At 69.2% G+C, this 46234-nt stretch carries 47 protein-coding genes and 2 pseudogenes (1 of these 49 only partly in view); 13 read left to right on the plus strand and 36 right to left on the minus strand.

Annotated features, from left to right (window positions below):
- Positions 1-906 carry the 3' portion of an alpha/beta hydrolase gene (locus AC6CID_RS16865; protein WP_064061050.1) on the plus strand. Its footprint begins 165 nt before the window's first position, so 906 of the gene's 1071 nt are visible here — the last part of the coding sequence; its start codon lies off the left edge, out of view; the stop codon is at positions 904-906.
- Positions 903-2276, plus strand: a complete 1374-nt coding sequence (mtr, locus tag AC6CID_RS16870) for a mycothione reductase (protein WP_064061051.1) — start codon at positions 903-905, stop codon at positions 2274-2276. The genes AC6CID_RS16865 and mtr overlap by 4 nt, the downstream gene beginning before the upstream one ends.
- 75 nt (positions 2277-2351) lie before the next feature.
- Here the strand turns inward: mtr and AC6CID_RS16875 are convergent, their stop codons facing one another.
- From AC6CID_RS16875 to AC6CID_RS16885, 3 genes are all read right to left on the minus strand, one after another.
- Positions 2352-2918, minus strand: coding sequence for an alpha/beta fold hydrolase (locus AC6CID_RS16875; protein WP_024100650.1), 567 nt, complete (start codon positions 2916-2918; stop codon positions 2352-2354).
- A gap of 487 nt (positions 2919-3405) precedes the next feature.
- The gene (gene map / locus AC6CID_RS16880; protein WP_006554247.1) at positions 3406-4263 is read right to left on the minus strand and encodes a type I methionyl aminopeptidase; all 858 of its coding nucleotides are present in this window, start codon (positions 4261-4263) and stop codon (positions 3406-3408) included.
- 65 nt (positions 4264-4328) lie between these two features.
- Entirely contained in the window at positions 4329-5972 is a 1644-nt protein-coding gene (locus AC6CID_RS16885; protein ID WP_019289131.1) for an AMP-binding protein, read from the minus strand.
- A 108-nt stretch (positions 5973-6080) separates the two neighbouring features.
- Between AC6CID_RS16885 and AC6CID_RS16890 the strand changes: the two genes are divergently transcribed.
- Both AC6CID_RS16890 and AC6CID_RS16895 read left to right on the plus strand, forming a co-directional pair.
- Entirely contained in the window at positions 6081-6944 is an 864-nt protein-coding gene (locus tag AC6CID_RS16890) for a LuxR C-terminal-related transcriptional regulator (protein WP_498354219.1), read from the plus strand.
- 49 nt (positions 6945-6993) lie between these two features.
- The gene (locus AC6CID_RS16895; RefSeq protein WP_019289129.1) at positions 6994-8349 is read left to right on the plus strand and encodes an APC family permease; all 1356 of its coding nucleotides are present in this window, start codon (positions 6994-6996) and stop codon (positions 8347-8349) included.
- A 2-nt stretch (positions 8350-8351) separates the two neighbouring features.
- On the opposite strand, the gene AC6CID_RS16900 is transcribed toward AC6CID_RS16895, so the two are convergent.
- The 5 genes from AC6CID_RS16900 to dxr all read right to left on the minus strand — a co-directional run bounded on the left by AC6CID_RS16900 (position 8352) and on the right by dxr (position 14761).
- Positions 8352-10193 (minus strand): penicillin-binding transpeptidase domain-containing protein, encoded by a 1842-nt coding sequence (locus AC6CID_RS16900; RefSeq protein WP_197483248.1) that lies wholly within the window; start codon positions 10191-10193, stop codon positions 8352-8354.
- A gap of 32 nt (positions 10194-10225) precedes the next feature.
- Complete coding sequence (locus AC6CID_RS16905) at positions 10226-11062, minus strand: GNAT family N-acetyltransferase (protein ID WP_019289127.1); 837 nt, start codon at positions 11060-11062, stop codon at positions 10226-10228.
- 114 nt (positions 11063-11176) lie between these two features.
- Entirely contained in the window at positions 11177-12331 is a 1155-nt protein-coding gene (gene ispG / locus AC6CID_RS16910; RefSeq protein ID WP_024100645.1) for a flavodoxin-dependent (E)-4-hydroxy-3-methylbut-2-enyl-diphosphate synthase, read from the minus strand.
- A 45-nt stretch (positions 12332-12376) separates the two neighbouring features.
- Positions 12377-13594 carry a M50 family metallopeptidase gene (locus AC6CID_RS16915; RefSeq protein ID WP_024100644.1) on the minus strand — a complete coding sequence of 406 codons (1218 nt, stop codon included), beginning with the start codon at positions 13592-13594 and terminating at the stop codon, positions 12377-12379.
- Positions 13595-13609: 15 nt separating this feature from the next.
- On the minus strand, positions 13610-14761 hold the full coding sequence (gene dxr / locus AC6CID_RS16920; protein ID WP_039586973.1) for a 1-deoxy-D-xylulose-5-phosphate reductoisomerase: 1152 nt from the start codon (positions 14759-14761) through the stop codon (positions 13610-13612).
- Between the two features lie 151 nt (positions 14762-14912).
- Here dxr and AC6CID_RS16925 point away from each other — a divergent pair, with 151 nt between their 5' ends.
- On the plus strand, positions 14913-15161 hold the full coding sequence (locus AC6CID_RS16925; RefSeq protein ID WP_064061625.1) for a DUF2631 domain-containing protein: 249 nt from the start codon (positions 14913-14915) through the stop codon (positions 15159-15161).
- A 65-nt stretch (positions 15162-15226) separates the two neighbouring features.
- On the opposite strand, the gene rlmN is transcribed toward AC6CID_RS16925, so the two are convergent.
- Complete coding sequence (gene rlmN, locus AC6CID_RS16930) at positions 15227-16336, minus strand: dual-specificity RNA methyltransferase RlmN (protein ID WP_064061626.1); 1110 nt, start codon at positions 16334-16336, stop codon at positions 15227-15229.
- A gap of 136 nt (positions 16337-16472) precedes the next feature.
- On the opposite strand from rlmN, the gene AC6CID_RS16935 reads away from it, so the two are divergent.
- Entirely contained in the window at positions 16473-17306 is an 834-nt protein-coding gene (locus tag AC6CID_RS16935; protein ID WP_039586971.1) for an HpcH/HpaI aldolase/citrate lyase family protein, read from the plus strand.
- Positions 17307-17318: 12 nt separating this feature from the next.
- Here AC6CID_RS16935 and AC6CID_RS16940 read toward each other — a convergent pair whose 3' ends face one another.
- The 6 genes from AC6CID_RS16940 to rpsB all read right to left on the minus strand — a co-directional run bounded on the left by AC6CID_RS16940 (position 17319) and on the right by rpsB (position 22323).
- Positions 17319-18065 carry a class I SAM-dependent methyltransferase gene (locus AC6CID_RS16940; protein WP_064061627.1) on the minus strand — a complete coding sequence of 249 codons (747 nt, stop codon included), beginning with the start codon at positions 18063-18065 and terminating at the stop codon, positions 17319-17321.
- A 7-nt stretch (positions 18066-18072) separates the two neighbouring features.
- Entirely contained in the window at positions 18073-19011 is a 939-nt protein-coding gene (locus tag AC6CID_RS16945) for a phosphatidate cytidylyltransferase (protein ID WP_006550978.1), read from the minus strand.
- A gap of 2 nt (positions 19012-19013) precedes the next feature.
- Positions 19014-19571, minus strand: a complete 558-nt coding sequence (frr, locus tag AC6CID_RS16950; RefSeq protein ID WP_024100638.1) for a ribosome recycling factor — start codon at positions 19569-19571, stop codon at positions 19014-19016.
- A gap of 28 nt (positions 19572-19599) precedes the next feature.
- Positions 19600-20328, minus strand: a complete 729-nt coding sequence (pyrH, locus tag AC6CID_RS16955) for a UMP kinase (RefSeq protein WP_006550976.1) — start codon at positions 20326-20328, stop codon at positions 19600-19602.
- Positions 20329-20525: 197 nt separating this feature from the next.
- Positions 20526-21350, minus strand: coding sequence for a translation elongation factor Ts (gene tsf / locus AC6CID_RS16960; RefSeq protein WP_220665885.1), 825 nt, complete (start codon positions 21348-21350; stop codon positions 20526-20528).
- Positions 21351-21480: 130 nt separating this feature from the next.
- Positions 21481-22323, minus strand: a complete 843-nt coding sequence (gene rpsB / locus AC6CID_RS16965; protein ID WP_024100637.1) for a 30S ribosomal protein S2 — start codon at positions 22321-22323, stop codon at positions 21481-21483.
- Between the two features lie 307 nt (positions 22324-22630).
- Here rpsB and AC6CID_RS16970 point away from each other — a divergent pair, with 307 nt between their 5' ends.
- Positions 22631-23134: a M23 family metallopeptidase gene (locus AC6CID_RS16970; protein ID WP_220665884.1), complete on the plus strand. Its 504-nt coding sequence runs from the start codon at positions 22631-22633 to the stop codon at positions 23132-23134.
- Positions 23135-23244: 110 nt separating this feature from the next.
- Here AC6CID_RS16970 and AC6CID_RS16975 read toward each other — a convergent pair whose 3' ends face one another.
- Together AC6CID_RS16975 and AC6CID_RS16980 are read right to left on the minus strand one after the other, a co-directional pair.
- The gene (locus AC6CID_RS16975) at positions 23245-24759 is read right to left on the minus strand and encodes a MinD/ParA family ATP-binding protein (protein WP_220665883.1); all 1515 of its coding nucleotides are present in this window, start codon (positions 24757-24759) and stop codon (positions 23245-23247) included.
- 66 nt (positions 24760-24825) lie between these two features.
- Positions 24826-25764 carry a tyrosine recombinase XerC gene (locus AC6CID_RS16980; RefSeq protein WP_006550971.1) on the minus strand — a complete coding sequence of 313 codons (939 nt, stop codon included), beginning with the start codon at positions 25762-25764 and terminating at the stop codon, positions 24826-24828.
- 85 nt (positions 25765-25849) lie between these two features.
- On the opposite strand from AC6CID_RS16980, the gene AC6CID_RS16985 reads away from it, so the two are divergent.
- Complete coding sequence (locus AC6CID_RS16985) at positions 25850-27037, plus strand: multidrug effflux MFS transporter (RefSeq protein ID WP_498354228.1); 1188 nt, start codon at positions 25850-25852, stop codon at positions 27035-27037.
- A 15-nt stretch (positions 27038-27052) separates the two neighbouring features.
- Here the strand turns inward: AC6CID_RS16985 and AC6CID_RS16990 are convergent, their stop codons facing one another.
- Positions 27053-27817, minus strand: coding sequence for a siderophore-interacting protein (locus AC6CID_RS16990; RefSeq protein WP_006550969.1), 765 nt, complete (start codon positions 27815-27817; stop codon positions 27053-27055).
- Between the two features lie 114 nt (positions 27818-27931).
- On the opposite strand from AC6CID_RS16990, the gene AC6CID_RS16995 reads away from it, so the two are divergent.
- Positions 27932-28198: a DUF6953 family protein gene (locus tag AC6CID_RS16995; RefSeq protein WP_006550968.1), complete on the plus strand. Its 267-nt coding sequence runs from the start codon at positions 27932-27934 to the stop codon at positions 28196-28198.
- Positions 28199-28340: 142 nt separating this feature from the next.
- Complete coding sequence (locus AC6CID_RS17000; RefSeq protein ID WP_217579882.1) at positions 28341-29657, plus strand: ClC family H(+)/Cl(-) exchange transporter; 1317 nt, start codon at positions 28341-28343, stop codon at positions 29655-29657.
- A gap of 24 nt (positions 29658-29681) precedes the next feature.
- On the opposite strand, the gene dprA is transcribed toward AC6CID_RS17000, so the two are convergent.
- The 9 genes from dprA to AC6CID_RS17045 all read right to left on the minus strand — a co-directional run bounded on the left by dprA (position 29682) and on the right by AC6CID_RS17045 (position 38770).
- Complete coding sequence (gene dprA, locus AC6CID_RS17005; RefSeq protein ID WP_094980591.1) at positions 29682-30815, minus strand: DNA-processing protein DprA; 1134 nt, start codon at positions 30813-30815, stop codon at positions 29682-29684.
- Complete coding sequence (locus tag AC6CID_RS17010; RefSeq protein ID WP_006550965.1) at positions 30812-32320, minus strand: YifB family Mg chelatase-like AAA ATPase; 1509 nt, start codon at positions 32318-32320, stop codon at positions 30812-30814. Before AC6CID_RS17010 ends, dprA begins: the two co-directional genes overlap by 4 nt.
- On the minus strand, positions 32320-32694 hold the full coding sequence (locus tag AC6CID_RS17015) for a YraN family protein (RefSeq protein WP_019289117.1): 375 nt from the start codon (positions 32692-32694) through the stop codon (positions 32320-32322). Before AC6CID_RS17015 ends, AC6CID_RS17010 begins: the two co-directional genes overlap by 1 nt.
- A gap of 177 nt (positions 32695-32871) precedes the next feature.
- Positions 32872-33186, minus strand: a complete 315-nt coding sequence (locus tag AC6CID_RS17020; protein ID WP_006550963.1) for a DUF2469 domain-containing protein — start codon at positions 33184-33186, stop codon at positions 32872-32874.
- A gap of 37 nt (positions 33187-33223) precedes the next feature.
- Positions 33224-33976 (minus strand): ribonuclease HII, encoded by a 753-nt coding sequence (locus AC6CID_RS17025; RefSeq protein WP_072740502.1) that lies wholly within the window; start codon positions 33974-33976, stop codon positions 33224-33226.
- On the minus strand, positions 33973-34782 hold the full coding sequence (lepB, locus tag AC6CID_RS17030) for a signal peptidase I (RefSeq protein WP_064061631.1): 810 nt from the start codon (positions 34780-34782) through the stop codon (positions 33973-33975). Before lepB ends, AC6CID_RS17025 begins: the two co-directional genes overlap by 4 nt.
- 228 nt (positions 34783-35010) lie before the next feature.
- Positions 35011-35352, minus strand: a complete 342-nt coding sequence (gene rplS / locus AC6CID_RS17035) for a 50S ribosomal protein L19 (RefSeq protein ID WP_006550960.1) — start codon at positions 35350-35352, stop codon at positions 35011-35013.
- A gap of 83 nt (positions 35353-35435) precedes the next feature.
- A complete protein-coding gene (locus tag AC6CID_RS17040; protein WP_024100629.1) occupies positions 35436-36341 on the minus strand; it encodes a hypothetical protein in 906 nt (301 codons plus the stop codon).
- A gap of 68 nt (positions 36342-36409) precedes the next feature.
- Positions 36410-38770: a Tex family protein gene (locus AC6CID_RS17045; protein ID WP_498354220.1), complete on the minus strand. Its 2361-nt coding sequence runs from the start codon at positions 38768-38770 to the stop codon at positions 36410-36412.
- 155 nt (positions 38771-38925) lie between these two features.
- Between AC6CID_RS17045 and AC6CID_RS17050 the strand changes: the two genes are divergently transcribed.
- Positions 38926-39912 (plus strand): serine hydrolase, encoded by a 987-nt coding sequence (locus tag AC6CID_RS17050; protein ID WP_498354221.1) that lies wholly within the window; start codon positions 38926-38928, stop codon positions 39910-39912.
- Between the two features lie 18 nt (positions 39913-39930).
- Here the strand turns inward: AC6CID_RS17050 and trmD are convergent, their stop codons facing one another.
- The 5 genes and pseudogenes from trmD to AC6CID_RS17075 form a co-directional block, all read right to left on the minus strand.
- Entirely contained in the window at positions 39931-40638 is a 708-nt protein-coding gene (trmD, locus tag AC6CID_RS17055) for a tRNA (guanosine(37)-N1)-methyltransferase TrmD (protein WP_006550956.1), read from the minus strand.
- 3 nt (positions 40639-40641) lie between these two features.
- Complete coding sequence (rimM, locus tag AC6CID_RS17060; protein WP_498354222.1) at positions 40642-41232, minus strand: ribosome maturation factor RimM; 591 nt, start codon at positions 41230-41232, stop codon at positions 40642-40644.
- 10 nt (positions 41233-41242) lie between these two features.
- Positions 41243-41485 carry an RNA-binding protein gene (locus AC6CID_RS17065; protein ID WP_006550954.1) on the minus strand — a complete coding sequence of 81 codons (243 nt, stop codon included), beginning with the start codon at positions 41483-41485 and terminating at the stop codon, positions 41243-41245.
- Positions 41485-41931 (minus strand): 30S ribosomal protein S16, encoded by a 447-nt coding sequence (gene rpsP, locus AC6CID_RS17070; protein ID WP_498354223.1) that lies wholly within the window; start codon positions 41929-41931, stop codon positions 41485-41487. The genes AC6CID_RS17065 and rpsP overlap by 1 nt, the downstream gene beginning before the upstream one ends.
- Before the next feature lie 195 nt (positions 41932-42126).
- Positions 42127-42493, minus strand: a pseudogene (locus AC6CID_RS17075) (amidohydrolase family protein); the annotation flags it as partial.
- Between the two features lie 227 nt (positions 42494-42720).
- Here AC6CID_RS17075 and AC6CID_RS17080 point away from each other — a divergent pair.
- Entirely contained in the window at positions 42721-44313 is a 1593-nt protein-coding gene (locus AC6CID_RS17080) for a hypothetical protein (RefSeq protein ID WP_498354224.1), read from the plus strand.
- A 211-nt stretch (positions 44314-44524) separates the two neighbouring features.
- Here AC6CID_RS17080 and AC6CID_RS17085 read toward each other — a convergent pair whose 3' ends face one another.
- The 4 genes and pseudogenes from AC6CID_RS17085 to AC6CID_RS17100 all read right to left on the minus strand — a co-directional run bounded on the left by AC6CID_RS17085 (position 44525) and on the right by AC6CID_RS17100 (position 45863).
- Positions 44525-44710 (minus strand): hypothetical protein, encoded by a 186-nt coding sequence (locus AC6CID_RS17085; RefSeq protein ID WP_006551243.1) that lies wholly within the window; start codon positions 44708-44710, stop codon positions 44525-44527.
- Between the two features lie 53 nt (positions 44711-44763).
- Positions 44764-44940, minus strand: coding sequence for a hypothetical protein (locus tag AC6CID_RS17090; RefSeq protein WP_019289107.1), 177 nt, complete (start codon positions 44938-44940; stop codon positions 44764-44766).
- A pseudogene (locus AC6CID_RS17095) lies at positions 44937-45328 on the minus strand (hypothetical protein). The gene AC6CID_RS17090 and the pseudogene AC6CID_RS17095 overlap by 4 nt, the downstream one beginning before the upstream one ends.
- Positions 45329-45581: 253 nt before the next feature.
- Positions 45582-45863 (minus strand): hypothetical protein, encoded by a 282-nt coding sequence (locus tag AC6CID_RS17100; RefSeq protein WP_006551241.1) that lies wholly within the window; start codon positions 45861-45863, stop codon positions 45582-45584.
- On the opposite strand from AC6CID_RS17100, the gene AC6CID_RS17105 reads away from it, so the two are divergent.
- A complete protein-coding gene (locus AC6CID_RS17105; protein ID WP_064061635.1) occupies positions 45853-46092 on the plus strand; it encodes a winged helix DNA-binding protein in 240 nt (79 codons plus the stop codon). The genes AC6CID_RS17100 and AC6CID_RS17105 overlap by 11 nt on opposite strands.
- Positions 46093-46234 lie beyond the last annotated feature (142 nt).

The following is a 46234-nucleotide window of genomic DNA, read 5'->3' on the forward strand; positions in this document are numbered from 1 at the left end:
ACCGATTACTTCTTCCAGCAGCACCTCGCCGAGCACTTCGCGGCGCGCGGTTACCGCTTCTTCGCGCTGGACCTTCGCAAGTGCGGTCGTTCGCGGGCACCCGGGCACACCCCTCACTTCGTCACCGATCTCTCCCACTACGACGCCGAACTCGACGAGGCGCTGCGCGTGGTGCGCGAGGAGGTCGGTGGCGGTGTGCTGCTGGCGGCCCACTCGACGGGCGGGCTCGTCCTGCCGTTGTGGCTCGACCGTCTCCGTCGCCGGCCCGGCGGGGTTGCCGCGGCGGGCATCGTGGGTCTCGTCCTGAACAGTCCGTGGTTCGACCTGCAGGGACCGTCCTACCTGCGCAATGTCGGCACGGCGGCCGTCGACATCGTCGGCCGCCTCCGCCCGCGCGCGCTCATACCGCTGCCGAAGACCGAGGCCTACGGCCGCAGCCTGCAGTGCGACGGCTGGCGCTACGACCTCGACTGGAAGCCGTTGACCGGGTTCCCCGTCCGCTTCGGCTGGTTACGTGCCGTGCGGCGGGGCCAGGCCGTCCTGCACCGCGGGCTCGACATCGGGGTGCCGTCGCTGATCCTGCGGTCCGGTGCCTCGCGCTTCGCTCCGCGGTACGACGCGAGCGTCGACACCGTCGACGCGGTCCTCGACGTCCGCCAGATAGCCCGATGGGCGGGATGCCTCGGCAACCGCACGACGATCGTGCCGATCGACGGTGCCCGTCACGACGTGTTCCTGTCCACACCCGGTCCCCTGGCGGAGGCCTTCCGGGAATTGGACTTGTGGCTGGAATGGTTGGACGGAGCGGACGAGGCGGACACCTCCGGTTCCCGAACCGAGGCCGACGACTCCGACGACTCCGCCACCGTTTCCGTACTGCACCGACTCACGGGAGAGCACGCGTGACCCACTACGACCTCGCGATCATCGGCACAGGATCGGGGAATTCGATCCTCGACGAGCGGTACGACGGGAAGCGCGTCGCTCTCCTCGAAGAAGGCACCTTCGGGGGCACCTGCCTCAACGTGGGCTGCATCCCCACGAAGATGTACGTCTACGCCGCGGAGGTCGCCCACACGGTCCGCACCGCGGCGAAGTACGGCGTCGACGCGTCGATCGACGGAGTGCGGTGGAACGACATCGTCGACCGGGTCTTCGGTCGCATCGATCCCATCGCTGCGGGCGGCGAGCGCTACCGCCGCGAGGACTGCGCGAACGTCACCGTCTACGACGGTCACGCGCGGTTCGTCGGCGAGCGCCGCATCGACACCGGAACCGGTGAGGTGATCACCGCGGACCAGGTGGTCGTCGCGGCCGGTTCGCGGCCCGCGATCCCGCAGGAGGTACTCGATTCCGGTGTGAGATATCACACGAGCGACGGCATCATGCGGTTGCCTAAACTGCCCGAGTCCCTCGTAATCCTCGGGACGGGTTTCATCGCGATGGAGTTCGCCCACGTCTTCTCGGCGCTCGGCACGCGGGTGTCGGTGATCGCGCGGACCGACCGTCTACTGCGGCACCTCGACGCCGACGTCTCCGAGCGGTTCACGGCGCTCGCCGCGGCCAAGTGGGACGTCCACCTCGCCAATCCGGCCCGGGCGTTCCGTCCGGTCGGCGACGGCGTGGAGGTCGAACTCGCCGACGGCACCGTCGTGAGCGGCGACGCCCTGCTCGTCGCGACAGGTCGGCAGCCCAACGGTGACCTGCTCGACGCCGCGGCGGCCGGCATCGAACTCGATGCGAAGGGCCGGATCGTGGTCGACGAGTTCCAGCGCACGTCCGCGGCGGGTGTGTTCGCCCTCGGCGACGTGTCGTCGCCCTACCAGCTCAAGCACGTGGCCAACCACGAGGCGCGGGTCGTCCAGCACAACCTGTTGCACGACGCGTGGAGCGGCGACACCACGGGTCTGCAGCAGACGGACCACCGCTACGTCCCCTCCGCGGTGTTCACCGATCCGCAGATCGCGTCGGTCGGTCTCACCGAGGCCGAGGCCCGGGAGGTGGGATTCGACATCTCCGTCAAGATCCAGGATTACGGCAACGTCGCCTACGGCTGGGCCATGGAGGACACCGAAGGTTTCTGCAAGCTGATCGCCGATCGGTCGACGGGTCTGCTGCTCGGCGCCCACATCATCGGGGCCCAGGCGTCGACGGTCATCCAGCCGCTCATCCAGGCCATGTCGTTCGGTCTGCCCGCGCGGGAGATGGCGACCGGGCAGTACTGGATCCACCCCGCGCTGCCCGAACTCGTCGAGAACGCCCTGCTGGGTCTCTGAACTTCGGGGTCTCCGAGCACCTTCACCAGCGCCGTGTGGCCTGCTGCCCTCTCCGGGCCGCAGGCCACACGCGTCTCACCAGCTTCCGGTGCGCAGCGCGATCGCGGACGCGAAGTCGGTGGGCGCCTCGGCGGGCACGTTGGCGACCCCGGCGAGTTCGACCACCCGGAACTCTCCCGTCACGTAGCGCATCGATGCGTCCGCTTCGGGTCGACGCGAGGCATCGCCCACGACGATCGTGGTGGGCACCTCCGCGGGCGGCGCCGACGCGTCGCGCACCGTGCCGTCACGATCCGCGACCGCGGGATGGCCGCGGTCGGCGACCACCAGGCTCGCGAAGCGTCCGAAGCGTCCTGCGGCGACGGCCCAGGCCAGTTCGGCTCCCGCGCCGCTGCCCGCCAGATGAACCCAGGGCAGGGCGAGGGCGTCCAGTAGGGCGAACACGTCGGCGGGCGCGAGTCCGTCGATCTTCTCGACCACGATCGTCCGCAGGTCGGACGTGTGCAGCCGCTCGCACACGACGTCGTACACACCTGCGTCCTCCCCCGCGTCGGGGAAGAGCAGCACCGTGTAACGACTTTCGGGGCCGCCGATCCGAACCTGCACGTCCCCACCGGGCGTGGTCACCGTCCTCGATTCCATGGGCAAACGCTACATGGCCGCAGTCCGTGCTCCGCCTCTTGCCGTATCGACGACGGGCTGGGGAGTGGACATGCGGATGTTCGGGATCCTGCGTTTCGTCACCGACAGTTCCGTGGTGCAGTTCCTGGGATTCTTCGCCACCATGCTCCTGATCGTTGCGCTGTCGATGCTCGTCGGGGCAATCCAGCACCGTTGGCGCGCAACGGGTCTGCTGACGGCCGCCGCGTCCGTCGTCGTGATCGGCGGTCTCGCCGCGACCCTCGTCACGTGGACCCGGTCGTGGTCGTCGCTGTGGTCGTGGATCGTCGACGCGTCGCCGACGACGACCCTGGTGGCGCTCCCCCTGCTGGTGGCCGCGGTGTGCGTGGGCGCGACCTGGCAGGTCGCCCGCAACGCGGCACCCCAGGCCGGCCGCCTTCCGAAACAGGTTCGCCCCCGACCCTTTCCGGGTCGGGGCCGAACTCCGTGCTCGCTCAGCGAGCGGAGGTCACGGCAGGGTGAGGATCTCGGCGCCGGTGTCGGTGACGACGATGGTGTGCTCGAACTGCGCGGTCCACTTGCGGTCCTTGGTGACGACCGTCCAGCCGTCGTCCCAGATCTCGTAGTCGGGCGTACCGAGGTTGATCATCGGTTCGATGGTGAACACCATGCCGGGCTCGATGATCGTGTCGATGTCGGGCCGGTCGTAGTGCAGGATCACCAGGCCGTTGTGGAAGGTCTCGCCGATACCATGGCCGGTGAAGTCGCGGACGACGCCGTAGCCGAAGCGGTTGGCGTAGGACTCGATAACCCGGCCGATGACGTTGAGGGCCCGGCCCGGCTTGACCGCCTTGATGCCGCGCATCGTGGCCTCGCGGGTGCGATCGACGAGCAGGCGGACGTCCTCGGAGACGTCGCCGGCCAGGAAGGTGGCGTTGGTGTCGCCGTGAACGCCGTCGATGTAGGCGGTGACGTCGATGTTGACGATGTCGCCGTCCTCGACGACGGTCGAGTCGGGGATGCCATGGCAGATGACCTCGTTGAGCGAGGTGCAGCACGACTTGGTGAAGCCGCGGTAGCCGAGGGTCGACGGGTAGGCGCCGTGGTCGCACATGTACTCGTGCGCGACGCGGTCGATCTCGTCGGTGGTCACGCCCGGCGCGACAACCTTACCGGCCTCGACGAGGGCCTGTGCGGCGATCTTCGACGCGAGTCGCATCTTCTCGATCGTCTCGGGTGTCTGCACCCACGGCTCGTTGCCTTCCTTCGCCGTGGGCTTCCACACGTACTCCGGCCGTTCGATCGATGCGGGCACCTCCCGGACGGGAGTCGGAGTGCCGGGGACGAGCGGAGCGCGGGTAGCCATGACTTCCAGATTAGCCGCCGCGCCCCGCTCCCCCGTCATCCACCGATCGGGCCGTCGTGCGCCGCTCAGCCCACAGCGCCCGCCTGGCGCAGCTTGAAGCGCTGGACCTTGCCGCTCGGCGTCTTGGGCAGGTGCGGCACGAAGTGCACCGCGCGCGGGTAGGCGTGGGCGGCGTACTTCTGCTTCACGAGCTTCTGCAGCTCCGCCTCGACCGCGTCGTCGCCCTCGACACCCTCCCGCAGCACCACGAACGCCTCGAGGACCTCCCCCCGCAGTTCGTCCGGCAGACCCACCACGGCGGCCTCGATCACGTCGGGGTGCATCACGAGCACCGACTCGACGTCGAACGGGCCGATGCGGTAACCGGCCATGATGATCACGTCGTCGTCACGGGACGAGAAGAAGAAGAAGCCGTTCTCGTCGACCTTGCCGGCGTCGCCGGTCAGGTACCAGCGGCCGTCCTCGCTGAACCGGTCGGCGGTCTTCTCGGGTGCGTCGACGTAGCCGGTGAACCACACGAGCGGGCTCGCGTGCACGTCGATCGCGACGCGTCCGACCTCACCGGGCTCGGCGATCTCGTCGCTGTCCTCGCGCAGCACCGCGCAGCTCCAGCCCGGCAGCGGCTTGCCCATCGAACGCGCCGGGGTGTCCTCGCGCAGCTCGTCCGCCCACGCGTCGACGACGAACATGCCGTGTTCGGTCTGTCCGTACTGGTCGCGCACCACGACACCGAGGGTCTCCTTCGACCACTCGAGGACGTCCGGGGTCAGCGGCTCACCGGCCGAGGAGGCACGACGCAGCCGCACCGGCGGGTGCTCGGCGGTGTCGGCCTTGAGGCTGCGGTAGACCGTCGGGGCCGCCGCGAAGTTGGTCACCCCGAAGGTGTCGAGGATCTGCCAGGTGAGCGCGGGCGAGAAACCGGCGTGCAGCAGGAGGCTGCGCCGACCGGCCGCGAGCGGCCCTAGTAGCGCGTAGTAGAGCCCGTACGCCCATCCCGGATCGGCCGCGTTCCAGAAGACGTCGTCCTTGCGCACGTCGAGGCCGAACTCCAGGTAGGCGTGGAAGGACGCCAGCGCCTTCACCGGGACGGGAACACCCTTGGGAGTGCCGGTCGTGCCGGAGGTGAACAGCTGGACCAGGCGCCCCTCGGCGCCGACGGCGACAGCCTCGCCACGCGGGTCGTCGGCCGACTGCGCGGCGACCAGCTCGCCGAAGTCGCGGGCCCCACGCCCGGACGCGTCGGCGTCTCCCTCACCGGCCACGACGACCTGCCACGGCACCTCGGCGGGAAGATCCGATCCGGCGGCGAGCTTGCCGGCCTGATCACGATCGGCCACGACCACCTTGGTGCCGCTCGCGTCGAGCCGGAAGGCGATCGCCGGCGGGGCGAAGGCGGTGAAGAGCGGCACGTGCACGGCGCCGCGACGCCAGATACCGAGAACCGCGACCACCAGGTCTGCCGACTTGCCCATGAGCGTCGCGACGTGGTCGCCGGGTTCGACACCGAGATCCGCCAGCGCCGCGGCGAAGCGGATCGACCGTTCGCGGAGCTCGCCGTAGGTGAGATCGGTGGAGCTCAGGTCCGCGTCGACGACGGTGAACGCCACCGCGTCGGCGGGATGGTCGTCGCACAGCAGTCGGGCTGCGCAGGCGTCTGCCGTGTCGTACCGCTCGAGCAGTGTCCGCACGCGGCTCGCTGTGTCGCCCATTGTGGTCCTTTCGTCCGTACCGGCCAGGGTGTTCCTGATCTGTGGAGCACACCCGTTCGACGTCTATGATTCGAGTCACACCATGTTCCCCGATACCCCCGGAAAGGGGTGGCGTTCGTGTCGTCCTCCTCGTCGACGCTGCTGCGTCCCCGTGACGGTGACGCCCTGCGCGGTGAACTCCGCCGCACCGCGGCGCAGGCACAGTTGCCGGTGGTCTTCGCCGGCGAGGTCCAGCAGGGATCGCTGCAGCTCAGCGAATTCTTCGGCACCCGCACCAACAGCCTGGCGGGGGTCGTGGTGCCTCCGCGGGCCGGTCTCGGCGGTCGCGTCCTCGCGGAGTCGCGGGTGGTGACGGTGTCGGACTACGGTCGCTCTGCGTCGATCACGCACCACTTCGACCGTCCCGTTCTGTACGAGGGATTGCGGTCCATCCTCGCCGTGCCGGTACTCGTCGAGGGCAAGGCCCGCGCGGTGTTGTACGGCGCCGCGCGCGAGTGCGCGCCGGTCGGTGATCGGGCGGTGACGGCGTTCGCGCAGGCGGCCGCACGTCTCGCGCACGAGATCGAGGTGCGCGACGAGGTCGATCGGCGACTCGCGATGCTCGAGCGGTCGTCCGGCGACCGCGATCCCGTCGCGACCGCGCAGGTCCGCGAGGTCCACGCCGAGCTGCGGGTGCTCGCGCAGGGCACGACCGATCCGGCGCTGCAGGAGAAGCTCCGCTCGTTGTCCGACCGTCTCGCCGGGGTGCTCGACGGAACGGAACCGGAACCGACGGACGTCGTGCTGTCCCCGCGCGAGACCGACGTGCTGTCCCATGTGGCGCTGGGGTGCAGCAACGCCGAGATCGCCCAGCGCCTGTCGGTCGGTGCCGAGACGGTCAAGAGCTACCTGCGCAGCGCCATGAGCAAGCTCGACGTCCATTCCCGCCACGAGGCCGTCGTCGCCGCGCGAAAATCGGGTCTGCTGCCCTGATATCCGGCCGGTCCCCCATCGGCGGACAGGGTGCGGAAGGGGGCCTGCGGTGGCCGAGACGACCGACTCACCCCAGCTCGTCCGCGTCCTCGGACCGGGTCTGCTCCTGCTGTTCGTCATCGGCGACATCCTGGGCACCGGCATCTACGCCCTCACCGGGGAGGTCGCGAACGAGGTCGGCGGCGTGGTGTGGCTGCCGTTCCTCGTCGCGTTCGCCGTCGCGACGGTGACCGCGTTCAGCTATCTGGAGCTGGTCACGAAGTATCCGCGGGCGGCCGGAGCGGCGCTCTACACGCACAAGGCGTTCGGCGTGCATTTCCTGACCTTCCTGGTGGCCTTCGCCGTGATGTCCTCGGGCATCACCTCTGCCGCCACTGCTGCGCGGGCGTTCGCCGCGAACTTCGCCGAGGCCTTCGGCCTCGACCTGGCCGGCACGGCCGGGATCACCGTGATCGCGCTGGTCTTCGTCCTCGTCCTGGCGGTGATCAACTTCCGCGGGGTCGGCGAGAGCGTGAAGACCAACGTGGTGCTCACGATGGTCGAGTTGGGCGGCCTGCTCATCATCGTCGCGATCGGCATGTGGGCGTTGGGTTTCGGCGGCGGGGACTTCTCGCGTGTGGTCGAGATCGATCCCGGCGACCGGTCCGTCTTCTCCGCGGTGGTCGCAGGGACGGCCCTGGCCTTCTTCGCGATGGTGGGGTTCGAGGATTCGGTGAACATGGCCGAGGAGTGCAAGGAGCCCACCCGGATCTTCCCCCGGATGCTGCTGCTCGGCCTGGGTCTCGCCGCGTTGGTGTACGTGCTCGTTTCGATCACCGCGATCGCGCTCGTCGCGCCCGAGGAGCTCGGGGCGGGCGAGACGCCCTTGCTGCGGGTGGTCGAGGTCGGCGCGCCGGCGTTCCCGGTCGGGATCTTCGCCTTCGTCACGATGTTCGCGGTGGCCAACACCGCGCTGATCAACATGCTGATGGCGAGCCGGCTGGTCTACGGCATCGCCCGCGAGGACGTCCTGCCCGCCGTCCTGGGGCGGGTGCACCCCACGCGCCGCACGCCCTATGTCGCGATCGCGTTCACGACGCTGCTCGCGGTCGGTCTCGTCGTCTTCGTCGGCGGGGTGCCCGAACTCGGGGGGACGACGGCGCTGCTCCTGCTGGGGGTGTTCGCGATCGTCAACGTCGCCGCCCTGGTCCTGCGCCGGGACCACGTGGAGCACCGGCACTTCCGCGCGCCGACGATCCTCCCGGTGCTCGGGGCGGCCAGTTGCCTGTTCCTCGTCCTGCCGTGGGTCGACCGGCCCGTGACCCAGTACCGGACGGCCGGGGTGCTGCTCGGGATCGGTGTGGTGCTGTGGCTGGTGACGCGACTCGCGGGCCGGCGCGACGGTCGGCCCGCGAGTACGACCTGAGCTCAGGCTCCCTCGTCGTATTCCGGCGGCAGGGCGGCGAACATGTCGCGGGTGACCGCGACCGCGTTGTCGGAGCTGCCGCCGCGCACGACGAGCGTCGCGAACGCCAGATCACCGCGGTAACCGACGAACCACGAGTGCGACCCGCCCTCGACCTCGGCCTCGCCGGTCTTGCCGTAGACGTCGCCCTGGTCCCGGATGCGGTCGGCGGTACCGCTCGTGATCACCAGGCGCATCATCTCGCGCAGACCCTCCACCATCTCCGGCGTCACCGGCGGCGGCGAACCGCTCACAACGGTCTCGCGACCCGCGATGAGATAGGGCACCGGGGTACGGCCGGCGGCGACCGTCGCCGCGGTGAGCGCCATCCCGAACGGGCTCACGACCACCTTGCCCTGACCGAAGCCGTCCTCGGTCCGTTCGACGAGATCCTCCGCGGGCGGAACCGATCCGGTGAAGGTCGGCATCCCGACCACCTCGTAGTCCACACCGATACCGAACTGCGAAGCGGCGACGGTCAGCGCGTCCGGGGCCATCTCGGAGGCGAGCTTGGCGAAGGAGGTGTTGCAGGATCGGGCGAAAGCGGTAGCGAGAGAGACCGTCCCGAGCTCGAACTCGTTGTAGTTCGGCACGCTGCGCTCACCGATCGTGATGCGGCCCGGGCACGGCACCATCGTGTTCGGGGTCGCGCTCCCCTCGGCGATCGCCGCACCCGAGGTGACGATCTTGAACGTCGAGCCCGGCGGGTACTGGCCGGCCAGCGCGACCGGGCCGTCCCGGTCGGCGGCCTTGTTCTGGGCCACCGCCAGCACCGCACCCGTGGACGCCTCGATCACGACCGTCATCGCCTGCTCGGTGCGGGCATCGACGGCCGCCTGGGCCGCGAGCTGGAGGGGACGGTCGAGACTGACCGAGAACGACGGCACCGGTTGCGGCGGCGTCTCGGTGAGCACCCCGGTGTCCACGCCGTACTGGTTCACCACGACGACGCTCCACCCGGCCGTGCCGTCGACCTCGTCGATGACGGTCTTCTTGATCTGACCCACGAGATCCGGCGCGAAGTTGCGATCGGTCGCGACGAGGTCGGCCTGCTCGGTCACCACGACACCGTCGATCCCGGCGAGACGTGGGGCGACGCGCTCGTAGTCGTCCTCGCGCAGTCGCATCACCGAGCGCGGCCCGGAGGAGGCCGTCACCGATTCCGCGATCGCCTGCGCCGTGAGCGAGGAATCGAACTCCGACAACGTCGACGCGAGCTGTCGTGCGGCGCCGGCGACGTCGGTGGTCTGCGCGGCGTCGAAGGCGATGCCGTAGACCGTGCCGGGGACGAGGATGTCGCTGCCTGCGTGCTCGTTGACCCGGGCACGCGGCGCCGGGCTGCTGCGGAGCTGCATGGTCTGCCGTTCGCCGAGCTGCGGGTGCAGCGCGGACTTCGCCCACCGCACGATCCAGTCGTTCCCGCTGCGCCCCATGTTGAGCTCACCGGTGTACTGCCATACCCGTTCCTTCGGCAGGTGCCACTCGTAGTTGTAGCCCACGGTCGCGGAGTCGCCGCTGATCCGGGTGGATGTCGTTGTGGCGATGAGGGATTCGGCTTGAAGCCCATCCAGGACCTCCTGCATCGCGACGGCCGCGTCGTCGGGGCGGTCGGTGCGATCCGCCGCCGACGCGACGTCCTGCGCGGCGAACGAGTCGAGAAACGCCTGGGCGGCGGCCTCCGGCCCGGCCGGCCGTGGCGTGCACGCGACGGCCAGGCCGAGGAGCACGACGGCCGCCGACCACACAGCGCCGATCCGGAGAGCGCGTGCGTACGGGGATGCCGGGGTGGAACTTCGAGGTCTCATCGCCCGTCATCGTAGGCAGAGCCGACGGGAAATCAGTCGAGCAGCACCGTGGAGAACGTCGCGACCTGACGGAAACCCGCGCGGGCGTAGGCTCCACGAGCCGGGGCGTTGAAGCTGTTGACGTAGAGGCTGGGCAGGCGACCGCTGCGAGCGACCGCGCAGGCCACGGCGGCCGTGCCGATCGTGCCGAGGCCCGAGCCACGATGCGCGGGATCGACCCAGACGCCCTGGATCTGGCCCACCGCGGACGACTGCGAACCCACCTCCGCCTTGAACACGACCTGTCCGTCCTCGAACCGCGCCCAGGCGCGTCCCGCCGCGATCAGGCTCGCGACGCGGCGCCGGTAACCCGCACCGCCGTCGCCGGTGCGCGGGTCGATGCCGACCTCCTCGATGAACATCGAGATCGCGGCCGGCAGATAGACATCGAGTTCGTCGGGCCGCACGGGACGGACCTGCGGGTCGGGCTCGACGAGCGGCTCGCGGTCGAGAACGAGCAGGGGTTGTTCGGCCCTCACCTCGCGGGGAGCGCCCCACACCGATTCGAGCCGCTCCCACATCGGCAGCGCGTACTCGGCGCGACCGACGATGGACGAACACAGTCGCGGCCCGCGACTCGCGCGCTCGGCGAACGCCTGGATGTCGTCCGGACTGCCCAGCAGCGGAATGAGGTTCGCGCCGGAGAAGCACAGCGAGGTCTCGGGGCCTCCGCGGCTCCACATCTCGCCGCCGACGGCACGCCCGTCGAGTCCGTACTCCTCGACGCGGCCGGCCACCATGCACGCGGCCACGGGGTCGCGGGAGAGCACCCGGAGCACCTCGGCGGTGTCACGTCCGCCCAACGACCGGACGCCCAGAAGCTTGAGCACTCGCTCACCACCCGTCGAGAAGCCGATACGAGATCAGAGTGCCATGCCGGACGGCGGCGTGGAAACCTGAGTCCTCGAAAGTGAGAGAACGCCGTCCCGTGCGCCCCACCCGTATCAGCCGACCGACACCACGGGGCCGCCGCCCGAGTCGTTGCCGTCCATCTCGTCGGCGATGCGCATCGCTTCCTCGATGAGGGTCTCGACGATCTGCGCCTCGGGCACGGTCTTGATGACCTTGCCCTTGACGAAGATCTGGCCCTTGCCGTTTCCGGAGGCCACACCGAGGTCCGCCTCACGAGCCTCACCGGGTCCGTTGACGACGCAACCCATCACCGCAACCCGCAGCGGCACCTCCATGCCCTCGAGTCCGGCGGTGACCTCGTTGGCGAGGGAGTAGACGTCCACCTGGGCACGCCCGCAGGACGGGCACGAGACGATCTCGAGTTTGCGGGGACGCAGGTTCAGCGACTGCAGGATCTGCGTGCCGACCTTGATCTCCTCGGCGGGCGGCGCCGACAGGGACACGCGGATGGTGTCGCCGATGCCCTCGCTCAGCAGCGCACCGAAGGCGACGGCCGACTTGATGGTGCCCTGGAAGGCGGGGCCGGCCTCGGTCACACCGAGGTGCAGCGGGTAGTCGCACTGCGCGGCGAGCTGCCGGTAGGCCTCGACCATCACGACGGGGTCGTTGTGCTTGACGGAGATCTTGATGTCGCCGAAGCCGTGTTCCTCGAACAGGCTCGCCTCCCACAGGGCGGACTCGACGAGCGCCTCCGGGGTGGCCTTGCCGTACTTGGCGAGGAGCCGGGGGTCGAGGGAGCCGGCGTTGACGCCGATCCGGATGGGGATCCCGGCGTCTCCGGCCGCCTTGGCGACCTCCTTGACGCGACCGTCGAACTCCTTGATGTTGCCGGGATTGACGCGCACGGCCGCGCAACCGGCGTCGATCGCGGCGAAGATGTACCGCGGCTGGAAGTGGATGTCGGCGATTACCGGGATCTTGCTCTTCTTCGCGATGATCGGGAGTGCGTCGGCGTCCTCCTGACGCGGGCACGCGACACGCACGATGTCGCAGCCGGACGCCGTGAGCTCCGCGATCTGCTGGAGGGTGGCGTTCACGTCGTGCGTCTTCGTGGTGGTCATCGACTGCACGGACACCGGATGATCGCTGCCGACGCCGACATTTCCGACCATGAGCTGGCGGGTCTTGCGTCGGGGTGCGAGGACCGCAGGAATTTCGGGCATGCCCAATCCGACGGGGCTGGTCACAGTTCGCCTTCTTTCGTCGCTACTCGGCAAGTCTACCGGCGCAGATCAGAACAGCTTGATGGGGTTGACGATGTCTGCTGTAAGGGTGAGCACCATGTAGGCGCCACCGATGACCACCGCCACATAGGTCAGCGGCAGCAGTTTCATGTAGTCCACGGGAGGGCCGACCGGCAGTCCGCGCAGGCCGCGCAGCCAGTTGCGGGCCTTCTCGTAGATCGCGACGGCCATGTGCCCACCGTCGAGCGGCAGCAACGGGAGGAGGTTGAACGCACCGAGGAAGAAGTTCAGCTGAGCGAGCAACAACACGAACGACTCCCAGATGCCGCGCTCGGCGAACTGGCCGCCGATGACACTGGCGCCCACGACACTGACCGGGGTGTCGACCGCGCGCTCTCCCCCGGTGACGGCCGTCCACAGGTCGGCGACCTTACTCGGCAGGCTCACGAGGGCCTCGGCCGTGCGGACCGCCAGGTAACCGGTGAAGTCGAAGGTCGCGGGGATCGCCGAGAGCGGCGTGTACTCGATGATGCCCGGCTCTCCCCCGACCCCGATCGCACCGACGGTGCGGGAGACGGGTTCGGCGTCGAGCGACTCGCTCTCGTAGACCCAGCGCTGGACCTGCTGGACCGTGACGGGCACGGTGAGGGTCTCGTCACCACGCTCGACGGTGAACGGTACGGTGCCCGACAGGGGCTGCGTGGCCCGGACGAGGTCGCCGAAGGTCTCGACGGACTGCCCGTCCACGGCGACGATCACGTCGCCCGGTTCGATGCCGGCCTGCTCGGCCGGGCCGGGACCCGAGCAGTCGGCCGGGGTGTAGTCGGGCGGCCCGTCCTGGGTCGGCGCGGCACAGCCGACGGTGCCGACCACCGCGCGGTTGTCGGTGTTGGGCAGTCCCGCGCTGGCAGCGAGGCCGTAGATGAGCACGATGCCGAGCAGGAAGTTCATCGCGATGCCACCCGACATCACGACGAGACGCTTCCACGTCTTCTGCTTGTACATCGCGCGCTCGACCTCGTCGGGCGCGAGTTCGTCCAGGGCCGTCATGCCGGCGATGTCGCAGAACCCGCCGGCCGGAACCGCTTTGAGACCGTATTCGGTCTCCCCGCGGCGGAAGGCGAACACACGGGGACCGAACCCGATGTAATAGCGCCGGACCTTCATGCCCAGCTTCTGCGCCGTCCACATGTGGCCGGCCTCGTGCAGGGCGATGGAGACGGCGATGCCGAGGGCGAACACCACCACGCCCAGTACGAACATCATGAGTGGCCGATCCTCCTATACGAGTGTGCGCGCCCGGTCGCGGGCCCAGCCGTCGGCGGCGAGCACGTCGTCCACGGTACTGGGTTCGGCGGACCACTCGTGTGCGTCGTTCAGCACGGCCTCGACGGTCTGCACGATCCGCGGGAACGACAGCGTCCCCGCGAGGAAGGCTTCGGCAGCGACCTCGTTGGCCGCGTTGTAGACGGCGGTGAGGCATCCGCCGCCCACGCCCGCTTGGCGCGCGAGCCGCACGGCGGGGAAGACGTCGTCGTCGAGGGGTTCGAACTCCCAGGTGGACGCGGTCGAGAAGTCGAGTGCCGGGGCGGCGTGCGGGACGCGGTGCGGCCAGCCGAGGGCCAGCGCGATCGGCAGCTTCATCGACGGCGGCGATGCCTGGGCAAGGGTCGATCCGTCGACGAAGGTGACCATCGAGTGCACGATCGACTGCGGGTGCACCGTCACGTCGATCCGGTCGTAGTCCACACCGAAGAGCAGGTGGGTCTCGATGAGTTCGAGTCCCTTGTTGACGAGGGTCGCCGAGTTGAGGGTGTTCATCGGCCCCATCGACCAGGTGGGGTGGGCGCCGGCCTGTTCGGGCGTCACCGATTCGAGACGATCGGCGGTCCAGCCGCGGAACGGACCGCCCGAGGCGGTGAGCACGAGACGCGCCACCTCGTCGCCGCTGCCGCCACGCAGGCACTGCGCCAGCGCGGAGTGCTCCGAGTCGACGGGCACGATCTGGCCCGGCCCCGCCGCCTTCGTGACGAGCGAGCCGCCCGCGACCAGCGATTCCTTGTTCGCCAACGCGAGTCGTGCACCGGTGTCGAGCGCCGCGAGGGTTGGTTCGAGACCGAGGGAACCGACCAGGGCATTGAGCACGACGTCGGCCTCGACTTCGCGTACGAGTTCGGTGACGGCGGTCGGGCCGCTCCGGACCGGCAGGTCGAGACGTGCGGCAGCGTCAGGGTCGGCCACGGCGACCTCGCGGACGCCGGTCGCGCGGATCTGTTCGGCGAGTAGGTCCGTCTTGCCTCCGCCCGCGGCGAGACCGACGACTTCGAAGTCGTCGGGATTGGCGGCGATCACGTCGAGTGCCTGGGTACCGATGGAACCGGTACTGCCCAGCAGGAGCACCCGGGTGCGGGAAGAAGATCGAGTCTCGGCCACGCGAGCATTGTTCCCCACGCACCTGAACGGTTCCTGAACCGCCCGGCTTCCACCCGTCGGAACGCACCGCACGCATGCCCCGCTTCGTACGACGCGGGGTCGTATGTCACGATAAGCAGCAACAGCAGCATCTGGTGAGCAGGAGGAAACCGTGGCCGGTACCGAGTTGCAGTCCACTCGTGGTGATGTGGCGGCGGAAGTGCCGTCCGCCGAGTGGGGTTGGAGCGGGGAAGCCCCCAGGTTCTTCCGCGTCATGGCCCTGGTCGTCGCGGCGTTCCTGCTGCTGATGCTCATCGGCAACCACGAAGGACACGTGGAGAGCCTGTACCTGATCGGCTCGGCGGCCCTGCTCGTGTTCATCGTCGCGCGCGACGCGGTGCGCCGGCGCCGTCTGCGCTAGTTCCACGAACGTTCGGGGCCCGTCCGGATTCTCCGGACGGGCCCCGTCGTGTCTTCGGTGCCGCCTCAGCCTTCGGCGGCGAGCTGCCCGCAGGCTGCCGCGATCTCCTGGCCACGCGTGTCGCGCACGGTGCACGACACGCCCTGGGCCTGCACGCGCCGCACGAATTCGCGTTCGACGTCCTTCGGGCTGGCGTCCCACTCGCTGCCCGGTGTGGGGTTCAGTGGGATCAAGTTGACGTGCACGAGCGACCCGAGCGCCTTGTGGAGCTTCTTGCCGAGCATGTCAGCGCGCCACGGCTGGTCGTTGACGTCGCGGATGAGGGCGTACTCGATCGAGACGCGCCGGCCGGTCTTGTCGGCGTAGTACCGCGCCGCCTCGAGAACCTCGGCGACCGACCACCTGTTGTTGACGGGGACGAGGGTGTCGCGCAGTTCGTCGTCCGGGGTGTGCAGCGACACCGCGAGGGTGACGCTCAGACCTTCGTCGGCGAGGCGCCGGATGGCCGGTGCCAGTCCCACGGTGGAGACGGTGACCGAGCGCTGCGACAGGCCGAGCCCTTCGGGGGCAGGTGAGGTGATGCGGCGCACCGCCGCGACCACCCGCTTGTAGTTCGCGAGCGGCTCCCCCATGCCCATGAACACGACGTTCGACAGCCGTCCGGGTCCGCCGGCGACGTCACCGTCGCGCAGCGCCGCAGCAGCCGCACGCACCTGATCGACGATCTCCGCCGTGGACAGGTTCCGGTCGAGGCCGCCCTGGCCTGTCGCGCAGAACGGGCACGCCATGCCGCACCCCGCCTGGCTCGAGATACACAGCGTGGCGCGGTCGGGATACCGCATGAGCACGCTCTCGAGAAGGGTGCCGTCGTGCGCGCGCCACAACGTCTTGCGGGTCTCCCCTCCGTCGCACGCGATGTGCTTGACCGCGCTGAGCAGAGGCGGGAACAGCGACTCCCCCACCTTGTCGCGGACGGCGGCGGGAAGATCGGTCATCTTCGCCGGATCCGCCTCGAGCCGTCCGTAGTACTGCCGGGCGAGCTGGTCGGCACGGAAGGCCGGCAGCCCCAGTTCGCGCACCGCATCACGACGCTGATCTGCGTCGAGGTCGGCAAGATGGCGCGGCGGAAGACCACGCTTGGGCGCATCGAAGACCAGGGGCAGAGAAGAAGCCATAATCACCCATTGTCCCATGATCCGGGACGGATGGGTCGCGGTGTCGCTGTGATACTCGCCCCCATTCCTGTGCCGGTGTCACCGCTCGGTCTCCCTCACGCCGAGTCACCCGGGCGCGGAGGGGGAATACGGGAGCATGGACATCATGACCGGTCTCGTCGCTCCCGAAGTCGCACGCTCGTGGTTGCTCGTTCCGGGCCGCTCCCCCGATCTCTTCGACGCCGCCGCCGACTCGCCCGCCGATGCGGTGGTGCTCGACCTCGAGGATGCCGTACCCGCCGCGGCCAAACCCGCCGCTCGCGACGGCATCGTGGCGTGGCTGCGCGAGGGTGGGAAGGCCTGGGTGCGGGTCAACGACGCCACCACGTCGTTCTGGGCCGACGATCTCGCCGCGCTCGCCGGCCTATCGGGCCTGCAGGGCGTCATGCTCGCGAAGGCGGAGAGCGGTCACCAGGTCGAGGCCACCGCCGACCTGCTGCCGGAGGGCACGCGCATCCTCGTGTTGATCGAGTCGGCGATGGGTCTCGAGGCGGCTCCCGAGATCGCCCGCGCGGAGGGCACCTTCCGCCTGGTCTTCGGCAGCGGCGACTTCCGGCGCGACACCGGCATGAGCGACAGCCCGATGGCGATGGCATACGCGAGATCCCGGTTGGTCATCACAAGCCGCGCCGCGCGCCTGCCGGGACCCATCGACGGACCCACACTCAGCGACGACCCCGAGGTCCTCGAACGTGAGGCCGAGCTGACGCGCTCGATGGGGATGACCGGCAAGTTGTGCATGACCGGCGAACGCGCGTCGTACGCGAACGTGGCTCTGAGCCCGAACAGCACGGACGTGGACTGGGCGGAAGGCATCATCGACAAGCTCGGTGAGGACGGGCGCAACGTCCGCGACGGCAGCGACCTGCCGAACCTCGCGAAGGCGAAGAAGATCACCGAGCTGGCGCGGATGTTCGGTATCGGCCGGTAGCGCTGACCGGTCTCAGCTCAGTTCCAGGCCGCCGATGGGTCTGCGGCGCACGTGCAGCCGGTAGCGGACGGTAAGCGTCGTGCCGGGTGTCTCCCGGATCGCCCGGGTCGCGACGCGGGGTGCGAACTCGATGCCGAGCACCCGCTCGAGGGTCGCGCGGTCCGGGAACTCCCACAGCGTGTCGATGCGGCGCAGATCGAATCCCTGCGCCTCGAAGAACGCCTCGACCGCGGCCGGGTCGTAGTGCGGGAGGTCGTCGCGCATCCAGTCGCCGTAGGGATGGGCGGTGGCGTCGAGGTCGACGACGGCGAGCGCCCCGCCGGGACGCAGCACCCGCATGGCCTCGAGGATTCCGGCGCCGCACCCGGGGCCGAAGAAGTAGGCGGTGCGGGCGTGGACGAGATCGACCGAGGCGTCAGGCAGCGGCATGTCCGCGGCGGAGCCTTCCGTCACGGTGACCGACGGAAGACCTTTCACGCGGGTGCGGGCCGCGGCGACCAGCGGCGGGTACGGCTCGATTCCGGTCACCGTGCGTGCGTCGGACGCGAACATCGGAAGGTGGAAACCCGAACCGCACCCGACGTCGACGACGTGGCGGCCGATCCAGTCCGCGGCCTCCCGCAGCGCCGCGTACACGGCGCCGCGGGGGTCCTGCGCGCGGTTCTCCTCCTCGTACACCTCGGGCCAGTGCCAGATGTTGGGGCTGGCGATCACACCACTTCCCGACTTCGGCGCACGAAGCTTCGACGGACGCACCATCGGCCGACTACACGAAGGCCGTGAGGATCAGCCAGGTGACGAAGGCCGACGGCAGGATCGAGTCGAGCCGGTCCATGATGCCGCCGTGACCGGGCAGCAAGGTGCCCATGTCCTTGATACCGAGGTCGCGTTTGACCTGCGACTCGATCAGATCTCCGGCCGTCGCCGTGAACACGAGCACCGCACCGAGGATCACACCGACCCACCACGGGCCGTCGAGCAGAAGCATGACCGTGAGGACGCCGACGGCGACGCACGCCACGAGCGACCCGCCGAACCCCTCCCAGGACTTCTTCGGGCTGATCGCCGGCACCATCGGGTGCTTACCGAAGAGCACGCCCGCTGCGTAGCCACCGATGTCCGACGCCACGCACACGAGCATCAGGCAGAACACGCGCTGCGCGCCCTGATCCTCGAGGACCATGAGGGTCGCGAACGACGCCAGCAGCGGCAACCAGGCGGCGACGAAGACCGCGACAGCGGTATCGCGCAGGTAGTTGCGTGGCTGCGCGACGAGACCGTGGTCGAACAGGCGCCACAGCATCGTCACGACGACCGTGCCCGCGAACGCGCCGAGCACACCCGTTGTGCCGTACGGCCACCCGAGCCAGATCATCGCCTGACCACCGGCCAGCAGCGGCAGTCTGGGGACGAGCACGTCGGCTTCACGCAGACGCTTGGTGACCTCCCAGGTCGCGATGCCGATGGCGATCGCGACGACGGCGAGCCACGCCTTCGGGGCGAACAGCAGGATCCCGATGACGAGCGCACCCAGACCCCCGCCGACCGCGAAGGCGGCCGGCAGGTCGCGTCCCGCCCGTGAGGGTTTCTTCACCGGCTCCGACGCAGGGTCGGGGGCCGGTGCCGGGTCTGCAGGGGTGGCACCGGAGTCGGCTCCGGCACCGAGTGGAAGCTGCGGGTCGGAGGACCCGTCGGCTCGACCCACTGTCAGACCTCCATCAGTTCGGCTTCCTTGTGCTTGATCAACTCGTCGATCTGACCGACGTACTTGGCGGTCGTCTTGTCGAGTTCCTTCTCGGCGCGGTTCACATCGTCCTCGCCGGCCTCGCCGTCCTTCTGGATGCGGCCGAGTTCCTCCATCGCCTTGCGGCGGACGTTGCGCACGGCGACCTTGGCGTCCTCGCCCTTGGCCTTTGCCTGCTTGACGAGTTCGCGGCGACGCTCCTCGGTGAGCTGCGGGACCGAGATGCGGATGATGTTGCCGTCGTTGGTGGGATTGACACCGAGATCGGAGTTGCGGATCGCGGTCTCGATCGCGTTCAGCTGCGAGGCCTCGTACGGCTTGACGATGACCATGCGCGCCTCGGGAACATTGATGCTGGCGATCTGCGTGATCGGCGTGGGAGCCCCGTAGTAGTCGACGACGATGCGGTTGAACATGCCCGGGTTCGCGCGACCGGTCCGGATGCCACCCAGATCGTCCCGGGCCACCGTGACGGCCTTCTCCATCTTCTCTTCTGCTTCGAAGAGGGCTTCATCGATCACGGCAGTTCCTCCATGTTCCGTTGTCCGTTCATGACCGTACGAGTGTTCCGATCTTCTCACCGGCGATGGCTCGGGCGATATTGCCCTTGGTCAGCAGATTGAAGACCATGATCGGCATGGCGTTGTCCATGCACAGGCTGAAGGCGGTCGCGTCGGCGACCTTGAGGCCCTGTTCGATGACCTCGCGATGGGTGATCTCCTCGAACAGCACCGCATCCGGGTTCGTGCGGGGATCGTCGGAATAGACACCGTCCACGGCCTTCGCCATGAGGACGACCTCGGCGCCGATCTCGAGTGCGCGCTGCGCGGCGGTGGTGTCGGTGGAGAAGTACGGCATGCCCATGCCGGCACCGAAGATGACCACACGCCCCTTCTCGAGGTGGCGGCGCGCACGCAGCGGCAGGTAGGGCTCGGCGACCTGCCCCATCGTGATGGCGGTCTGGACGCGGGTGTCGATGCCTTCCTTCTCCAGGAAGTCCTGCAGCGCAAGGGAGTTCATGACCGTGCCGAGCATGCCCATGTAGTCGGATCGCGCGCGTTCGAGACCGCGCTGCTGGAGTTCGGCGCCGCGGAAGAAGTTGCCGCCACCGATCACGACCGCGACCTCGGCGCCACCGCGCACGACCTCCGCGATCTGCTGGGCCACCGTCGTCACCACGTCCGGGTCGAGTCCGACCTTGCCGCCGCCGAACATCTCGCCGCCGAGCTTGAGCAGTACCCGGCGGAATCCGGGCCGATCGTGGGCGTGGTCGGACATGACTCTCCTCTGGTTGCGCATGAATCGGCCCTTATCATCCTGCCTCATCCGCTCGCGGGAACCGAGATCGGGCGGATAGACACGCCACACCTGTCACCGCGCAGCACGCGCGGGCGCCTCCGGGCCCCGAGGCGGCGTAGCCCGACACACCTCGACCCCGCCGGTAGCAGCACCGACGGGGTCGTGGAGTGGAAGAACTAGCTGGCGCCGACCTCGAAACGCACGAAGCGGACGACGTTCGCGCCGGCCTCGTCGAGGATCGCCTTGACGGTCTTCTTCGAGTCCGTCACGGACGCCTGCTCGAGCAGGACGACATCCTTGAAGTAGCCGTTGACGCGGCCTTCGACGATCTTCGGCAGAGCCTGCTCCGGCTTGCCCTCGGCCTTGGCGGTCTCCTCGGCGATACGACGCTCGTTGGCGACGATGTCCTCGGGAACCTCGTCACGGGTGACGTACTTGGCCTTCAGAGCGGCGATCTGCATGGCGGCAGCGCGAGCGGCCTCTGCAGCAGCGTCGCCCTCACCGGTGTACTCGACGAGCACGCCGACGGACGGCGGCAGGTCGGAAGCACGCTTGTGCAGGTAGACGGCGGTCTGACCGTCGAAAGCGGCAACGCGACGCAGCTCGAGCTTCTCGCCGATCTTCGCGGACAGCTCCTGGACGAGGGCGTCGACGGTCTTGCCGTCGGCCTCGACGGCCTTGAGTACCTCGACGTCGTTCGCGCGGGCCTGTGCGGCAGCGGTGACGACCTTGTCGGCGAGAGCCTGGAACTCGTCGTTCTTGGCGACGAAGTCGGTCTCGGAGTTCAGCTCGACGAGAACGCCGTCCTTGGCGACGACGAGGCCTTCGGCGGTGGAGCGCTCGGCGCGCTTGCCCACGTCCTTGGCACCCTTGATGCGCAGCTGCTCGACGGCCTTGTCGAAGTCGCCGTCGTTGTCGGCGAGAGCGTTCTTGCAGTCCAGCATTCCGGAGCCGGTGAGCTCACGAAGACGCTTGACGTCGGCGGCGGTGTAGTTCGCCATGGAAGCGAGCCTCCTGTGTCTGTGGTGGAAAAGTCTCTGGGGGCGGCCCTGTCGCGCGGATGAGCTCGGGCCGCGATGCGACGGCCCCGACCAGGATCTCTCGATCGGAAGGTCGGGGCCGGGCAACGAATCAGGCCTCGGGGGCCGCGTCTGCTGCGGGGGCTACGTCCGCTGCGGGCGCCTCGGCGTCGGCGGCGGGGGTGGCCTGCGCGAGCAGCTCCTGCTCCCACTCGGCGAGAGGCTCGGCACCGGCCTCGGGCTTGGCCTCCGCGTCGCTGCTCTTGCCGGCGCGGGCCTGCAGGCCCTCGGCGACGGCGGAAGCGACGACCTTGGTCAGCAACGCCGCGGAACGGATCGCGTCGTCGTTGCCCGGGATCGGGTAGTCGACGAGGTCCGGATCGCAGTTGGTGTCGAGGATGGCGATGACCGGGATGTTCAGCTTGCGGGCCTCACCGACGGCGATGTGCTCCTTGTTGGTGTCGACGACCCAGATCGCCGACGGAACCTTCGCCATGTCGCGGATGCCGCCGAGGGTGCGCTCCAGCTTGTTCTTCTCACGCGTGAGCATGAGGATTTCCTTCTTGGTGCGTCCCTCGAAGCCGCCGGTCTGCTCCATCGACTCGAGCTCCTTCAGGCGCTGCAGGCGCTTGTGAACGGTCGAGAAGTTGGTGAGCATGCCGCCGAGCCAGCGCTGGTTCACGTAGGGCATGCCCACGCGGGTGGCCTCTTCGGCGATGGATTCCTGAGCCTGCTTCTTGGTGCCGACGAACAGCACGGTTCCACCGTGAGCGACGGTCTCCTTGACGAACTCGTACGCCTTGTCGATGTACGTCAGGGTCTGCTGCAGGTCGATGATGTAGATGCCGTTGCGGTCGGTGAAGATGAACCGCTTCATCTTCGGGTTCCAGCGACGGGTCTGGTGTCCGAAGTGGGCGCCGCTGTCGAGCAGCTGCCGCATAGTCACAACAGGCATGCCTGTTTCTCTCTTTCGTGTCGGTTTCCGCGGTGGATCTTCCGATCCCCGCCCTGGCGCCCACATGCCCGTCGAACCCTTGCGGGACCGGCCGACGGCCATTTCCGATGCGGCCCGGAGAAACGGGTCGGCATCGATGCGCGGACGCGCGAAGTCGATCTGCGTATACAGACCGCCCGACAAGTGTACGCGGAGCAGGCGCGGATCCCTAACCGGGAGTCACCGGACCTGTGGACGGATCCGGAGTTGTCCACAGATCGCGTCGCCCCCTGGTGCGCAGCGACTCCGATTCACGAGGCTGGCGGGCATGCTCCTCCCCGCTCCCCTCCGGTCGCTCGCCGTCGTGATCGCCGTGGTCGTCGTGCTCACCGCTGCGCCGGGACCCGGATCGGCCGACGCCGGACGGTTCGTGTGGCCACTCGATCCCCGGCCGGTCGTGAGCCGGCAGTTCGACCCGCCCGAGCAGAACTGGCTCCCCGGTCACCGCGGTGTCGACCTCGACGCACACGTGGGGCAGACCGTCGTGGCCGCCGGTGACGGCGTCGTCGCGTTCGCCGGTGTCGTGGCCGGGAAGCCTGTGGTCTCCGTCGATCACGAGGGCGGGCTGCGCACCACCTACGAGCCGGTGGAGGCGGCGGTCGCCGCGGGTCGCCGGGTGACGAGGGGCGATCCCATCGGCACCGTCGTCGCCGGTCACGATGGCTGCGCCTCCCCCGCATGCCTGCACTGGGGACTCCGACGCGGCCGCGACGACTATCTCGACCCGCTGCCCCTCGTCGAGCGCCCTGTGATCCGCCTGCTGCCGGTATGAGACGTCCCGGGGCCCGTGCGCCCCGCCTGGCGCACTGCGTGTCGACCCGACTAGCGCCCCGCCTGGCGCACTGCGTGTCGACCCGACTAGCGCCCCGCGTGTCGACCCGACTAGCGCCCCGCGTGTCGACCCGACAGTGCAGGGAAGTCGTCGGCGACCATCGCGGCGAGTTCGACGAACGCCGTGCGTGTCGCGGGGCGGAGGCGTTCGAGATCGATCTCGGCTCCCTCGGCGAGATGCTCGTCGAAGGGCAGCACCTTCACCGCCCGGCACCGCGCGAGGAAATGCGCGGTCAGCGCGTCCATGTCGATGCTCGCCGCACCCGGGCGCGGCGAGCTGATCACCACGACCGTGCGTTCGACCAGGTCGGAGTAGCCGTGCGCCTGCAGCCAGTCGAGGGTCGCCGCCGCACTGCGGGCCGCGTCGACCGCAGGTGAGGCGACGAGGACGAGGGTGTTCGCCAGGTCCAGCACGCCCCGCATAACCGAATGCATGATCCCGGTCCCGCAGTCGGTGAGGATCACGTTGTAGTAGACCTGCAGAATGCCGACGACGCGGCGGTAGTCCTCCTCGCTGAACGCTTGGGAGGCAGCGGGATCGCGTTCGCTCGCGAGCACTTCGAGCCGGCTCGGCGCCTGGGAGGTGTGGGCACGCACGTCCGAGTACCGGCGGATGTTCGACGCGTTCGCGAGCAGGTCCCGCACCGTCGAGGTGGTCTGCTGCGGAATTCTCTGCCCGAGGGTGCCGAAGTCCGGATTCGCGTCGACGGCGATGACGCAGTCGCCGCGCAGCGACGCGAACGTCGACCCGAGCCCGACGGTCGTGGTGGTCTTTCCCACTCCGCCCTTCAGCGACAGCACCGCGATCCGGTAGTCGCCCGGGATCGGCTGGCGGATCCGGGCGACGAGCTCCTCGCGGCGCTCACTGCCTCCTCCGTCGAGCCTGCCGCCGGTCAGCCGGTCGACCCGCTCCCGCCACCGCCGCGTGGAACGTCGTGACCTGCGGACGAGCACTCCCGACGCGAGGTCGACATTCGACGGCTGATGGTCGAACCGCTGGGCCTCGTGTTGCAGGTCGTCGACCGGAGCGTCCGTTCGCGCCGGTAGCGGGCCCGAGACCTCGGGTTCGACCGGTCCAAGAGCGACCTCCGTAGTCTCCGGGCTCGACACCTCAGGTGCAGGTGCAGGTGCCACAGTGTCGGGCTGCGTCTCCATGGCTTCGGGTGCCGCTTCCGAGAAGACGGGCTCAGGCTCGGGTTCGGTCACGGCTTCCGGAACCACCGCATCGGTCGCTGCCGAGACCGCCGCCTCGGGCTCCGACGATGGGAACACCGGATTCTCGGGTCGCGCCGGTTTGTGCGCGGCGAGCGGTTCGGACGCCTCCGGCTCCGGGTCGTCTGCGCTGATCCGGGGCCGCAACGCCATGCCGAGAGGCACGGAGGCCGTCATCTCGATCGGAGCGGAGGCAGTGGGCGGAATCGCACCGTCGCCAGGCGAAGTGGAGGAGCCGAGCGTCTCGGCGACTCTGGCCGCGCGGCGGAGGCCGCGTCGCGCGTGGTCGGTTCCGGATTCCGGTGGGTCCTGCAGCCAGGCGGGCACGGCAGGACCCGGTTCGTTGCGTCTCATCTGTTCCCCCGATTCGATGGTGCCGGCGCACGCTATCAAACCGGGACGGCTTCTCGGGCAGGCCGATCAGGCGCGGGGATGAGCCTGATCGTGCGCGGCGCGCAGACGCGCCACCGACACGTGGGTGTAGAGCTGCGTGGTGGCCAGACTCGAATGGCCCAGCACCTCCTGGACCACGCGCAGGTCCGCTCCCCCTTCGAGCAGGTGCGTCGCAGCACTGTGCCGCAGGCCGTGCGGTGCGAGGTCGGGTGCGCCCGGCACCGACGAGACGGCGTCGTGCACCACAGACCGGACCTGCCGCTGATCGATCCGGCCACCACGCTTGCCCAGCAGCAGCGCCGCACCCGACGACGGTCGTGCGAGATGCGGGCGTCCGTGACGCAGCCACGCGTCGAGCGCCTCTGCCGCGGGACCTCCGTAGGGAACGATCCGTTCCTTGTCGCCCTTGCCGAGAACCCGGACGACCCGCCGCTCGGCGTCGACGTCGTCGATGTCGACCGCGCACAGCTCACCGACCCGGATTCCGGTGGCATAGAGCAGCTCGACGATCACCCGGTCACGCAGTGCGACGGGATCGAGTTCACGCGCACCGGATTTCGCGGCCTCCATGATCTCCAGTGCCTGGTCGTCGCGGAGCACGGCGGGCAGGGAGCGGTGCGGACGTGGCGAGACCAGACGCGTCGCCGGATCGGCGTCGAGTCGGCGGGTGCGTACGAGCCATGCCGTGAAGACGCGTGCCGACGAGGTGCGCCGCGCGAGCGTGGTGCGGGCCGCTCCCGCCGCCACCATCCCGGCGAGCCAGGATCGCAGCAGATCGAGGTCGAGGTCGGTGATGCGCGCATCGGGATTCCGGTCGGCGAGGTGCTGCAACAGCGAACGGATGTCGGCGCGATAGGCGCGGATCGTGTGTTCCGAGCGGTTGCCTTCGAGGCGGAGGTGGTCGACGAAGTCCCCGAGGTGCACGTCCAGCGTCGCGGGGAGCATGTCGGATTCCTTGCCTCGCATGGGTCTACCGTGCGGCACGACCGCCTCGGGTGCAACGGCCCGCGCCGACTAAGGTGCTTTCGTGAACAAAACGATCCCGGTACCGATGTTGTGCGCCCTGGCGTTGCTGTCGGCGATCGCGCCGCTCGCCACGGACATGTACCTCCCGGGACTTCCCGTCATGGCGGAGAGCCTGGGCAGTTCGACCGTCGGCGTCCAGCTCACACTCACGACGTTCATGGCGGGTCTCGGACTCGGCCAGCTGCTCGTGGGTCCCCTGTCGGACGGCTGGGGCCGTCGACGGCTGATCCTCGCCGGCACGATCGTCCTGGCGGTGAGCAGCGCGATCTGCGCGATGGCACCCACCGTCGAGATCCTGATCGCTGCGCGTCTGGTCCAGGGCTTCAGCGGCGGCACCGGCATCGTCCTCGCCCGGGCGGTCATCGCCGACCGGGCGCGAGGCAATCAGGCCGCCAAGCTGTTCAGCCTGATGATGATCATCGGTGGCATCGCGCCCGTCGCCGCTCCTCTGCTCGGTGGTGTGCTGCTGGGACCGATCGGATGGCGCGGCATCTTCTGGGTGCTCACGGGCCTGGCCGTCCTGATGGCCGTCGGCGCCTTCGCGTTCGTCCCGGAGACCCTGCCGCCGGAGGAGCGGCACGGCGGCGGTCTGAAGACGATGGCCGGCAACTTCGGGTACGTCCTCCGGCAGCGACGCTTCGTCGGTTACGCCGCCGCGATGGCCCTGGGCTTCGGCGCCATGTTCTCGTACATCTCGGCCTCGCCGTTCGTCACCCAGAACATCCTCGGTCTGAGCCCCGGCCAGTTCTCGATGGTGTTCGCCGTGAACTCGGCCGGTCTCGTGCTGGCCAATGCCGTCAACACCCGCCTCATCGGCCGGTTCGAGGTGCGGACACTGCTGCGCTTCGGTGTGACCACCATGTTCACGGCGGGCGCCCTGCTGTTGCTGACGATGGTCGTCGTCGGCTACGTCGCGGCGCTGATCCTGCCGCTGCTGTTCGTCGCGATCAGCATGATGGGCCTGACGCTGGGCAACGCCACCGCGCTGGCCCAGTCGCAGGTCCCGAAGGCGGCCGGTACGGGCTCCGCCGTGATCGGCGCCTCCCAGTTCGGTCTCGCCGCCGTGGTCTCCCCCCTCGTCGGGCTCGGCGGCGAAGGCACAGGTATCCCGATGGCCGTCGCCATCGTCGTGTGCTCGGGACTCGCGCTCACCTCCGCTGCGGTGCTGGCGCGTGACTCGGCCGCGGTGCCGGCGCGCGAGTCCTCGAGCTGACGCGAACCGCCGCCGTCAGTTGCTCTCGACGGCCGCCAGTTCGCTCTTCCATACGCGGAAGCCCTCCTCGGTGCGTCCGCGACGCCAGTAACCCGAGATCGACGCGCGTGCCGGCGGTACGGCCCGTTCCTTCCGCAGGTACGGCCGGATGTGCTTCATGACGGCCTCGGCCTCACCGTGCACGAAGACCTGCACGTCGCCGCCCGGCCAGGGCAGGGCCTTCACCGCTGCGACGAGCGGCGAGTTGCCGTCGATCAGGTCGGCACCGGCGTCACCGGCCGCGACACCGCGATGGAGCCACGTGATGTCCACACCCGCCGGCGCGTCGAGTTTCAGTTCGTCGCCTGGACCGATGACCTCCAGGAAGACCGCGCCCCGCGCGTCGGCGGGCAGGTCCTCGAGCGCAGTCGCGATCGCAGGGATCGCGGTCTCGTCGCCGGCGAGCAGATGGAAGTCGGCGGAGCGATCGGGCCGGTATCCCGCGCCGGGTCCCCGCACCACGACCTGCGTGCCCGGTTGCACCGAGCGAGCCCACGGCCCCGCGACACCCTCGTCGCCGTGCACGACGAAGTCGATCCAGATCTCCCCGGCGTCCGGGTCCACGCGCCGGACGGTGTAGGTGCGGACGACCGTCTCGTCCCCCGCGGGCAGCTCGATCTTCACGTAGCTGTCGGTCTCCGCACGGGCCTGGAACTCGCCGAAGCCGTCTCCGCCGAGCACCACGCGGACGAAGTGCTCGCCGATCGCCTCGGTCCGCAGAACCGTGAGTGTCGTCCCCATGGGCGCTTTCCGTGCCACCGAACCTCCTATTAGGGTTACCTATCTCGCGTCACCGTACTCTGTCGCGGGGTGCGGCGGGGAGGTCACGATCGGCGAGGCTCTAGGCTCGAGAACATGAGCACCACCGCGGCCGACATCGCCACATGGATGACCGACATCATCACCACCGAACGCAGGGTCACCCAGACCGACATGGTCGACGCGATCGAGGCCAAGTTCGGCTCCGAGTGGATCTACGTGAACGACAACGGCCACCCCTCGATCGACCGCGCCGTCCTCAAGGAGTTCCGCAAGGCCCACCGCGGTGCCGTGAAATGGGACCGCGAGGACCGCGCTTGGTACGTCGAGGACGAGCCGACCGCCGACACCTCGGCCGAGTAGGCGGTCCTCCTCCGAATTCACCCTCGCGCGTCCCCGCGAAACGTCTCGGAGTCTGTGAACATACGGTCACGACTCCTTCGCGCGACCGTCTCCGGCACCGCCGGGCGGATCGGCGCGTCGGCGGCAGGTCGGAGGGCGCCGGGTGGACATCGAGAACGTGCGGGAACCTACCGTTCCCGCTCGCGAACTGGCGACGATCTGTGTGCTGGCGATCGTGGCCGGCGCCGTCATCGGCGTCGTCGGCGGGGCCTTCCGCTGGTGCCTGGAACGGCTCGAGCGATGGCGGATCCACACCGCGGAGTGGGCGCACGAACTTCCCGGTCCGGGATGGCTCGTGCCGGTGGGAATCACGATCCTTGGCGCTCTGCTCGCAGCGCTGATCGTCCGGATGGTCCCCCTCGCCTCGGGTAGCGGAATCCAGCACGTCGAAGCCGTCGACCGCGGGCAGGCCGAGCCCCCACCTCTGTCGGTGCTGCCCTCCAGATTCGTCGGGGCGCTCCTGTCGATCGGGTCGGGTCTCGTCCTGGGACGGGAGGGCCCGATCGTGCACATGGGTGCCGCGGTGGGCGCCGAGACCGCACGCTGCGCCCGGCGTCCCGAGCACGAACGTCTGCTGCAGACCTCGGTGTCCGGTGCCGGACTCGCGGTCGCGTTCAATGCCCCGATCGGCGGTGCGCTGTTCGTCTTCGAGGAGGTCACCGGCAGCTTCCGTTTCCGCACGGTCGTACCCGTCGTCCTGTCGGTGGCCGCCGCGGTGGTGTGCTCGCGGACGATCGTCGGCGACACCCCCGACTTCGCCGTGGACCCCATCGCTCCCCCGTCGATCGTCCTGCTGCCCGTGTTCGTGGTGTTCGGTCTGCTCACCGGACTGCTCGGCGCGGCCTACAACCGGATGGTCCTGGGCTCGCTGAGCGTGGTGGAGTCGGTCCGGTCGCTCTCCCCGGTGATGAAGGCTGCAATCATCGGCGGACTCGTCGGGTTGTTGTCCGTGGTCGCACCGTGGGCCGGCGGTGGCGGCGACTCCCTCGTCCAGCACGTGGTGAGCGGTGGTGCGCTCGCACTGCCGGTGGTCGCCTGGTACGTCCTGCTGCGGTTCGTCGCCGGCCCGCTGTCGTACGCGGCCGGGACACCGGGCGGACTGTTCGCGCCGCTCCTCGCACTGGGCGCTCTCTGGGGTCTGTTGTGCGCCGGGATCTGTACCGCGATCGTCCCCGGGATCGGGTCGTCCCTGGCCGTGCCGATGGCCATCTCGGGGATGGCCGCTCTCTTCGGCGCGTCGGTGCGGGCCCCGATCACCGGAGTCGTCCTCGTCGTGGAGATGACCGCGGCGACGGGAGTGACGGTCCCGATGCTCGCCGCGACGATCTGCGCCGTCGTCGTGGCGTATTCCACGCGGGTCCCGCCCATCTACGACAGCCTGCGCGACCGCATGTTCGGCACCCCTCCCGACCGGGGGTAGACCGCCCCGGGCGTCGATCCGCCGTCACGTCCGCCGCCACCCTCCGTCCGTCACCACCACCAGACCGTCGAGTTCGAGCAGGGGCAGCGCCGCCCGCACCCGCTCGATCGGCAGCCCCGCGGACTCGGCCACCATCGCCGGATCACAGACATCCGACGCCGGAAGCGCCTCGTAGACAAGGGCCATGTCGCCCGACAATCCGTCCAGGTCGCGGCGGAACAGGCCGTCGAGGTCGTCGTCCCCGCCCGCCAGCAGCGGACCGCACTCCTCGACGACGTCGCGCGCCGCGCCCACCAGACGCGCCTCGCCCTCCCTGATCATGCGGTGACAGCCCTGCGAGGCCGCCGAGGTCACCGGTCCGGGCACCGCCATGACAGGCCGCCCGAGTCGTCGCGCCCACGCCGCGGTGTTGCGCGCCCCGCTGCGCCAGCCCGCCTCGACGACGACCGTGCCGGCGGACAACGCCGCGATCAGCCGGTTGCGGGCGAGGAACCGGTACCGCGCCGGAGTCGTGCCCGGGGGATACTCGCTCACCACCAGACCCGATTCGGAGATCCGCCGCAACATCGTCGCGTGTGCCGCCGGATACGCCCGGTCGACACCGCAGGCCAGGATCGCGACGGTGGTGCCACCCACCCCGAGCGCCGCGCGGTGTGCGGCCGCGTCGACGCCGAAGGCCGCGCCGGACACGACCGTCCATCCGTCGGCGGCGAGATCCCCGGCGATCTCGGCGGTGACGTGCTCCCCGTAACCGCTCGCGGCGCGGGTCCCGACGATGCCGATCGCGCGTTCGGCGAGGTCGTCGATCCGCCGGCTCCCCCACACCCACAGCGCGAGGGGTGGCCCTTCGGCGTCGGTCGCGGTGTCGAGAGTGCCGAAGCCGAGCATCTGCCAGGCAGGCCATTCGTCGTCGTCGGGCGTGACCAGTCGCCCGCCGGCCCGTCCCAAACGATCGAGATCCCGTGCCGCGGTATCGAGGTGCGCCCGCACCGAGTACCGCGACGAGAGTTCGTCGAGGCCCGCACCCGACCGGATGGCGGCTGCCACCTCGAGTACACCCTCGGCTTCCACTGCCGCCGACAACGAACGCGACGCACCCTGTGCGACGGTCGACAGATAGGCCCAGGCCAGGCGCCGTTCGTCGCCGTGCCCGCTCATGCGACACCCCGATCCCGGAAGTCGAGTGCGGCAGCGACGTGCGTCGCCGTCGGCGAATCAGAACCGTCGAGGTCGCTCAGCGTCCACGCGACCCGCAGTGCCCGATCCGCTCCTCGCGCGGTGATGGCGCCCTTGCGCAGCGCCCATTCGACGGGTTCGAGCGCAGCACGTGGAAGACGGAACTTCTGCCGCAGAGCCGGCCCGGGCACCTCGGCGTTGGTGGCCCAGCCGTGCTCGGCCCACCGCTCGCGTGCCGCGGCTCTCGCCCGGGCGACGCGCGCCCGTACGTCGTCGGTGCTCTCGCCGGTCTCCCCCATCAACGCGCTGGTCGCGACGGCTTGCATCCGGACCCGCAGGTCGACGCGGTCGAGGAGCGGGCCCGACAGACGCCCCAGATAGCGGCGACGTGCGGTCGGCGCACACACGCAGTCGGCGTCGCGTGGTGGTGCGCACGGGCACGGGTTGGCGGCGAGGATCAGCTGGAAGCGGGCCGGATATCGCGCGACACCGTCCCGGCGGGCGATGCGCACCTCCCCGTCCTCGAGCGGCGTCCGCAGCGCTTCGAGTGTCTTCGTCCCCATCTCGGCGACCTCGTCGAGGAACAGCACGCCACGGTGTGCCCGGCTCACCGCGCCGGGTTTCGCCATGCCGGTACCGCCTCCGATCAGCGAACTCACCGACGCCGTGTGATGGGGCGCAATGAAGGGCGGTTCCGTCACGAGCGGCCGGTCGCTGGTGAGGGTGCCCGCCACCGAATGGATGGCCGTCACCTCGAGGGCGTGACTTTCGTCCAGGTCCGGCAGGATCCCCGGAAGTCGCTGCGCGAGCATTGTTTTCCCGATTCCCGGCGGGCCGGTCAACATCAGGTGGTGCGCGCCGGCCGCAGCGACCTCGATCGCGCGACGCGCTTCGTGCTGGCCGACCACTTCGCTGAGATCGCCGCGCACCGCCCGCGGTGGCAGCGCGCGCGGATCGGGCCGTTCGAGCGGACCGTCGCCCTGGAGCCAGAGCACCAACTCGCGCAGTGTCTCGGCGCCGTAGACGTCGATGCCGTCGACGAGCGCCGCTTCGGTCATCGTCGCGGTCGGCACCACCACGCGCGACCAGCCGTGTTTCTTCGCCGTGAGCACGGCGGGCAGCACACCGCGCACCGGCCTGACGCGCCCGTCGAGCGCGAGTTCGCCGAGCAGCACCGTCCGGGAGACGGCCTCGGTCGGCACGACATCCGCTGCGTCGAGCACCGCGCACGCCAGTCCGAGATCGTAGACACTGCCGACCTTCGGCAGCGTGGCCGGCGACAGTGCGAGCACGACCTTCGAATCCGGCCACTTGGCACCGGAATTCGACACGGCGGCGCGCACCCGGTCGCGCGACTCCTGGAGCGCGGTGTCGGGCAGCCCGACCATCGTCACGCCCGGCAGACCTCGCCCGATGTCGGCTTCGATCTCGACGACCTGCCCGTCGATCCCGGAGACGGCGACCGACCAGGCACGGCCGAGCGCCATCAGAGGACCTGCTTGCGATGGGTGATCTCCGGGGCGTGTCCCCGCGCGAGCAGGACGGTGACCACATCGACGCGGATGTGCGACCAGCGGCGCGTCTGCTCGGACAACCACTGTCCGGCGAGGCGACGGATCCGTTCGGCCTTCGCGGGCGTCACCGCCTCGGCGGGGGTGCCGTAGCCGGTGCCGGTGCGGGTCTTGACCTCGACGAAGACGACGGACGCGCCGTCCTGTGCGATGAGATCGAGTTCGCCGTATCGGCTGCGCCAGTTCCGTTCGAGCACGACCATGCCGGTCGACTCGAGGTATTCGGCGGCAAGATCCTCGCCTCGCGCGCCCAGATCCCGGTTGTGTGATGTCCGATTGGTCCCCTGCATGCCCCCACTGTGGAGGACCGGGGCACGCGGAATCGGGGTCCGAGCACGAAGATCGGGGAAACTGTGGATGAGTGCGGTGCCTGTGCACAACGGCGGGCGACGAGCCACGGAGAACGGCTCGGTGTCGGCGCCCCGGCTAGGATGCGGCCGCTGTGCGCAGGGTCATCCCCGAGGGCGTCAGCCCAGCTTGTCGGGCAGTCTCAGTTCGGGCTTGTCGAGCTCTTCGATGTTGACGTCCTTGAAGGTGATGACACGGACGTGCTTGACGAAGCGGGCGGGACGGTACATGTCCCACACCCAGGCGTCGGACATGCGCACCTCGAAGTACACTTCGCCGTTGGCGTTGTGCGGCAGCAATTCCACCGCGTTCGCCAGGTAGAACCGGCGTTCGGTCTCCACGACGTACGCGAACTGACCGACGATGTCCCGGTACTCCCTGTACAGCGAGAGTTCCATCTCGGTTTCGTACTTCTCGAGATCCTCGGCACTCATCGGTCTCGGTGTCCTCCCAGTCTGGTGTGTCCTGCAATCATCCCGCATCCGCCTCGTCGGTGAACAATCGACGCCCCAGGTCGTCTGCATACGATCGACGAACCAGGTCGTCGGCGAACAGCCGACGTCGCACTGCGGGCACTCCGCACACCGAGCGCACATTGGCCCACGACCGCCGGTGCTGCGGTGACGGGCCGTGCTCGGCCAACGCCGCCATGTGCGTCGGAGTGCTGTAGCCCTTGTGTACTGCGAAACCGTACTCCGGTAGCTCGCCGTCGAGGTCGACCATCATGCGATCGCGTGTAACCTTCGCGAGCACGCTGGCCGCCGCGATGCACGCGGCCGCCGCGTCGCCGCCGATCACGGGCAGCGACGGCGCGGGCAGTCCGGGCACTCGGAAGCCGTCGGTCAGCACGTAGCCGGGCGGAGTCGACAGACCTGCCACCGCGCGTCGCATGCCCTCGATGTTGGCGACGTGGATGCCGATCGCGTCGACCTCCTCCGCGGGGATCACCACCACGCTCCACGCCCGGGCGCGTCGCACGATCACCGAGTACAACTCCTCGCGGGTGCGTTCGGTGAGCTTCTTCGAATCGTCGAGCCGGTCGAGCGACGCGTGCGGCCGGTCGCCGAGCACGCAGGCGGCGACGACGAGCGGCCCGGCGCAGGCACCGCGGCCGGCTTCGTCGACCCCCGCGACCGGACCGAGACCGCACCGCGCGAGCGCGGACTCCATGGTGCGCAGTCCGGAGGAGCGACGGATCACGGGTCGAGGTGGCCAGGCAGTCACGAGGGAAGGATCTCCGGTGAGTCGATGAGGCCCCATCGGCCGGGAGGCAGCACGATGAAGCGGGCTTTTCCGATGACATTGTCCAGCGGGATAGAGCCCTGGTGCTCGTCCCCGACGTGGTAGCGCGAGTCGGCCGAGTTACTGCGGTTGTCACCCATCACCCAGACGTGGTCCTCGGGCACGGTGACGGGCCCGAAGCAACGCCCGGAGGTGACTTCGGTCTCGCAGGTGACGACACCCGGGGTGAACGGGAAGTCCATGGTCACGTACGGCTCGTCGAGTGGGACACCGTCGACGAGGACGCGGCCCTGGTCGTCGCAGCATTCCACCGTCTGCCCGCCGGTCGCGATCACGCGCTTGACGAGGTCGTTCTCGTCCGGCGGCACGACGCCGACGAGCGAACCGATCTCCTGCAGTCCCCGCACGACGACGTTGTCGGAACGGGTCGAGGTGTAGCCGGCCGACCACGAGTCGGGGCCTTCGAAGACGATGACGTCGCCGGGACGGGGGTCGGTGAAGCGGTATCCCACCTTCTCGACGACGATGCGGTCGCCGGTGCAGCCCGGGCAGCCGTGCAGTGTCGGCTCCATCGACTCCGAGGGGATGAGATAGACCCGCGCCACGAAGGTCTGCAGCAGGAAGCTCAGGGCCAGTGCGACGACGACCAGGATCGGCAGTTCACGCCAGAACGACTTCTGCTTCTTCGCCTTCGGGGCGGTGTCCTTCGCTGCGGGGTCCTCGCGCCGGTGGTGTGCACCGTCGGCTCGATCGCTCCGAGCCGAACCTCGAACATCGTTGCGGTTCACATCCGGTCGAGCCGGATCGTGCGGGGAATCTGCCACCTCGACAGACTAGCGTCTGCGGCACGGCGGCCCGCCGAGGACGACCGTCGACCGGACGGGAGAGCGCCAGACCGCTGCTTACAACGACGACGACCCGGCCGGGACGGAAGTCCGGGCCGGGTCGTCGGATGCTGTATCGGGTGGCTCGGGAGCCGTGCCGAGCAGCCCGAGGGGCTGGTCAGCGGCCGAAGATCAGCGCTTCTCCTTGATCTTGGCAGCCTTGCCGCGCAGCTCACGCAGGTAGTAGAGCTTCGCGCGACGGACGTCGCCACGGGTCAGCACGTCGATCTTGGCGAGGTTGGGGCTGTGGACCGGGAAGGTGCGCTCCACGCCGACGCCGAAGGAAACCTTGCGGACGGTGAAGGTCTCGCGGATGCCGCCGCCCTGACGCCGGATCACGACGCCCTTGAAGACCTGCACACGCTCCTTGCTGCCCTCGATGACCTTGACGTGCACGTCGAGAGTGTCGCCGGGACGGAAGTCCGGGATGTCGTCGCGCAGCGACTTGGCGTCCAGAAAGTCCAGGGTGTTCATCGGTTTTTCATCCTCTTGTTCGCTCGAGCAGAGGAACCTGGCGGCGACCGCCGTGTGGCGGGCTCGACCGGTTCGTGCCCAGGTCAGGTAGGCGTGCCCGAACGGGGCAACCCGTCCATTGTGCCAGACGGAACATCGATCGATGAAATCGGCGGTGGCGCCGGCTTGACGCGACGGTCCAGTTCGGCCTCGGTCGCGGTGCGCGAGTGCTCGACACTGCCCCGCACGGTTTCGAGCGTCGGTGCGCCCGCGACGAGATCCTGCACGAAGATCTTGGCGCGGATCACCGGGCGCCGCAGTCGACGTTCGCGTTCGAGCGCGCGCGCCATGCGACGGGGCCGCTTGCCGTACCGCCAGCGAGCCCAGGGCGCGCCGGGCCGGGAGAGCCGGATCGCGCCGACCCACAGCAGCGGAACGACGAACAGCCCCACCAGGCCCGTCCAGATCTTTCCTTTCGCCAGGACGATCGCGGCGAGCAGGAGGTTCACGAGCACGGCCACCACCAGCGCGGCCCGTCCGGCCCAGTCACCGCTGTCCTCGAAGTTCGTGGTGTCCCCGAGTTCGAACGGTCGCAGACCGAGCAACCACATCCCGGTCACGGCGATCGCCACGAAGACGGCGTCGACGGACACCCGTCCCTGTTCTTCCCAGTACACGTCGTTCAGATAGAAGATCAACGCGAACTCGTCGAGTGTCAGTGCGGCGCCGACTCCGAAGAGCGCCGCGAGGATGCACGCGGCGACGCGGTTCGCGTCCTCCGAGATCGCGATCAGTCCCCCACCGGCGATCACCATCGTGACGACACCGAACACCACGTGGTGCACGTGCTGACCGCCCGGGGTGATGTTGCCGGGCCACCAGCGCACCTGCGCGCGGATCAACCGCACGCTGATCCGGATGAAGACGAACGCGGCCACGAAACCGAGCAGGAAGAACAGCAGCGGCAGGCGCCCCTGATCGACGATCTCGCGCCGCATCCAGTCGAGCATCACCGGATCACCCCGGCCACCGTGGATCTCATGTCCACAGCATTGCAGGAGTGACCCGGTGATTCGCGTCAGTTGTTGCCGAAACCGGCGCGTCGCAGGGCGTCGGCCATGGATCCGGAGGCGGCCGGCGTCGAACGGCGGTCGCCGCCACGGCCCTGCTGCCTACGATTGCCCTGACCGCTGCGTCCACGACCGCCGCCCTGGTTGCCGCTGCCCTGACCTCCGGGGCGACGGCCACCTCCGCGCGGCTGGCCGCCCGACTTCTCGGCGCCCGGGGTGGGGATCTCGTCGTCGAGGCGCAGCGTCAGACCGATGCGCTGGCGCGCGACGTCGACCTCGAGGACCTTCACCTTGACGACCTCACCGGACCGGATGACGTCGTGCGGATCCTTCACGAAGCTGCGCGACATCGCGGAGACGTGCACGAGGCCGTCCTGGTGCACACCGACGTCGACGAACGCACCGAAGGCCGCGACGTTGGTGACCACTCCTTCGAGGACCATGCCGGGCTTCAGGTCGGCGACCTTCTCGATACCGGCGGCGAACGTCGCGGTCTTGAACTCCGGACGCGGGTCGCGGCCGGGCTTCTCGAGCTCGGAGATGATGTCGGTGACGGTCGGGACACCGAAGCGGTCGTCGGCGAACTCGTCGGCGCGCAGCTTCCGTAGGGTCGCGATGTTGCCGAGCAGTTCGCGGACGCTGCTGCCGGTCCGGTCGACGATCCGCCGCACCACCGGATACGCCTCGGGGTGCACCGCGGACGCGTCGAGCGGGTCGTCGCCGTTGGGAATGCGCAGGAAGCCCGCGCACTGTTCGAAGGCCTTCGGGCCGAGTCGCGGAACGTCCTCGAGCGCTCTCCGTGCACGGAACGGACCGTTCTGGTCGCGGTGGGCGACGATGCTCTCCGCGAGCGAGCCGGTGATACCCGAGACCCGCGACAGCAGCGGGACAGATGCCGTGTTGACGTCGACACCCACGGCGTTCACCGCGTCCTCGACGACCGCGCCCAGCGACCGCGCGAGCATCGTCTCGGACACGTCGTGCTGGTACTGGCCGACACCGATCGACTTCGGGTCGATCTTGACCAGTTCGGCGAGCGGATCCTGCAGGCGGCGTGCGATGGAGACCGCACCGCGGATGGACACGTCGAGATCCGGGAGTTCCTTGGTGGCGTACTCGGAGGCCGAGTAGACGGACGCGCCCGCCTCGGACACCACGATCTTCGTCAGCCCGGGCACCTTCGCCAGCGACACGAGTTCGGCTGCGAGAGCGTCTGTCTCACGCGACGCCGTGCCGTTGCCGATGGCGATCAGTTCGACACCGTGCCGCGCGACCAGCGCGGCGAGCACCGCGAGGGCCTCGTCACGCTTGTTGTGCGGCTGATGCGGATAGATGGTGGCGTGGTCGACGACCTTGCCGGTCGCGTCGACGACGGCGACCTTCGTGCCGGTGCGGTAGCCGGGGTCGAGGCCCATCGTCGGTCGCGTTCCGGCCGGTGCGGCGAGCAGCAGGTCCTTGAGGTTGGCGGCGAAGACGTCGACCGCGTCCTTCTCGGCGGACTGCCGCAGCCGCATCCTGATGTCCAGCGACAGCGACATCTGCAGCTTGGTGCGCCACGCCCACCGCACAGTGTCGAGCAGCCACTTGTCGGCGGCGCGTCCCTCGTCGGCGATGCCGAAGCGCGTCGCGATCCGGCCCTCGTAGTAGCTGCGCTCACCGGGCACCGGCTCGTCGATCTCGGGATCGAACGACAGCGACAGCACCTCCTCCTTCTCGCCGCGCAGGAGGGCGAGAATGCGGTGCGAGGGCAGCTGGGTGAACGGTTCCGAGAACTCGAAGTAGTCGGAGAACTTCGCGCCGTCGTTCTCCTTGCCGGACCGCACGGTGGAGCTCACCTTGCCGCGCGTCCACATCGCCTCGCGGAGCTCGCCGACGAGGTCCGCGTCCTCGGCGAAGCGTTCGACGAGGATGGCGCGCGCACCGTCGAGCTGCTCGGAGGTGTATCCGGCGGGGTCGGTGGTGGGGTCGCCGATGAGCGCGTCGGCGACGGGTTCGTGACCGGCCTCGCGCGCGATCTGCGCCTTGGTGCGCCGCTTCGGCTTGAACGGCAGGTAGATGTCCTCGAGCCGCGCCTTGGTGTCGGCGAGCATGATCTGTCCGCGCAGCGTGTCGTCGAGCTTGCCCTGCGCCTCGATCGATTCGAGGATCGCGACACGGCGCTCGTCGAGTTCACGCAGATAGCGGAGGCGTTCCTCGAGGGTGCGCAGCTGGGCGTCGTCGAGCCCGCCGGTCGCCTCCTTACGGTAGCGCGCGACGAACGGCACGGTTGCGCCGCCGTCGAGCAGTCCCACGGCCGCAGCGACCTGGTCTTCGCGGACGTCGAGTTCCTGGGCGATCCGCTGGTTCACGGTGTCGAGTTCGGTCGTCACGTCGAACGACCCTACAGTTGCCGTCCCCCGCCCGCGCCTGTGACCGTGGGGCGCCCGCGCGCGTAATGGCACTCGCGCTCGCGAGCGGGGTCCGTGCAGGCTGCCGGGTGGACCGGCGCTATCGTCCACAGCACAATGGAATGCAGGAACCGGACATGAAGCACGGGCGCGGACGCGCACGATCGGGCGCGATGATGCTGTGCGTGGCCACCGCACTGGCCGTATCCGGCTGCGAATCGATGGACTCCCATCCGCTCCCGCACGAGGCGCTCGGTCTCGCCTCGGTGACGGACACCGATTCCGACGAATCGACCGTGACGCTGTCGACGGCCGAACTGCCCCGACAGATCGACGCGGCCGTCGCGCTCGCCGACAGCCGCGGAGCGCGCCTGACTGTCGCCGTGCTCGACCGTGAATCCGGGACCCGCGTGCTCGGCGGTTCGGACGAACCCTTCGAGACCGCCTCGACGGTGAAGCTGTTCATCGCCGAGGAGGTCCTGTACCGCGAGGTGACGGGCGAGGCGACGCTCGCCGACGAGGACCACGAGTTGATCCGGTCGATGCTGCGGTCGTCGGACGACAACGCGGCGACGCTGTTGTGGGAAACCTACGGTGGTCCCGAGATCGTCGAGCACGTCGTGGAGCGGCACAACCTGACCGGCACAACTCCCCCGGATCCGGGGTCCTGGTGGTGGAACACGACCACGACGGCGTCGGACCTGCTGACCTGGTACGACGATCTGCTCGGCGACAGTGCCTCCGGTGATGAGAGCGCGGCCCGGATCGTCGGCCATCTGGTGGAGTTCACCGACGAGGGCATCGACGGATACGACCAGCGTTTCGGGCTTCCCGAGGGTCTCGGCGACTCCACGGACCTGGGTGTGAAGCAGGGGTGGATGTGCTGCCTGGCCGGTGAATGGCTGCACCTGTCCACCGGGTTCTTCGGCGACGACCACCGGTACGCGGTCGTGGTCGCGGCTTGGGAGACCGTCATCTACGAAGAGTCGGATCCCTTCTACGACACCGGTTTCCTGCCCGACACGGCGATGTACGACGCGACGGACGACGGGAGCGCGCAACACGCGCGCGAGACCATCACGCTGGCGGTCGAGACGACGCTCGGAAGCGCGCACCGGCCCTGAGGACCGTCGGGCCCGGCGTCAGTCGTCGGACGGGAGCAGATCGGGTCGTCGTTCGCGGGTGCGTTCGAGCGACTGCTCGTGGCGCCAACGAGCGACCTTGCCGTGGTCGCCGGACAGCAGCACCGGTGGCACCTCGAGGTCGCGCCACACCGCCGGCCGAGTGTAACTCGGCCCTTCGAGCAGTCCGTCGGAAAACGAATCCTCTTGATGCGACGCCTGATTGCCGAGTACACCGGGCAGCAGACGGACGACGGCCTCGACCATGACGAGGACGGCGACCTCCCCACCGATGAGGACGTAGTCGCCGATGCTCACTTCTTCGACGCGCACGCGCCGCGCGGCATCGTCGAAGACGCGCTGGTCGATTCCTTCGTAGCGGCCGCAGGCGAAGACGATCCGCTTCTCCTTCGACCACCGTTGTGCGGTGGCCTGATCGAAGCGGCGACCGGCGGGCGTCGGGACGACGAGCAGTACGTCGGGATCGGTTTCACCGTCGGGCCCGGCGAGCACGTCGTCGAGCGCCGGTCCCCACACGGTGGGTTTCATGACCATGCCCGGTCCGCCGCCGTAGGGCGCGTCGTCGACGGCCTTGTGCACGTCGTGCGTCCAGTCGCGCAGGTTGTGCACACCGACGGAGATGAGCCCCTTGTCGATCGCCTTGCCGAGCAGGGCGACGCGCAGGGGTTCGAGATATTCGGGGAAGATGGTGACGACGTCGAGCCGCACGGACTACTGCTTCCCCTCGGTCGACTTCTTCTTCTTGGACGGCGGTTCCCCGAAGTCGGGGTCGAGGAGTCCTTCGGGCGGATCGATCTCGATCACGCCGTCCCGGACCGATACCGTCGGGACGATCTCGGTGACGAACGGGACGAGTAACTCTCCGCACTCCTGGCCGGCTGGCCGGATCGACAGCAGTTCACCGGCGGCCGTGTGCAGGACCTCGCGGACGGTGCCGACCTCGGTTCCGCCGTCGGGGCGACCGGCGACGATCCGCACCGTCAGCCCTTCGAGTTCGTGGTCGTAGAACTCGTCCGGGTCGTCGGACGGCGGAAGGTCGGCGCTGTCGACGACGAACAGCACCCCGCGCAGTGCGTCGGCGGCGTCGCGACCGTCGATGCCCTGCAGGCGCAGCAGAAGCCGCCCGGAGTGCTCCCGGGCGGCTTCCACTGTGTACTCGTGCAGGTGCCTGTCGCGAGGCTTACGGCCACGCAGGACCGCGCCGACGGCGAAGCGCTCTTCGGGTTCGTCGGTGCGAACCTCGACGACGACTTCGCCTCTGATGCCGTGCGACTTGGCCACACGGCCCACGACGAGCTCCATCGACGCTCGCCTAGCGGTCGGTGTCGACGACGTCGACACGGATACCCCGGCCACCGATTCCGGTGACGAGGGTCCGCAACGCGGTCGCGGTGCGACCGCCGCGGCCGATGACCTTGCCGAGGTCGTCGGGATTGACGTGCACCTCGACGGTGCGGCCCCGACGGCCCGCGATCAGGTCGACGCGGACGTCGTCGGGATGGGCGACGATTCCACGAACGAGATGCTCGACGGCATCGGCGACCACGGCGCTCATTACTCGGCGGCCTCGGTGGACTCGGCCTCGGTGGACGCCTCGGCGGCCTCTTCCTTGGCAGCCTTCTTCTTCTTGGGCGTGACGGCCTCGGCAGCCGGCTCGTTCTCGGCCTGCGCGAGAGCGGCCTGGAACAGCTCGAGCTTGGACGGCTTCGGCTCCGCCTTCCTCAGGGTGCCCTCGGCACCCGGCAGACCCTTGAACTTCTGCCAGTCACCGGTGATCTTGAAGAGGTTGAGGACCGGCTCGGTCGGCTGCGCGCCGACGTTCAGCCAGTACTGTGCACGCTCCGAGTCGATCTCGATCAGCGAAGGCTCTTCCTTCGGGTGGTACTTGCCGATGGTCTCGATGGCCCGGCCGTTGCGACGGGTGCGCGAGTCCGCAACGACGATGCGGTACTGCGGGTTGCGGATCTTGCCGAGACGGGTGAGCTTGATCTTGACAGCCACTGCTGTGTTCTCCTTCGGGGTGCGCCGAGGCGCGTGTCACGTGCAATTCGGACGACGCGCCCTTCTGGCACGCCCGGTTTTGCCTCTAGCCTGTGACCGCCGCGCGGTACGTAACCGGATGCGACGACAGCGAACCATTCTGCCAGACGCGCGAGCCAGGACGAAACCGGCACCCGGTGACTCCGCGCACCCTCTCTACAGCCGCGCGGGGCGCCCCGAGACCACCCGGCCGCGGAGCACCACAAGATCGGGACGCGCGGCCGCGGGGTCGCTGCGCGGATCCTCCCGGTACACGACGAAATCCGCCGACGTCCCCGATTCGAGACTCGGGTGCCCGAGCCATGCGCGGGCCTTCCAACTCGCCGCGGCGTACGCCTCGGTCGGGTCGAGACCCACGCGCACGAGCGATGCGATCTCGTCGGCGATGCGCCCGTGCTGCACCTGGTGCCCGCGTAGATCGGGATGCCGGCCTCGTGGGCAGCAGCGCCGATGGTCCCGTCGACGCGCGCGTACCGTACAGAGTGCGCATGTGCGCCGCATACACCGGGAATCGCGTCGCCGATGAGTTTGACCCATCCGTCACCGGCCCGGGCCTGACGGGCCACTTCGTCGGGCAGCTACGACTCGTCCTCGAGGTCGACGGGTGTAGGGATGCAGCGAAGACTGGCCGGACACGCTGCTGCACATCGACAGGTCCCGGGTGTGTCAACAGTACTCGTGCAAATGCGCGACTCGGTCGACCGCAGCGCCGATCGTGCGCGGCGGCAGCGTGTCGGGCACGCTGGCAGGGTGACAGAGCCTGACCAGGTGTGGCGTCCGCAGACTCAGCTGCCGGTGTTGGTGACCGCCGTGTCGATCGAAGACGGGGAGACACCGCCCCCGGAGGTCGGTGCCGTCGCGGTGTTTCCGTTGTTGTTCGAGGAGATGCCTGCCGATCCGACCGATCCGTCGATCGTCACACTTGGCGCTGTGGCCGAGCCCCTGCATTCGGGAAAGCCCGCGTTGCAGCAGCCCGGGGACGGACGGCAGTGGTGGGACTGGACGGTGCTGCTGCGCGGTGTGGGGTGGACGGCCACCTGGTACACCCGTCGTCCGGTGCTCGGTCAGGTCGAGGTCACCGGCCGGCTGATCGGCGATTTGTCCTACGCCACCACCGGGCAGATCCGCGGTCGGGTCCGGCGCATTCGCGTCGCATCCGATCGGTACCGGCGCGAGGTCGATCAGCCGCACTCGCCGTTCCGGCCGGTGCCCGGCACCCGCCGCTATCGGCAGGTCACCACGTCCCCACGATCGTTCGCCCGTGTTGCCCGGCCCCCCGGCCCCGACCCGCTGGTCGAGCGCACTCACGAGGTGGGCGTGCTTGTCGATCTCGACTTGACCGAGGTGCCACCACCGCCGCTGCGGCCGAGCATGATCCCCGCTGCGATATCCGCGCACGAGTCGGACCTGTGGATCGCAGACCGTGAACTGCCCCTGGTCGTGCATCTCGACGCCGACCGGCGCGTGCGCGAATACATCGTGCCCGGGCAGATCTTCGATACTCCGCCGGCCGATCGCACCCGTTCGGTGTGGGCACACGCCGACGGCTGCTGGGTGGGCGGCTGGGACGGAATCTTCCACTGCACCCGGGGCGGCACCGTCGAGGCGATCACCGACACACCGATTCGAGACGGCGCAGCCCATGCCCAGACCCTGCTCGCCGTGGCGGTCCCGGAGCGCGGCACCACCGAGCTGATCCTCGCTCGCCCCGGCCAGGACCCGGTGACGCACGGACCCGAGCCGTGGGGCGACCTCGAATCGATGACCACCTGCGAAGGTGGGTTTGTCCTGCTGTTTCGCCGGCGTGACCCGAGCACCGGCGCGCTCGGAGCGGCGCGCCTGGTCCGGGTCGATCTGCACGCCGCCGTGACCGTCGGTCCGCCGCTGGAGACCGCGATGATGTCCTATCGGCCGTTTCTGACGGGCCTTCCACCGACGATCGTCGACGGCACCACCGCATACCGGATACTCGACGATCTCACCCTCACCCAGCCGAACTCGCTGCCTGATCATGTCCTCGGCGGCGGACAGATCGATGACCTGCTCTGGATCGTCGGCCATCCCCCGGACGGTTCCGGCCGTGGGCAGTGGTGGCCACTGCCGGGGCCGGCCGTGTATCCGGCCGATCACCACCAATACTGGCTGTTCACCCGCCTCGATCCGGTCACCTGGGAGCCGATCGCCAGCATCCCGATCCGCAGTCCCCGCCCGGACGTCACCATCGACGGAGCCGGCACCGTGTGGGTCACCGCTGCGGGCGTGCATTCCTTGCCGCACCAGCACATGAACCCGCCGGAACTGCTCGATGTCGCCGAACTCCTCGACCGCTCCTGCCTCCGGTAGCCGAACACTCACGAGGCGCAGGTCCGTGTACGCACGCCGCCCGATCACCGGTCCGGCCGCGTCCGCCCACCTCCATTCTCCTTGCTCCGCAAGGCAGACCAGTGGTTCGAGGGGGCTACGCTCCTACATAGACCGTGGCACGTTCACAGCACGCGGGAAAACGCAGGTCGGGCGCAGGAACACCGCGGCGGCCACGGGGCGAGCCGATGATTCAGTCGTCCTCCCAGACCAGTTTGTGCAGACGCATCGCTTCGATCAGATCGGAATCGTGCTCCTCGACAGGGCCGTAATCCAGCACCGTGACGTTCTTGCTGACCGGTCCGTCACCGGGACGCTCGTACAGCGCCCAGAGCACCAACCCGTCACCGTGCCAGGACTCGAACTCGATGCCGGCCACCGGCTCACCGCCGGGATCGGAGAGAGTGTTGATCCACTGGGAGATCGCCCGGGTCAGGGCACGCGGGCGGGCATTGCGGATCGCCGCGGTGTCGAGGTCGAGCAGACCGTGTCGGATCGCATGGGGCCGGACAGGGTGCGCAGGGTGGCCACCGATTCGGGGTCGCCGGGCACGACGCAGCGGACATCCCCGCGTGAGGTGGAGATCAGCGTGCGGTCCGGTGCACTCATCCGACCGTCGCGAACTGCCGGGCAGCGGCGAGGACCTTCGGGCCGACGTCGGACAGCTCGCCTTCGCGCAGCAGCAGCGCCGGCGGGCGGTCGTCGAGGATCGGGTTCAGGCCCTGGAACCACGTCTGCGCTACGGCGGGGGTGTCGCGTTCGGCGATCAGCGGGCGGCGCGGTAGGCGATGCGCAGGCGTTCGACGTCGGTGTCGTTATTGATAGTGCGGGTGCCCTCGGCCCACTGGCGGACCGCGCGGGTTTCCTTGACCTTCCCCAGGTAGGCGACGAGCTTGGCGCCGAGCAGGTCGCGCAGTGCGGTGACCAGCTGTGATTGGGCCATGCGGGCGGCGTCGTTGTAGGCGGCGAGGTCAGGGCGTGGGTGTGCGGCTGTCATAACAATCCACCTCCTGATCACAGGGTAAATCACAGTCTTGATGCCGTTGAAGTTCCCACCTCGAGTGACTGTTCAGGGTTGATTCTTCGAGTGTCGGTCCGTGCGAGCTTCGCCGAGTACGGCGCGGGCAACGACTGTGAACATGCAATGTGTCACCGCGCTGAACGCCTACGGATTCCAGGCCATGCCTCACCAGCGTGGACGCGGCTCTGCGGTGACTCCAACCGCAGATCGTCGTCTGTGTGGCTGTGAGTCAGTCGCTGGGGGTGGACGCGGCGGGGTGTGTGGTCAGGGCGGGCAGGACCGTGGCCATGATCGAGGCGGCGAACTCGGTCATCGGCTGCTGGGGATGGTCGGGTCCGTAGAACTGTTCGAGGAACGCCCGCAGGTAGCAGGCACCGGCGATCGATGCGGCGACTCCGTCGATGGGGGCGTCGGCGGCCACGGTGCCGGCGCGCTGTTCGTGCTCGAGGAATCGGGCCACGGCGGCGGGCAGCAGAGCCGGGCCGGCGCCGTGCGCCTCCTTGACCGACAACGGCTGGCTGCACCTCGATCCGGTCGCCCCGGGCACCACCGCCATGCGAATCACCGATGCGGGCCGCGAGCTGCTCGAGCAGATGAGCCGCACGCAAGCGCGCACCGCGCAGACCCTGACCGACGGCGTCTCCGCCGAGGACTACGAGACCGTCCTGCGGACGCTGGCCACGATGCTCGACAACTTCGACGCGGCGACACCACGATCCGAGACGAACCCGACCGGATGATCGCCCGGAAGTGCTTGTCCACCACGATCGGCGGATGCTCCACGCGGGTCTGCGTGCCAACACGGCTGGGTGGGTCTTGGCTATGGTGCCGAGATGACCACTACCGATGCTGCGCACCCCTCGTCCTCCACCATCGACCTCG

The sequence above is a fragment of the Rhodococcus sp. GQ147 genome, from assembly GCF_059759155.1.

Excerpts from the sequence above, each read along its gene's own strand:
- AC6CID_RS16875 (WP_024100650.1), bottom strand. The coding sequence starts at position 2,918 with ATGGAATCGAGGACGGTGACCACGCCCGGTGGGGACGTGCAGGTTCGG.
- map (WP_006554247.1), bottom strand. The coding sequence starts at position 4,263 with ATGGCTACCCGCGCTCCGCTCGTCCCCGGCACTCCGACTCCCGTCCGG.
- AC6CID_RS16885 (WP_019289131.1), bottom strand. The coding sequence starts at position 5,972 with ATGGGCGACACAGCGAGCCGCGTGCGGACACTGCTCGAGCGGTACGAC.
- AC6CID_RS16900 (WP_197483248.1), bottom strand. The coding sequence starts at position 10,193 with ATGAGACCTCGAAGTTCCACCCCGGCATCCCCGTACGCACGCGCTCTC.
- AC6CID_RS16915 (WP_024100644.1), bottom strand. The coding sequence starts at position 13,594 with ATGATGTTCGTACTGGGCGTGGTGGTGTTCGCCCTCGGCATCGCCGTC.
- rlmN (WP_064061626.1), bottom strand. The coding sequence starts at position 16,336 with ATGGCTTCTTCTCTGCCCCTGGTCTTCGATGCGCCCAAGCGTGGTCTT.
- AC6CID_RS16935 (WP_039586971.1), top strand. The coding sequence starts at position 16,473 with ATGGACATCATGACCGGTCTCGTCGCTCCCGAAGTCGCACGCTCGTGG.
- AC6CID_RS16940 (WP_064061627.1), bottom strand. The coding sequence starts at position 18,065 with ATGGTGCGTCCGTCGAAGCTTCGTGCGCCGAAGTCGGGAAGTGGTGTG.
- pyrH (WP_006550976.1), bottom strand. The coding sequence starts at position 20,328 with ATGTCCGACCACGCCCACGATCGGCCCGGATTCCGCCGGGTACTGCTC.
- tsf (WP_220665885.1), bottom strand. The coding sequence starts at position 21,350 with ATGGCGAACTACACCGCCGCCGACGTCAAGCGTCTTCGTGAGCTCACC.
- rpsB (WP_024100637.1), bottom strand. The coding sequence starts at position 22,323 with ATGCCTGTTGTGACTATGCGGCAGCTGCTCGACAGCGGCGCCCACTTC.
- AC6CID_RS16970 (WP_220665884.1), top strand. The coding sequence starts at position 22,631 with ATGCTCCTCCCCGCTCCCCTCCGGTCGCTCGCCGTCGTGATCGCCGTG.
- AC6CID_RS16975 (WP_220665883.1), bottom strand. The coding sequence starts at position 24,759 with ATGAGACGCAACGAACCGGGTCCTGCCGTGCCCGCCTGGCTGCAGGAC.
- AC6CID_RS16980 (WP_006550971.1), bottom strand. The coding sequence starts at position 25,764 with ATGCGAGGCAAGGAATCCGACATGCTCCCCGCGACGCTGGACGTGCAC.
- AC6CID_RS16985 (WP_498354228.1), top strand. The coding sequence starts at position 25,850 with ATGTTGTGCGCCCTGGCGTTGCTGTCGGCGATCGCGCCGCTCGCCACG.
- AC6CID_RS16990 (WP_006550969.1), bottom strand. The coding sequence starts at position 27,817 with ATGGGGACGACACTCACGGTTCTGCGGACCGAGGCGATCGGCGAGCAC.
- AC6CID_RS16995 (WP_006550968.1), top strand. The coding sequence starts at position 27,932 with ATGAGCACCACCGCGGCCGACATCGCCACATGGATGACCGACATCATC.
- dprA (WP_094980591.1), bottom strand. The coding sequence starts at position 30,815 with ATGAGCGGGCACGGCGACGAACGGCGCCTGGCCTGGGCCTATCTGTCG.
- AC6CID_RS17010 (WP_006550965.1), bottom strand. The coding sequence starts at position 32,320 with ATGGCGCTCGGCCGTGCCTGGTCGGTCGCCGTCTCCGGGATCGACGGG.
- AC6CID_RS17015 (WP_019289117.1), bottom strand. The coding sequence starts at position 32,694 with ATGCAGGGGACCAATCGGACATCACACAACCGGGATCTGGGCGCGCGA.
- AC6CID_RS17020 (WP_006550963.1), bottom strand. The coding sequence starts at position 33,186 with ATGAGTGCCGAGGATCTCGAGAAGTACGAAACCGAGATGGAACTCTCG.
- rplS (WP_006550960.1), bottom strand. The coding sequence starts at position 35,352 with ATGAACACCCTGGACTTTCTGGACGCCAAGTCGCTGCGCGACGACATC.
- AC6CID_RS17040 (WP_024100629.1), bottom strand. The coding sequence starts at position 36,341 with ATGCTCGACTGGATGCGGCGCGAGATCGTCGATCAGGGGCGCCTGCCG.
- AC6CID_RS17050 (WP_498354221.1), top strand. The coding sequence starts at position 38,926 with ATGAAGCACGGGCGCGGACGCGCACGATCGGGCGCGATGATGCTGTGC.
- rimM (WP_498354222.1), bottom strand. The coding sequence starts at position 41,232 with ATGGAGCTCGTCGTGGGCCGTGTGGCCAAGTCGCACGGCATCAGAGGC.
- AC6CID_RS17065 (WP_006550954.1), bottom strand. The coding sequence starts at position 41,485 with ATGAGCGCCGTGGTCGCCGATGCCGTCGAGCATCTCGTTCGTGGAATC.
- AC6CID_RS17090 (WP_019289107.1), bottom strand. The coding sequence starts at position 44,940 with ATGAGTGCACCGGACCGCACGCTGATCTCCACCTCACGCGGGGATGTC.